A 57,671-nucleotide genomic window follows, 5' to 3' on the forward strand; every position below is an offset into this window, starting at 1 on the left:
GGACCCTGTGGGAGAGTAGGACGCCGCCGAACAATCATTGTGGGAAAGCCCCGCACCTTTATGGTGCGGGGCTTTTCTGCGTTCCGGGGCCGGCGTCCCTGCCGCGCATGGGCAGGGCCCGGCGACCGAGTGACCCGTCTGCCGCTAGAGGCGGCCTCCCGCTTTGAGCGCGAGGTATGCGTCGGCCAGAGCGGGGGCCAGACCGTCAGGTGTGGCGTCTACGACCGTGACGTTGTGGCGGGTGAGTTTCTCCGCCGTGCGGCGGCGCTGTTCCTTGGCCTGGTAGGCGGCGGCGGCTTCGTACACCGCGTCCACGGTGCTCCGACCGGCTGCCATGTGCTCGACGCGGGGGTCGGACACCGAGGCCACCACGACGGTGTGCCGCCGGGTGAGCTGGGGGAGCACCGGGAGGATGCCCTCTTCGACGGGGGCGGCGTCCAGGCCCGTGAGCAGCACGATCAAGGAGCCGCGGGGGGCGTTGGCCAGGGCGGTCGCGCTCAGACCTCGGGCGTCGGTTTCCACCAGCGCGGGTTCCAGCGGAGCCATGGCGTTGACCAGAGCCGGCAGGACGTCCCCTCCGGTGCGGCCCTGTACCTGGGTGCGGGTGCGACGGTCGTAGGCCAGCAGGTCCACGCGGTCGCCGGCCCGGGAGGCCAGAGCTGCCACGAGAAGGGCCGCGTCCATGGAGGCGTCCAGTCGGGGTACGTCGCCGACGCGCCCGGCGGATGTGCGGCCGGTGTCGAGGACGATCAGGATGTGGCGGTCACGTTCCGGGCGCCAAGTCCGTACGGCCACCGAGTTCTGTCGAGCTGTCGCGCGCCAGTCGATGGAACGGGTGTCGTCGCCGGGTACGTAATCGCGGAGGCTGTCGAACTCCGTGCCTTCGCCACGGGTCAGGACGCTGGTGCGGCCGTCGAGTTCGCGCAGGCGAGCCAGTTTCGAGGGGAGATGCTTCCTGCTGTGGAAAGGCGGGAGGACACGAACCGTCCAGGGGGCCTGGTGGCTGCCCTGGCGAGCCGCGAGACCGAGTGGGCCGTACGAGCGAACGGTGACGCGGTCGGGGTGGCGGTCGCCGCGACGCGTCGGGCGCAGGGCGGTTGTCAGGCGGCGGCGTTCTCCCGCCGGGACGCGCAGCTCGTGCCGGGACGCTGTCTGCTCGGTGCCGGGGGCCCAGCTGCTGGGCGGCCAGGCGTCGCGGAGCCGGCCACGCAGGGGCCGGCCAGAAGGGTTGGTGACGGTCAGCTCGATCTGGGCATCGTCACCCAGCCGAACTGAGGTGTCACCACTTCGGGTGAAACGGAGCTTTCGCACTGGTGCGGCCAGAGCGTAGTCGCACACAATTGCGAGTGCGAGGGGGGTGTTCACGGCGAGGACCCCGGACCAGTTCGGCGCGAGGACGCCGATGGGGATGGCGCCGAGGGCGGCGAGGAGTGCGGTTCGTCCGGTAAGAGCCACGGTCGGCGCCTCAGCGGGGCACGGGGACGTGGGCGAGGATCGCGGTGATGACGGAGTCCGCGGTGACTCCCTCCATCTCCGCCTCGGGCCGGAGCTGGATGCGGTGGCGCAGGGTGGGAAGGGCCAAGGCCTTCACGTCGTCGGGGATGACGTAGTCCCTGCCGGTGAGCCAGGCCCAGGCGCGGGCGGTGGAGAGCAGGGCGGTGGCGCCTCGCGGTGAGACGCCGAGAGTGAGCGAGGGGGATTCTCGAGTGGCACGGCAGATATCGACGACGTAACCGGTGATCTCGGCGGAGACGGCGGTCTTGGCCACGGCGGCGCGGGCTGCCTCCAGGTCGGCGGGGCCAGCGGCCGGGCGTAGTCCGGCCGCGTGCAGGTCGCGGGGGTTGAAGCCGTCCGCGTGGCGGGTCAGCACGCCGATCTCGTCCTCGCGGGACGGGAGCGGGACCGTGAGTTTCAGCAGGAAGCGGTCCAGCTGGGCTTCGGGGAGGGGGTAAGTGCCCTCGTACTCCACGGGGTTCTGGGTCGCCGCGACCAGGAAGGGGTCGGGCAGAGGGCGGGGCGTGCCGTCGACGGTGACCTGACGCTCCTCCATCGCTTCCAGGAGGGACGCCTGGGTCTTGGGGGGAGTGCGGTTGATTTCGTCCGCGAGCAGCAGGTTGGTGAAAACCGGTCCGGGCTGGAAGGAGAACTCCGCTGTGCGGGCGTCGTAGACCAGGGAGCCGGTGACGTCGCTGGGCATGAGGTCGGGGGTGAACTGAACGCGCTTGGTGTCCAGTTCGAGGGAGGCCGCCAGTGCGCGGACGAGGAGCGTCTTGGCCACTCCCGGAACTCCTTCGAGCAGGACATGGCCTCGGCAGAGCAGGGCAACGACGAGTCCGGTGACAGCGGGGTCCTGGCCGACCACTGCCTTAGCGATCTCGGTGCGCAGAGCTTCGAGGGCGGCTCGGGCGCTGTCAGGGGTCTCTGCGGGCTGGGCGCTCATGAAGCGCGTACCTCTCTTTCGAGGGCGTCGAGTTCGTCTGCCAGGCGGATGAGGCCGGCGTCGTTCGAGGGGGCGGGTCCGAAGAGGAGGGCCGGGAGGTCCCGGCCGGTCGTCGGCAAGTGCGATGAGACGGCCGGGACGAGCGCGTCGGGAGCGTGGGCCAGGGAGGCGGGCACGCCGAGAAGGGGGGCGAGACGGGTGCGGGTCGCCGAGCGCAGGACCTCCGCCGCGCGGTCGCGGGCGTCGGCTCTGCGGTACAGGCGGGCACGGCCCTCAGTGGTTTCGGAGGCGCGGACGGCTACGGGGAGGCGTTCGGTCACGAGGGGGCCGAGCCTGCGGGCACGCCAGACGGCGGCGAGTACGGCGGCGAGTGCGAGTTGGAGTGTGCCCCAGAGCCAGCCGGGAGGGATCAGGTCGTAGAAGGTGCTTGTGCCGCCGTCGGTGGCGGAGGCGTCGTCCAGCGAGGGGAGGTACCAGACGAGATGAGGCCGGGAGCCGAGGAGTTGCAGGGCGAGCGAGGCGTTGCCCCGCTGGTCGAGACGGTTGTTGTAGAGGATGTCCGGCGCCCCCAGGAGGACGGTGTCGCCGCCTGTGGGGTGCGGTACGCGGAGGACGGTGGCGAGGCCGTCGCTGAGGTAACAGGCGTCCGCGTCGCTCGCTTCGGCGGTGTAACGGGTTCCGCCGGTGTCGGCGTCGCCGGCGCGGACGGCGGCGGGCAGCGAGCACTGGGGGGAGCGGGGCGACACGGTGGTGCGCTTCTCGGTACGTACCCCGGGGACGAGGCGCGGGGCGGAAGGGGCGCCGGGAGCGACGAGCACCGTCCGGGATGCGGATTCCCGTACGGCGGTCCGGAGTTGGTTCTGCTGTCGGTCCGTCAGGAGGTCGGGGTTGGTCACCAGGAGGGTGCTGCCCTCGGTGGTCGCTTCGGTCGCCTCGGCGAGGGTGGTGACCACGCGCGTGGTGACGCCTCTGTCCTTGAGCAGTTCGGCTACGGCGCGGCTGCCCGAGGGGTCCGCGGAGCGGGGGTCGAGCCGGCCGTGCTGGTCGCCGGAGCGTACGGCCGCGATGGCGATGCCGGCGGCCAGGACGGCGACCAGGCCCAGCAGGAGACCGCGGGTGCGTGTCCAGACCTGACGGGCGGTGGGGGAGGCCGAGGTGGAGCCGGTGGGAGCTCCGGTCATTCGGCGGCTCCTCGGGGGGCGCCGCTGAGCAGCGGCTTCTCACGTTCGACGTCAGAGTCGAGGGCGCTCAGGCGCTGGTACGCCTGGTCGTCGGCTGTGCGTCCGCCGTACGTGACGTCGTCGAACTCGCGGGCGGCGGCGCGCAGTCGGCCGACATGGGCGGGCAGGGACTGTCCGGCTTCCGCGGCGGCCTCGTCCGCGGTGCGACCGGGGCGCGGGTCGAGGAGGGCGCGCTCCTCCAGGGAGCGGACGACGGCTCGCATCCGTTCTTGGACGGCCTGGTTCCAGCGGTGCGCGGCGGCGTGCGCCTCGGCGGCGGTGCGGTGGTCGGCCGCGCTGCGCGGGCCTTCGTCGAACAGTGTGCCCGCTGTCCCCGGGTCGCGCTGTGGGGTGCCGAGTCGCAGCCACAGGGCGACGGCGAGGAGCAGGACGAGCACGACGACGACCACCAGGCCCACCGCACCGCCGGGCGTGGCTCCCGAAGCCGCGCTGAAGAGGTCGTCGACCCATCCCCAGAAGCGGTCGATGACGCGTTCAAGAAAGCTCGGGTCGTTCTCGTGGTACATCGGCTTCGACAGCTCGCGCTCCGCGGCCTCGCGGGCCGGGACGCGTGGAGTGTCCACCGGTACGTCGTCGCTTGTGCGCGCCCACAGGCCCGCTGCTGTCCTGCCCCCCGCTGTGGACACCGCATCAGCTCCCGGAGGCGGCGTCGGTCGACTGCTCGGGGCCGTAGCCCGGGAGGCCTGCGGCGCGAGCGAGCTCGAGGTCGAGCGCCTCGCGGCGGATGCGCTGGTCGATGTAGAGGAGGACGCTCACGCCGGCGGAGATCGGGTAGGTGATCGAGGCGGCGATCACCGCGCCGATGCCCGTGATGATCAGGAAGGGCCAGCCGAACTCGGGGGTCTCGCCGGAGAGCAGGCTGCCCAGGCCGTCGTCCGCGGCGTACGCCATGAGCCCGAACGGCACAGCGATGATCATCGACACGATGAACGTCAGCACGATGGTGAGCAGCATGATGCCGAAGATCCGCCACCAGGCGCCGCTGACCAGCTTCGCCGAGCGGCTCAGGGACTTCATGACGCTCTGCCGCTCCAGCATCAGCGCAGGGGAGGCGAGGCTGAAGCGGATCATCAGCCACACGACGACGACGAAGGCCGGGAGACCGACGGCCAGCGAGAGAGCGACGCCCGCCGAGCCGCCCAGCAGAACGCCGGGCAGGATGCCGACCGTCATGATGGCGGCGGCCACGAGGGGCAGCAGCAGGGTCAGGCCGAGCAGGCGCGGCAGCTGCGGCTTCGCCTCGCGCCAGGCGTCGGCGAGTGTGACCGGGCGGCCGAGTACCGAGCGGCTGATCACCATGGTCAGGAGCGCCGTGGTGAAGAGCGTGCCGATGAGCGTGATCGCGAACGTGGGCGCCGAGGTGATCAGGCTGCTCTGCATCGCGTCGACGGACTGGCTGAGGGCCTCGGACGCCGTGGCGTTCGGGTCGAGCTCGGGCGGTGCGGGCATCAGGTAGCGCTGGACCAGGATGTCGCAGATCTGGGAGATCACCGCGACGGTGACCGTGATGCCGAGGACGGTGCGCCAGTGGGCGCGCAGGGTCGACACCGCTCCGTCCAGGATCTCGCCGACGCCGAGCGGGCGCAGGGGGATCACGCCGGGCTTGGCGGCCGGCGGAGGACCGCCCCAGCCGCCGCCCTGCGGCTTGCCGCCCCAGTTCGGGGCAGGCTGCTGCGGGGGGCCCGAGGGCGCGCCCTGGCCGCTGGGAGCGGACCACTGGGCGGCCGGCGGCTGCTCCTTGGACCACTTCGACGCGGCTTCGCCCTGGTCGGTGGGCTCGGCGGGCCGGGGCACGCCCGGCTTCTCGCCGTCGGAGGGTGCGGATCCGGGCGAGGCCCAGCCCGGAGACTCGTTCATTGTCGCTCCTTCACGGTGCCCGTCCGCGGGCGCGGCGGCAGGTTGGCAGCCATCGTGTCATGGGGTGCCCGCCGATGGACCGGGCCCCGTATCTCCTTGGCACCTTCAATTGTCGGTGCCTCAGCGGGCAGACTGGGCGGATGGCTGATCAGGACGCGCAATTCCCCGCGGGCGCCGAGCCGCCCGCGCTCCCTACGCTGTGCTGGGAGGAGCCGCCCGAGGGGCCCGTGCTGGTGCTGCTCGACCAGACGAGGCTCCCCGCCGAGGAGGTCGAGCTGGTCTGTACGGACGTGCCTGCCCTGGTGGGTGCCATCCAGACGCTGGCGGTCCGCGGTGCTCCCGTGCTCGGGCTGGCCGGTGCCTACGGCGTGGCCCTGGCGGCCGCGCGCGGGTACGACGTGGACGAGGCCGTGGGGCTGCTGGAGCGGGCGCGGCCCACCGCCGTGAACCTCGGGTACGGGGTGCGGCACGCCTCGGCGGCGTACCGGGCGGCGCTGCAGAAGGGCGCCGGGGCCGAGAGGGCGGCGGCTTCCGCGCTGGCCGCGGCTCGGGAGCTGCACCGGGCCGACGCCGAGGCGAGCGCGCGGATGGCGCAGCACGGGCTCGCTCTCTTGGAAGAGCTCGTGCCGGGCGGCGGGCACCGGATCCTCACCCACTGCAACACGGGCGCACTGGTGTCGGGCGGTGAGGGCACGGCGTTCGCCGTGGCGCTGGCCGCGCACCGGACGGGCAGGCTGCGGCGGCTGTGGGTCGACGAGACGCGTCCGCTGCTGCAGGGGGCCAGGCTCACGACGTACGAGGCCGCTCGGCACGGCATGGCGTACACCTTGCTCACGGACAACGCCGCTGGGTCGCTCTTCGCGGCGGGTGAGGTGGACGCCGTGCTCATCGGGGCGGACCGGATCGCGGCCGACGGTTCGGTGGCGAACAAGGTGGGGAGCTATCCGCTCGCGGTGCTGGCCAAGTATCACCATGTGCCGTTCATCGTGGTCGCGCCGGTGACCACGGTCGACCTCGGTACCCCGGACGGCGCCTCCATCGAGGTGGAGCAGCGGTCGGGCCAGGAGGTGACAGAGTTCACGGTGCCGTTGATCCCGGTGGCTGGAACTGATGCCGGGATGGGGGCCGGGATGCCTGTGGCACCGCTGGGGACACAGGCGTACAACCCGGCCTTCGACGTGACGCCGCCAGAACTGGTGACCGCGATCGTCACGGAGCAGGGTGCAATTTCCCCGGTCACGGGGGCCGCGCTGGCGGACCTGTGTGCCAGGTCACGCCAGGTAACGATTAGCTAATGGGATGATGTCGTTTATGAAAGGACGCGTCCTTGTCGTCGACGACGACACCGCACTGGCCGAGATGCTCGGCATTGTGCTGCGTGGTGAAGGTTTTGAGCCGTCTTTTGTAGCGGATGGCGACAAGGCACTGGCCGCATTCAGGGAGGCCAAGCCTGACCTGGTGCTGCTGGATCTCATGCTGCCCGGACGGGACGGCATCGAAGTCTGCCGGCTGATCCGGGCCGAGTCCGGAGTGCCGATCGTCATGCTCACCGCCAAGAGCGACACCGTAGATGTGGTGGTGGGGCTGGAGTCCGGCGCTGACGACTACATCGTCAAGCCGTTCAAGCCCAAGGAGCTCGTCGCCCGTATCAGGGCGCGACTGAGGAGGTCGGAGGAGCCGGCGCCGGAACAGCTGGCAATCGGGGACCTGGTCATCGACGTGGCCGGTCATTCGGTGAAGCGGGACGGGCAGTCGATCGCCCTGACCCCGCTCGAGTTCGACCTGCTGGTCGCGCTCGCCCGTAAGCCCTGGCAGGTGTTCACCCGCGAGGTGCTGCTGGAGCAGGTGTGGGGCTACCGCCACGCCGCGGACACGCGGCTGGTCAACGTCCATGTCCAGCGGCTGCGCTCGAAGGTCGAGAAGGACCCCGAGCGGCCGGAGATCGTCGTGACCGTACGCGGTGTCGGCTACAAGGCGGGACCGAGCTGACATGACCCGAAGCAGCACTGCTCCGATGCCCGGGGGCCCGGGAGTCCGTACGGGGCGGGCTGTCGGTACACGGCCAAAGATGTCCAGTGCCGGACGGTTCCTGCAGGGCGGCCCCGCCCTGCGGCTCTTCTCGCGCTGGGTGCGCCGGCCACTGCTGCCGTCGTTGCGGCTGTGGCGGCGGAACATCCAGCTGCGGGTCGTCGTCGGCTCGCTGCTGATGTCGCTCGGAGTGGTGCTGCTGCTCGGGTTCGTCGTGATGTGGCAGGTGCGCAACGGCCTGCTCGACGCGAAGCAGGAGGCCGCGCAGAGTCAGGCGGCCGGTGGGTTCGACGTGGCGGAGGAGAAGGCCCGTACCGTCGCGGGATCGGGCGCCGGCGACAGCGCGCAGGCGAGGGCCGCCACGCGGAACTCCACCAACTGGAGGACCGAGCTCGTGGAGCAGCTCGCCAGCGGTGGCCGGCAGGCGTTCCACGTGGTGGCGCTGAGCGCCGACTCGGACGACGAGAGTTCGAGCAACCGGGGCCCGCGCGCCTCGGGCGGCGTGAACCAGAGCGCGAGCGTCCCGCAGCAGCTGCGCGACGAGATCGACCGGGGGACAGGCAAGGCGTACAAGGCTTTCGTCCGGATCACGTACACGGACGATCAGGAGCCCGAGCCGGGCCTGGTGATCGGCAAGCAGCTGAATGACAACAGCGGCCAGCCCTACCAGCTGTACTACCTCTTCCCGCTGACGCAGGAGGAGGAGTCGCTCAGCCTGGTGAAGACCACGCTCGCCACGGCCGGGGTGTTCGTCGTCGTCCTGTTCGGCGGCATCGCGTGGCTCGTCGTGCGGCAGGTCGTCACGCCGGTGCGCATGGCCGCCGGGGTCGCCGAGCGGCTGTCCGCCGGCCGGCTCCAGGAGCGCATGAAGGTCACCGGCGAGGACGACATCGCCCGCCTGGGCGAGGCCTTCAACAAGATGGCGCAGAACCTGCAGGTCAAGATCCAGCAGCTGGAGGAGCTGTCCCGGCTCCAGCGCCGCTTCGTCTCCGACGTCTCGCACGAGCTGCGGACACCGCTGACGACCGTACGGATGGCCGCCGACGTCATTCATGAGGCGCGTGCCGACTTCGACCCGGTGACGGCGCGGTCCGCCGAGCTGCTCGCCGGGCAACTGGACCGCTTCGAGTCGCTGCTGGCCGACCTGCTGGAGATCAGCCGGTTCGACGCGGGGGCGGCGGCTCTGGAAGCGGAGCCGATAGATCTGCGCGAGGTCGTGCGCCGGGTCATCGAGGGCGCCGAGCCGCTGGCCGAGCGCAAGGGCACGCGGATACGGGTGACCGGCGACGAGCAGCCGGTGGTCGCCGAGGCGGACGCCCGGCGGGTGGAGCGCGTGCTGCGCAACCTCGTGGTCAACGCCGTGGAGCACGGTGAGGGCCGGGATGTCGTGGTCCGGCTGGGAGCCGCGGGTGGCGCGGTGGCCGTGGCGGTGCGGGACTACGGCGTGGGACTCAAGCCGGGCGAGGCGACCCGGGTGTTCAACCGCTTCTGGCGGGCCGACCCGGCGCGCGCCCGGACCACCGGCGGTACGGGCCTCGGCCTGTCCATCGCCGTGGAGGACGCCCGGCTGCACGGTGGCTGGCTGCAGGCGTGGGGGGAGCCGGGCGGCGGGTCGCAGTTCCGGCTGACCCTGCCGCGTACGGCGGACGAGTCGCTGCGCGGTTCGCCCATCCCGCTGGAGCCCGAGGACTCGCGGCGCTCGCGGGAGCGCGCGGAGGCCGACAGCCGGGTCATGGGGACCGGGCCGGGCGGCGGTGCGAACCGCCTCGCGACGGTGCCCGCCCAGCCGAGGGCCGACCGGTCGCCGCTGCCGGTGCCGCCCCGCGCGGCGCCGTCAGCGGACCCGACGGCTCTGCCGGGCAGCGGCGCCCGGGTGGTGGCGCGCCCGGCGGGCGACAGAGACGGTTCATCGCAGGCGGAGCGGAAGGACAGCACGCGTGGGCACTGAGCGAAGTCGCGGCGGCCGGTGGGGGGTGCCGCGGACGACGGTGCTGCTGGGATGCGCCGGTCTCCTGCTGGCGGGCTGCGCCTCCATGCCGGACAGCGGCGACGTGGAGGCCGTCGAGGCGTCCCCGCGGGGCGACTCGCAGGTGCGGGTGTACGGGATGGCGCCGAGGAAGGGGGCGCAGCCCAACGAGATCGTCGAGGGCTTCCTGGAGGCGATGACGGGCGACGACCCCCAGTTCGCCACGGCCCGCAAGTACCTGACGAAGAAGGCGTCCAAGAACTGGAACCCCACGCAGGTCACGGTGCTGGACGACGGCCCCGTGCCGCAGGACCAGCGGGCCAACGACCGCGAGGGCGGGGCCTACACGTTCGCGCTGACCGGCAAGAAGATCGCCGAGGTGAACGGGCAGCGCGCGTACCGGCCGGTCAAGGGCTCGTATCACGAGACGCTCTATCTCAGCAGGCAGAACGGCCCCGACGGCAAGGAATGGCGCATCGACGGGCTGCCGCAGGGCCTGGTGCTCGGCGAGTCGGACTTCGAGCGCATCTATCGCTCCGTCAACACGTACTACTTCGCATCCGGCACGTCCTCGGAGCGGACCGGCGCGGCCCATCCGTGGCTGGTGGCCGACCCGGTCTACGTGCGCAAGCGCATGGACCCGCAGACCCAGATGGACCAGGTGACGCAGACGGTCGAGGCGCTCCTGAACGGCCCCACCAACTGGTTGAAACCGGTGGTGGGTTCGAGCTTCCCCACGGGTACGGCGCTGGAGCTCGAGGACGGCGAGAAGTCCCTGGCGTTCGACGACCGCAACGCGCTCAAGGTGCCGCTCAACGACAAGGCGTCCAACGTCGGGCAGAAGCGGTGCAGGGAGATGGCCGCCCAACTGCTCTTCACGCTGCGCGACCTGACGTCGTACCGGATCGGGCAGGTGGAGCTCCAGAGGTCGGACGGTTCGACGCTGTGCGTGCTCGGCGGCGACCAAGCGGAGGACTTCGCTCCGGAACGCGCCTCCGGCAGCCCGGACTACCAGTACTTCCTCGACACGAAGCAGCGTCTCGTGCGGATGGTGGGAAGCACCGAGAACACCGGTGACGACGAGGAGGCCGAACCCGTGCCCGGGCCGCTCGGCAGCGGTGAGCGGCTCCTGGGCGCTGTGGCGGTGGCGCGCAAAGAACGGCAGGCGGCCGGGGTGTCGCAGGACGCGCGCTCGCTGTACGTGGCGTCCGTCGTCGCGGACAGCGAGCCGCAGGAGCCGGCCGTGACCAGCGGCGCCAAGCAGCAGAAGGACAGGCTCTCGGCGCCGAGCTGGGATGGCCGGGACGACCTGTGGGTGGCCGACCGGGACCCGCGCCGGCCGCGGCTGCTGCGACTGGCGGGCGGTGCGGGCGAGCCGAAGGAGGTCAAGGTCGTCGACGGCCTCGACGGGGCCCGCATCGAGGCGCTCAAGGTGTCGGCGGACGGTGTGCGGATCGCGCTGCTCGTGACCGAGGACGGCCGCACGACGCTGAAGCTCGGCCGGATCGAGCGGCACGGGCCGCAGGACGAGCCGGAGGTGTCCGTCGCCGACCTGCGGCCCATCGCGCCGCAGATGGAAGAAGTGACGGCCGTGTCCTGGGCCGGGCGCAGCCGCCTCGTGGTGGTCGGACGGGAGTCCGGCGGGGTGCAGCAGCTGCGGTATCTCCAGACGGACGGTTCGACGTCGGACGCCCAGTCGGTGCCGGGCGCGAACCGGGTGACGGCCGTCGCCTCGGCGGACGACGACCGGCTGCCGCTGCTGGCGCATTCGCTGGAGGACGGCATCGTGCGGCTGCCCCCCGGTGCGAACTGGAAGACCGTGGTCAGCAAGGGCTCGTCACCGGTCTACCCCGGGTAGCCGCCCGCCTTCCGCCCCCCGCCTTCCGCCGCCGGCCTGAGCGTCCGCAACCGGGTTGTCCACAGGGGTGGTTGCCACCGCCGTGGGCGGCCACAGTGGATCCCGTGCGCGGACGGTGGCGGGAGACGGGGCGGGAAGTGGCCGGTCTGGTGCTGCCCGTCGGCTGCGGCGGCTGCGGCAGGCCGCGCACGCTGCTGTGCGAGGTGTGCGGGCAGGCGTTGTACGGAGCCGGGGCGCGCCGGGTGCGTCCGTGGCCGGAGCCGCCCGGCCTGCCCGCGGTCCATGCCGCCGCTCCGTACGAGGACGCGGTGCGGGCGGTGCTGCTCGGCCACAAGGAGCGGGGCGCATTGGGGCTTGCGGGGGCGCTCGGGGGCGCACTGGCGGGCGCGGTGCAAGCCGCTGCGGCCGGGTGGGCCGGGGCGGCGGGGCCACTGCTGCTCGTGCCCGTGCCCTCGGCGCGCTCGGCGGTACGGGCGCGCGGGCACGATCCGACGCTCCGGATCGCCCGGGCCGCGGCGGGGGAGCTGCGGCGCGCGGGGGTGCCTGCCCGGGTGCTGGCGACGCTCCGGCAGCGGCGGCCGGTGAGCGACCAGGCGGGCCTGGGCGCCCGTGAGCGGGCGGCGAACCTGGCGGGGGCCCTGGAGGTGGTGCCCGGCGGGGCACGGCTCCTGGAGGGCCGCCGGGCCGTACTGGTGGACGACCTCATGACGACCGGGGCCTCGTTGGCGGAGTCCGCCCGTGCACTGAGTGCCGTCCGAGGATGGCCGAATCCGGTGTACGTGCAGCTGAGCGCCGCCGTCGTGGCCGCTCCCGCGCTGTCGTTCGTAATAAACCGGAACTGACGGGGAACTTGCATCGTTGCAGGTAGGGAGAAGGGAAATTCGCCGGATCGGAGGTACGCGCCGGTAGCGGGTGCCGACAGGCGTCCGAGCGAGCTATGTTCGGTTGTGAGGAAAGCAGACCCTGGTCCTCAAAGATTCGGACGGCTGCGCTCGGGTTTTCCCTTCAGCCCGAAGTCGATGGGGTGGGGATCTTGTCGACTGGGGAGGAGGAGGTGAAAGTCACCAAGTCCGAGGTTCCGGTGCTCATCGGAACCTGGTGCGAAAGGGAGACGCTCCGCCGCTGAGCGGGGCTATCCGGGAACGGAGTTCTGCGTGGACATCGTCGTCAAGGGCCGCAAGACCGAGGTGCCCGAGAGGTTCCGCAAGCACGTGGCCGAGAAGCTGAACCTGGAGAAGATCCAGAAGCTCGACGGCAAGGTGATCAGCCTGGACGTCGAGGTGTCCAAGGAGCCGAATCCGCGGCAGGCCGACCGTTCCGACCGTGTGGAGATCACCCTCCGCTCGCGGGGCCCGGTCATCCGGGCCGAAGCGTCGGCCGGAGACCCGTACGCGGCACTGGACCTCGCCACGGGCAAGCTCGAGGCGCGCATGCGCAAGCAGCACGACAAGCGCCACACGCGTCGGGGCAACGGCAGGATTTCGGCGGCCGAGGTCGGTGCGACCGTACCCGGCGCCGCGGCCATCAACGGCAATGGTGTGCTCGTTGCCGAGGAGGCACCGCCCACCATCCCCACCACCAGGATCGGATCGCTCGAGGTGCAGGGCGAAGGACCGTTGGTGGTCCGCGAGAAGACCCACGTCGCGGCCCCGATGTCGCTCGACCAGGCGCTGTACGAGATGGAACTGGTCGGGCACGACTTCTACCTCTACGTCGACTCCGAGACGAAGGAGCCGAGTGTCGTCTACCGGCGGCACGCCTACGACTACGGTGTCATCCGTCTGACGACCGACCCTCTCGCCGAGACCGAGGCGGGCGGCGCCGGTGGTGCACTCGGCGGGTGATCCGCCGGGCACGTTGAACCGACGAGGGCAGCGTGCCGTATCCCACTGTGGTGGTGCCCCTGGAGCGCCTGTGCGCCCCCCAGGGGCACCATCGTGCGACCGCAGGATCACCGCCTTGTCGTCCGGGCATGAAATCATGGCGTCGCAAGCCAATCGGTGCTCTGCACACTGTGGTTGGGGCAGCTCATGATTTTCGGGCCACGGCCTTCAGGGGGAGGAACGATGGCGGACAGCTTCGGTCCGGTGCACGACGAGTCCGACATGGCGGACGCCGGGGGAACGCGCAGGGAGCCCATCAGGGTGCTGGTCGTCGACGACCACGCCCTGTTCCGCCGGGGGCTGGAGATCGTCCTCGCCCAGGAGGAGGACATCCAGGTCGTCGGTGAGGCCGGGGACGGCGCGGAGGCCGTGGACAAGGCCGCCGATCTGCTGCCCGACATCGTGCTGATGGATGTACGGATGCCCAAGCGCGGTGGGATCGAGGCCTGCACCTCCATCAAGGAGGTGGCCCCCAGCGCGAAGATCATCATGCTGACGATCAGTGACGAGGAGGCGGACCTCTACGACGCGATCAAGGCGGGTGCGACCGGCTATCTCCTGAAGGAGATCTCCACGGACGAGGTGGCCACCGCGATCCGCGCGGTGGCCGACGGGCAGTCCCAGATCAGCCCGTCGATGGCGTCGAAGCTCCTCACCGAGTTCAAGTCGATGATCCAGCGCACCGACGAGCGCCGGCTCGTGCCCGCGCCGCGGCTGACCGAGCGGGAGCTCGAGGTCCTCAAGCTCGTCGCGACCGGCATGAACAACCGTGACATCGCCAAGGAGTTGTTCATCTCCGAGAACACCGTGAAGAACCACGTCCGCAACATCCTGGAGAAGCTGCAGCTGCACTCCAGGATGGAGGCCGTGGTCTACGCGATGCGGGAGAAGATCCTCGAGATCAGGTGAGCCGGGCCAGTTCGGCGGTCAGCGCCTCGCGCAGGTCCGGTGTGTCCACGCGCTCCAGTCGTACGTCCGCGCAGCCGACCCACTGAGCCGCCTCGACCAGCGCCTCCGCCATCGGCCGCACCGCCTTGCGGCCCTCAAGCGAGACCTGCCGGGCCACCAGCGTCTTCCCCTCACGCGCCGGGTCCACGCGACCGAGCAGCCGGCCGCCCGCGAGCAGCGGCATCGCGAAGTACCCGTGTATCCGCTTGGGCTTGGGGACGTACGCCTCGAGCCGGTGCGTGAACCCGAAGATCCGCTCAGTGCGCGGGCGGTCCCAGATGAGGGAGTCGAAGGGCGACAGCAGGGTCGTGCGGTGGCGGCCGCGCGGCGTGCTCGCCAGGGCCTCGGGATCCGCCCAGGCGGCCTTGGCCCAGCCCTCGACCTCGACCGGGACGAGCCCCGAATCGGCGATCACGGAGTCGACCTGCTCGCCCTTGAGGCGGTGGTAGTCCGCGATGTCGGCGCGGGTGCCGACGCCGAGCGACCGGCCGGCCAGCCGCACGAGCCGGCGCAGGCACTCGGTGTCGTCCAGGTCGTCGTGGTAGACGGCGTCCGGAACGGCGCGCTCGGCCAGGTCGTACACCCGCTTCCAGCCGCGCCGCTCGATGCACACCACCTCGCCGTACATCAGCGCGCGCTCGACGGCGACCTTCGACGCCGACCAGTCCCACCACTCGCCCTTGTTCTTCGCGCCGCCCAAATCGGTGGCGGTCAGCGGACCTTCTGCGCGCAGCTGCTTGATCACGGCGCCGTACGCGCCGTCCGGAAGGTCGTGGTGCCAGTGCGGACGGTCGCGGTACGCACGGCGGCGGAAGGCGAAGTGCGGCCACTCCTCCATGGGCAGGATGCAGGCTGCGTGCGACCAGTACTCGAAGGCGTGGGCGCCGGTCCAGTAGGCGCTGTCGACGGTCGCGCGGCCCACCGCGCCGAGGCGGGCGTACGGAATCAGCTCGTGCGAGCGGGCCAGTACGGAGATCGTGTCGAGCTGCACCGCGCCCAGGTGGCGCAGGACTCCGCGCACCCCGCCCCGACGGTCGGGCGCGCCCAGGAAGCCCTGGGCGCGCAGGGCGATCCTTCGGGCTTCGTCGGCGGAGAGCGAGGCGATGGGCGTCGGCAGCAGACTGGTCATGGCCGCAGCCTAGGGGCCGCCACTGACAACGGGCCCTGGCCTGCGGGGATCGCGACGGGCGACCGGGCGAATGCGTCCGGGCCGGGGCGAGGACGTCCGAACCGGGGCGGTGCCGCCCCCGCGCGGCCCGCGTCCGGCGGTGGCGGTTCGCCGGACCCGCCGCGATCGGACGTGCCGGAACCCGGCGCGGGCCTCAGGCGTGCGGGGCCCCGGGCCTCGCGGGCAGGTACGGGCAGGCCGCCGGGAGACCGAGGTCCGACGGGAGCAGCGCGCCGGACCAGCCGTCGCGCCGGACGCCCTTGTTGGCGATGCCGGAGCGCTGGACGCCCTCGACGACGAAGCCGGCCTTCTCGGCCACCGCGCGCGACGAGTCGTTGCCGATCTCGGCGCGCCACTCCAGACGTTCGACGCCCGCCCTGGTGAAGGCCCAGTGGGCGACGGCCCGCACCGCCTCCGTGATGTAGCCCCGGCCGCGGTGCTCCTTGGCCGTCCAGTAACCGATCTCCGCCGCCCCCTCGCCGCGCGTGATCGATGACACGGCGGCCACCAGTTCGCCGCCGTCCCGGGTGAGGACCGCGAAGGCGTACACCGTGCCGTAGCGCCAGCCGTCCGGCACGATCCGGCCGACGAAGCCCTCCGCGTGCTCGCGTTCGTACGGCGCGGGGACCGACGTCCAGCGCTGGATGTCGGGGTCCTGACACGCCTGGAAGACGGCCTCGGCGTCGACGGGCTCGAAGGGGCGCAGCAGCAGCCGCTCGGTGGTGAGGATCGTGGGCTCCATCGGCTGATTCTCGGCTCGGCGGGCGGGGCGCGCCAGACCTTTTCGGGATGGCCCGGCACCTTCCGGGCTCCCTGTCCGTTCTCTTTGCGGGTAACAGTGGGCCTTCCTGCGGGCGGACCTCCCGGCGTGGCGGGGTCCTCGCTTACGATGGCCGATGCGGTGGGGACCACCTGCCGTGCCCGCGCCAGCGTCCCTACATGACTCAGTGCACAGGCCCGACCGGCAAGGAGACCAGCCTCAGTGTCCGTCTTCAACAAGCTCATGCGTGCAGGCGAAGGCAAGATCCTGCGCAAACTGCACCGCATCGCGGACCAGGTCAACTCCATCGAAGAGGACTTCGTCAACCTCTCCGACGCCGAGTTGCGGGCGCTCACCGATGAGTACAAGCAGCGGTACACCGACGGCGAGAGCCTGGACGACCTGCTTCCCGAGGCCTTCGCGACCGTTCGCGAGGCCGCCAAGCGTGTTCTCGGTCAGCGCCATTACGACGTCCAGATGATGGGTGGCGCCGCCCTCCATCTCGGTTATGTCGCCGAAATGAAGACCGGTGAGGGAAAGACGCTGGTCGGCACGCTGCCCGCGTACCTGAACGCGCTGTCCGGCAAGGGCGTCCACCTGATCACGGTGAACGACTACCTGGCCGAGCGCGACTCCGAGATGATGGGCCGGGTGCACAAGTTCCTCGGCCTCGAGGTCGGCTGCATCCTCGCCAACATGACGCCCGCGCAGCGCCGTGAGATGTACGCCTGCGACATCACGTACGGCACGAACAACGAGTTCGGCTTCGACTACCTGCGCGACAACATGGCGTGGTCGCAGGACGAGCTCGTCCAGCGCGGCCACAACTTCGCGATCGTCGACGAGGTCGACTCGATCCTGGTCGACGAGGCCCGTACGCCGCTGATCATCTCGGGCCCGGCCGACCAGGCCACCAAGTGGTACGGCGACTTCGCCAAGCTCGTCGTCCGCCTGAAGAAGGGCGAGCCGGGCAACCCGCTCAAGGGCATCGAGGAGACCGGCGACTACGAGGTCGACGAGAAGAAGCGCACCGTCGCCATCCACGAGGCGGGCGTCGCCAAGGTCGAGGACTGGCTGGGCATCGACAACCTCTACGAGTCGGTGAACACGCCGCTCGTCGGGTACCTGAACAACGCCATCAAGGCGAAGGAACTGTTCAAGAAGGACAAGGACTACGTCGTCATCGACGGCGAGGTCATGATCGTCGACGAGCACACCGGCCGTATCCTCGCCGGCCGCCGCTACAACGAGGGCATGCACCAGGCGATCGAGGCGAAGGAAGGGGTGGACATCAAGGACGAGAACCAGACGCTCGCCACGATCACCCTGCAGAACTTCTTCCGCCTGTACGACAAGCTCTCCGGCATGACCGGTACGGCCATGACCGAGGCCGCGGAGTTCCACCAGATCTACAAGCTGGGCGTCGTGCCGATCCCGACGAACCGGCCGATGGTCCGCGCCGACCAGTCCGACCTGATCTACCGCACCGAGGTCGCGAAGTTCGCCGCCGTGGTCGACGACATCGTGGAGAAGCACGAGAAGGGCCAGCCGATCCTGGTTGGCACGACCTCCGTGGAGAAGTCGGAGTACCTCTCGCAGCAGCTCTCCAAGCGAGGTGTGCAGCACGAGGTCCTCAACGCCAAGCAGCACGACCGGGAGGCGTCGATCGTCGCCCAGGCCGGCCGCAAGGGCGCCGTCACCGTCGCCACGAACATGGCGGGACGCGGTACGGACATCAAGCTCGGCGGCAACCCGGACGACCTCGCCGAGGCGGAGCTGCGCCAGCGCGGCCTCGACCCGGAGGAGCACATCGAGGAGTGGGCCGCCGCGCTGCCCGCCGCCCTCGAGCGGGCCGAGCAGGCCGTCAAGGCCGAGTTCGAAGAGGTCAAGGCGCTCGGCGGGCTGTACGTGCTGGGTACGGAGCGGCACGAGTCGCGGCGTATCGACAACCAGCTGCGCGGTCGTTCCGGCCGTCAGGGCGACCCGGGCGAGTCCCGCTTCTACCTGTCGCTGGGCGACGACCTGATGCGCCTGTTCAAGGCCGCGATGGTCGAGCGCGTGATGTCGATGGCGAACGTCCCCGACGACGTGCCGATCGAGAACAAGATGGTGACACGGGCGATCGCGTCCGCTCAGTCGCAGGTCGAGCAGCAGAACTTCGAGTCGCGTAAGAACGTCCTGAAGTACGACGAAGTGCTCAACCGGCAGCGCCAGGTGATCTACGGCGAGCGCCGCCGCGTCCTGGAGGGCGAGGACCTCCAGGAGCAGATCCGCCACTTCATGGACGACACCATCGACGCGTACATCCAGGCGGAGACCGTCGAGGGCTTCGCCGAGGAGTGGGACCTCGACCGGCTGTGGAGCGCGTTCAAGCAGCTCTACCCGGTGAAGGTCACGGTGGAGGAGCTGGAGGAGGCGGCGGGCGACCGCGCGGGCATCACCGCCGAGTTCATCGCCGAGTCCATCAAGGACGACATCTACGAGCAGTACGCGCAGCGCGAGGCGCAGCTCGGCTCCGACATCATGCGTGAGCTGGAGCGGCGCGTGGTGCTGTCCGTCCTGGACCGCAAGTGGCGTGAGCACCTCTACGAGATGGACTACCTCCAGGAGGGCATCGGCCTGCGCGCGATGGCCCAGAAGGACCCGCTGGTCGAGTACCAGCGCGAGGGCTTCGACATGTTCAACGCCATGATGGACGGCATCAAGGAGGAGTCCGTCGGCTACCTGTTCAACCTGGAGGTCCAGGTCGAGCAGCAGGTTGAGGAGGTTCCGGTGCAGGCCGTTCCGGACCAGGCGGCCGGCGAGAGGCCGTCGCTCCGCAAGGAGGACGCGGTGCCCGCGGGTGCGGGAGCCGGCCGGCCGGAGATCCGGGCGAAGGGGCTCGACGCCCCGCAGCGGCCCGACCGGCTGCACTTCTCCGCGCCCACGGTCGACGGTGAGGGCGGCGTCGTCGAAGGCGACTTCGACAACGGCGACGGGCCGGCGCGGTCGGAGTCGGACGGCATGACGCGTGCCGAGCGCCGCAAGGCGCAGAAGGGCGGCAGCCGCCGCCGCAAGAAGTAGGGCTGGCGGGTACGCGCCGCTTTCCCGGCCGGGGCCGGACACCGACGTGGTGTCCGGCCCCGGCTGTGTTCCGGCGTGCCCGGCCGTGTCCGGCCCGCCGCTGCCGCTTCCGGTCCAGGGTGTGCGTGACGCGGCACTAGGCCGGGGTGCCGGCGGTGGCCGCCGGGGTCTCGCCCAGTTCGACGGCGGCGCAGCGCCACCGCAGGTCGCGGCCCTGCTCCAGGCGGAACGCAATAGCCCGTACCTGCTCACCGGCCGCGATGCTCGCGAACGCCTCCACGACGCCGGGACGCGGGTGGAAGCCGCCACAGGTACGCACGACGGGCAGGACGCCGCGCGTGCGCAGCGGGGTGCGGGGAGCGAGCTGGACGAGTTGCTCGTACGCCTCGCCGATGGTGTGGCCCAGCATCCAGTGCACGGGGCGACGGCCGCTGAGCACTGCCAGCAGGCGCTCGGCGAACTGTGCGTGCGGGGTCGGGCGGTGCCGGTGCGGAGGGCGGCGCTGGGCCGGGACGGTGGCGGCGGGCGCGGGTGCCGGGGTGCGGACGGGGCTGGGCGTGCGGTTGGTGGCTGTGGGACTGGTGGCGGTCCTGGGCGCGGGTGCGCCGGGCCTGCGCTGGTCGCGTCGTCCCTGCGGCCGGGTCTTGTCCTGGTGCATCGGTGTGCCCCGCTCTGCCGGCCCGGTGCTTTACCGGGCAGTAACTTCTGCTGGTGATCTTCTACGGGCGGCGGGCCGGTGACGGCAAGGAGCGGCCGGGGCCCGAGGCGCCGGCGGCGGGAATCACCTATCAGAGTGACGCGGGGCAGTGCTGGAGCGGCCGCGGGCCGACCGGCGGCGTACGGAGTGGACGGCGCGGAGGCCGGGGACCACCACCCCGAAGGGGGACTCCGTACGTATCCTTGAGGCCGTCTCCCGACTACGAAAGCGGCCTGCCGATGCGCGTCTACGTCCCCCTGACCCTTCCCGGTCTCGCTGAGGCGCACAAGGCGGGACAACTGGGCCCCGGCCCGCTGACGGCCTACGCCGTGACGCCCGGCCTGCGCGAGTGGTACGTGTCGGACGACATCGAGGAGCTCGAGTACGCCGCGCTCAACCGCGCCGCCGCCGCCTCGCTGCGGCTGCTCGCCGGTGACCCGGGCGCAGCCCGGCGCCGGGTCGTCGTGGCCGTCGACGTACCGGACGGGGAGGCGGTGGCCGACCCGGACCGCGGGCTGGACGCCGCCGGGATCGGCGAGGTGCGGATCGCCGCCGCGGTGCCGCTGAAGAAGGCGGCGGCGGTGCACGCCGACGCCGACGACGCCGAGGCGGACGTCACCGCGGCGGCCGAGGCGCTGGGCGCGGCCGACCACGGGGACGACGACGCGCAGTTCACGGTGGACGGGGCGGAGGACCACGAGCTGCTCTGGTTCGGGGTGCAGGAGATCCCGAATCTGATCGGCTGACGGCCCGAATGCGCTGTCGTACTCCACGGGTACCTTCTTGGAATGGGGAAGCACACGACGACGCATCTGGTCTGGGACTGGAACGGCACGCTGCTCGACGACATCAGTGCGGTCATCGGCGCGACGAACGCCGCGTTCGCGGAGATCGGCATCGAGCCGATCACGCTGGCGCGCTACCGGGAGCTGTACTGCGTGCCCATCCCCCGCTTCTACGAGCGGCTGATGGGGCGGCTGCCGACGGAGGCGGAGTGGCTGGTCATGGACGAGGCCTTCCACCGGCACTACACCGAGCTGCGCGTGGTGTGCGCGCTGGCCCAGGGGGTGGAGGAGCTGCTCGTCGAGTGGGGGGCCGCGGGGCGGAGCCAGTCGCTGCTGAGCATGTACGGGCACGAGCAGCTGGTGCCGGTGGTGCGGCAGTACGGGATCGAGCGCCACTTCGTACGCGTCGACGGCCGGACCGGGCCGTCGGGCGGCAGCAAGGCCGCGCACATGGCCCGGCACGTCGCGGCGCTCGGCGGTGTCCCGCCGCAGCGGGTGGTCGTGATCGGTGACGCGGTCGACGACGCGGTGGCGGCGGCGCACGTGGGTGCGCGGGCCGTGCTCTACACGGGCGGCTCGCACAGCCGGGCCAGCCTGGAGCCAGCCGGGGTGCCCGTGGTGGACACGCTCGCGGAGGCGGTGGAGCTGGCGGAGCGGTGGACGGCGTGACCCGCCGTCCACCGGAGCCCTGACCACCGCGCCACCCGGTCAGGCCGACCGCGCCCCCGGCCCGCCGTAGCCCGGCGCACCGAGTGTCCGCCGGCCTACGACGCAGGGCTCTTCGCGCGCAGGACCTTCAGGAACTCGCGCATCCACGTCGGGTGGTCCGGCCAGGCGCGGGCCGAGACCAGAGTGCCGTCGACCACCGTCTCCGCGTCCTGGAAGGTCGCCCCGGCGGCCTGCATGTCCAGCTCCAGGGCCGGGTAGGCGGTGACCCGGCGCCCGGCCAGGCCGTCCACGGCGGCCGTCAGGAGGGGCCCGTGGCAGATCTGGGCGACCGGCTTGTCCGCGTCGAAGAACGCCTTGAGGATCTTGCGCAGTTCCAGGTCGTTGCGCAGGTACTCCGGAGCCCGTCCGCCCGGAATCACCAAAGCGGCGTACTGGCTGGGTTCGACCTCCGAGAAGGCCAGGTCGGCGGGCCAGGTGTAGCCGGGCTTCTCGGTGTACGTGTCGAAGCCGGGCTCGAAGTCGTGGACCACGAACCGGAGCTGCTTGCGGGCCGGGGCGGCGATGTGGACCTCGTACCCCTCCTCCCGCAGGCGCTGGTACGGGTAGAGGACTTCCAGCGATTCCGCGGCGTCGCCGGTGACGACGAGGATCTTGGGTGCCATGGCTGAGTGCTCCCCTCGGGCGGCCGGTGCCGTACCGTCCGCTTCAACGTGCACCCGTCGGCGGCGTTTGCCAAGGCGCCCCGCCGGACCCGGTAAGGGGCATCGCCGCGGCCGTCGCTGTCCAGAGTGTCAAACTTCCAGGCTGGTTTTGTACACCGATCGGACATGACGGGGCCCCCGTGCGGGGGGATAGCCTGGTGCCGTGATCAGCGCGATAGCCCTCGGGGGCAGTGAAGCCCCCGGCATGCGCCCGGAGCACCCACGTGCCCGGGTGATCGCTGGTCCCCGAAACCCCGGCCGGCCGTCAAAATTGGCCAATAACGTCACGGGTATCTCTCATCGCGGCATAACGTCGACCCGACCGGATACCCCGCGTCGTGGCGTTGTGCCACCTTTCTTCACCTACGTCACGCAACGGCGCGCGACAGGAGCCAGAGGACATGCAGACCAAGCTGGACGAAGCCAAGGCCGAGCTGCTCGTACGGGCGGCCCGGGTAGCTGAGAACAGCCCGGCCGGGGGGCAACCTTCGACTGGGTCCACGAGTGAAGGCACTCCCGACAGGGAGACGCTCCTCGGGTACCTCCAGCGCTACTACCTGCACACGGCCCCCGAGGACCTCGCCGACCGCGACCCGGTCGACGTGTTCGGCGCGGCGCTGTCGCACTACCGGCTGGCGGAGAAGCGTCCGCAGGGCACGGCCAACGTCCGGGTGCACACCCCGACCGTCGAGGAGAACGGCTGGACCTGCAGCCACTCCGTCGTCGAGGTGGTCACCGACGACATGCCCTTCCTGGTCGACTCGGTCACCAACGAGCTGTCCCGCCAGGGCCGCGGCATCCACGTCGTGATCCACCCGCAGGTCACCGTGCGCCGTGACGTCACCGGCAAGCTGATCGAGGTCCTCCCCGCCGACGGCGCGCGCCGCGACGAGCAGCTCCCGCACGACGCGTGCGTGGAGAGCTGGATCCACGTCGAGATCGACCGCGAGACCGACCGCTCCGACCTCAAGCAGATCACCGCCGACCTGCTGCGTGTCCTGAACGACGTCCGCGAGGCCGTCGAGGACTGGGAGAAGATGCGCGACTCGGCGCTGCGCATCGCGGACGAGCTGCCGAGCGAGCCCACCGCCGACGACCTGCGCGACCTGGAGGTCGACGAGGCCCGCGAGCTGCTGCGCTGGCTGGCCGCCGACCACTTCACCTTCCTCGGCTACCGCGAGTACGAGCTGACGGCGGACGACGCGCTGTCCGCCGTCCCCGGCACCGGCCTCGGCATCCTGCGTTCCGACCCGCACCACAGCGGCGCCGAGGACCACCCGGTGAGCCCGTCGTTCAGCCGGCTGCCCGCCGACGTCCGGGCGAAGGCCCGTGAGCACAAGCTGCTCGTACTGACGAAGGCCAACAGCCGCTCGACCGTGCACCGGCCCAGCTACCTCGACTACGTCGGCGTGAAGAAGTTCGACGCCGACGGCAACGTCGTCGGCGAGCGCCGCTTCCTCGGCCTGTTCTCCTCGGCCGCGTACACCGAGTCCGTGCGCCGCGTCCCCGTCGTCCGCCGCAAGGTCGCGGAGGTCCTGGAGACGGCGGGCTTCTCGCCCAACAGCCACGACGGCCGCGACCTGCTCCAGATCCTGGAGACGTATCCGCGCGACGAGCTCTTCCAGACGCCAGTCGACCAGCTGACGTCGATCGTCACCAGCGTGCTCTACCTGCAGGAGCGGCGCCGGCTGCGGCTCTACCTGCGTCAGGACGAGTACGGGCGCTACTACTCCGCCCTGATCTACCTGCCCCGCGACCGCTACACGACCAGCGTGCGCCTGCGGCTCATCGACATCCTCAAGGAGGAGCTCGGCGGCACCAGCGTCGACTTCACCGCGTGGAACACCGAGTCGATCCTCTCCCGCCTGCACTTCGTCGTGCGCGTCCCGGCCGGCACCGAGCTGCCGACCCTGACCGACGCCGACACCGAGCGCATCGAGGGCCGGCTCGTCGAGGCCGCGCGCTCCTGGGCCGACGGCTTCGCCGAGGCCATGAACGCCGAGCTGGGCGAGGAGCGCGCCGCCGAGCTGCTGCGCCGGTACGGTCACGCCTTCCCCGAGGGCTACAAGGCCGACCACTCGCCGCGCGCCGCCGTCGCCGACCTCGTCCACCTCGAAGAGCTGACGCACGGGCGCAACAGCTTCTCGCTGTCCCTGTACGAGCCGGTGGGCGCCGGCCCGAACGAGCGGCGCTTCAAGATTTACCGGATCGGCGAGCAGGTCTCCCTGTCCGCCGTGCTGCCCGTGCTCCAGCGCCTCGGCGTCGAGGTCGTCGACGAGCGTCCGTACGAGCTGCGCTGCACCGACCGCACGCACGCCTGGATCTACGACTTCGGCCTGCGCATGCCCAAGTCGAACGGGAACGACGGCTACCTCGCCGACGACGCGCGCCACCGCTTCCAGGAAGCGTTCTCCGCCGTGTGGACCGGGCAGGCCGAGAACGACGGCTTCAACGCCCTCGTCCTGAGCGCCGGCCTGGACTGGCGGCAGGCGATGGTGCTGCGCGCCTACGCGAAGTACCTGCGCCAGGCCGGTTCCACCTTCAGCCAGGACTACATGGAGGACACCCTCCGCAACAACGTCCACACCACCCGGCTGCTGGTCTCGCTCTTCGAGGCGCGGATGTCGCCGGAGCGCCAGATCGCGGGCACCGAGCTGACCGACGGGCTGCTCGAGGAGCTCGACGGCGCGCTGGACCAGGTCGCGTCCCTCGACGAGGACCGGATCCTGCGGTCGTTCCTGACCGTCATCAAGGCGACGCTGCGCACCAGCTTCTTCCAGAAGACCGCGACCGGTGAGCCGCACGGCTACGTGTCGATGAAGTTCGACCCGCAGGCGATCCCGGACCTCCCCGCGCCCCGACCGGCGTACGAGATCTGGGTGTACTCGCCGCGCGTCGAGGGCGTGCACCTGCGCTTCGGCAAGGTCGCCCGCGGCGGTCTGCGCTGGTCCGACCGCCGTGAGGACTTCCGTACCGAGGTGCTCGGCCTGGTCAAGGCACAGATGGTGAAGAACACCGTCATCGTGCCGGTCGGCGCCAAGGGCGGCTTCGTCGCGAAGAACCTGCCGGACCCGTCCGTCGACCGTGACGCGTGGATGGCCGAGGGCATCGCCTCGTACAAGACGTTCATCTCGGCGCTGCTCGACATCACCGACAACATGGTGGCCGGCGAGGTCGTGCCGCCGAAGGACGTCGTGCGCCACGACGAGGACGACACGTACCTCGTCGTCGCCGCCGACAAGGGCACCGCGACCTTCTCCGACATCGCCAACGAGATCGCGGTCGCCTACGACTTCTGGCTCGGCGACGCCTTCGCGTCCGGCGGCTCGGTCGGCTACGACCACAAGGGCATGGGCATCACCGCCCGCGGCGCCTGGGAGTCCGTGAAGCGGCACTTCCGCGAGCTCGGCCACGACACGCAGAGCGAGGACTTCACGGTCGTCGGCGTCGGTGACATGTCCGGCGACGTGTTCGGCAACGGCATGCTGCTCTCCGAGCACATCCGTCTCGTCGCGGCCTTCGACCACCGGCACATCTTCATCGACCCGACGCCGGACGCGGCCACGTCGTACGCCGAGCGCCGCCGTCTCTTCGAGCTGCCGCGCTCCTCGTGGGCCGACTACAACACGGACCTGCTGTCGGCCGGCGGCGGCGTCCACCCGCGCAGCGCCAAGGCGATCCCGATCAACTCGCACATCCGCGAGGCGCTCGGCATCGAGCGGGGCATCACCAAGATGACCCCGGCCGACCTGATGAAGGCGATCCTCCAGGCGCCGGTCGATCTGCTGTGGAACGGCGGCATCGGTACGTACGTCAAGTCCTCGGCGGAGGCGAACGCCGACGTCGGCGACAAGGCGAACGACGCGATCCGCGTCAACGGCGAGGACCTGCGGGTCAAGGTCGTCGGCGAGGGTGGCAACCTGGGCGCGACCCAGCTCGGCCGCATCGAGTTCGCCCGGCGCGGCGCCGGCGGCGAGGGCGGGCGGATCAACACCGACGCCATCGACAACAGCGCGGGCGTGGACACCTCCGACCACGAGGTGAACATCAAGATCCTGCTCAACGGGCTCGTCGCGGACGGCGACATGACCGTCAAGCAGCGCAACCAGCTGCTCGCCACGATGACCGACGAGGTCGGTTCGCTCGTCCTGCGCAACAACTACGCGCAGAACGTCGCCCTGGCGAACGCCGTCGCCCAGGCGCCGTCCCTGCTCCACGCCCACCAGCGCTTCATGCGCCGGCTGGAGCGCGACGGGCACCTGAACCGCCCGCTGGAGTTCCTGCCCACCGACCGGCAGATCCGCGAGCTGCTGAGCGCCGGCCGCGGCCTGAGCCAGCCGGAGCTCGCCGTCCTCATGGCGTACACCAAGATCACGGTGGCGGAGGAGCTGATCCACACCGGTCTGCCGGACGACCCGCACCTGCGGGGCCTGCTGCACGCGTACTTCCCGCAGGCGCTGCGCGAGCAGTTCGGCGAGCAGATCGACGCGCACGCGCTGCGCCGCGAGATCATCACGACGGTGCTGGTCAACGACACCGTGAACACCGGTGGCTCGACCTTCCTGCACCGTCTGCGGGAGGAGACCGGGGCGTCGATCGAGGAGGTCGTACGGGCGCAGTTCGCGGCCCGCGCGATCTTCGGGCTCAGCGAGGTCTGGGACGCCGTGGAGGCGCTCGACAACCAGGTCGCGGCCGACGTCCAGACCCGGATCCGGCTCCATTCGCGCCGCCTCGTGGAGCGCGGCACGCGCTGGCTGCTGGGCAACCGGCCGCAGCCGTTGCAGCTCGCCGAGACCATCGAGTTCTTCAGCGCCGGTGTCGCGCGGGTCTGGGACGAGCTGCCGAAGCTGCTGCGCGGCGCGGACCTGGAGTGGTACCAGAGCATCCTGGACGAGCTGACGGACGCGGGCGTGCCGCAGGAGCTGGCGCTGCGGGTGGCCGGGTTCTCGTCGGCCTTCCCGACGCTCGACATCGTCGCGATCGCGGAGCGCACCGGCAAGGCGCCGATGCAGGTCGCCGAGGTGTACTACGACCTGGCCGACCGGCTGTCCATCACCCAGCTGATGGACCGGATCATCGAGCTGCCGCGGGCCGACCGCTGGCAGTCCATGGCCCGTGCCTCCATCCGTGAGGACCTGTACGCGGCGCACGCCGGCCTGACGCAGGACGTGCTCTCCGTGGGCGACGGCGCCTCGACGCCGGAGGAGCGCTTCAAGGCCTGGGAGGAGAAGAACGCCGCGATCCTGGGCCGCGCGCGCACGACGCTGGAGGAGATCCACGGCTCGGACGCGTTCGACCTGGCGAACCTGTCGGTGGCCATGCGGACCATGCGGACCATGCTGCGTACGCGCGTCTGACCGGTATGTGCAGGAGGGCGCCCCCGCACCGGGATCTCCGGTGCGGGGGCGCCCTCTTTCGCGTCTCCTCGCTCCTGCGTCCTTCTCGTTCACACCCCGCGCGACGACGTCCACAGCCTGCGGCAGGACAGCGCGGCGGCGGCGAGGAGCAGGAGATTGCGTACGACCATGAGCGCGCAGCCCAGTGGGGTGCCCGAGACGACGTCGTCGTACAGCACGGGGTACGCGAGCGCGCTCAGCGCGGCCGCGGGCAGCAGCAGGGCGACGACCGGGCGCTGGGTGGTGGCGTGCGAGGTGAGGCAGACGGCGGCCAGGCCGAGCAGCCAGACCAGGTACTGCGGGCTGATGACCCGGCTGGTGACCGTGAACAGGAGCACGGCGGCGAGCGCGGCGTCGAAGGGCGTCGCCGGCGTCCAGCGGCGGGCTCGCAGCCGCCACAGCAGCAGCCAGCCGAGGGCGGCGGCGGTGAGGAGGAGGGAGGCGTGGGCGAGGGCGGAGACGTACGGCCCGGTCAGCTCCATCGCGCCGTAACGGTATTCCACCGTGCCCGGCCAGCCGGCCAGCCGCCCCAGGGACAGAACAGTTCCGGCCATCGACTCGATCTGCACGCCTCTGCCGCCCTGCTGACGCAGGAACCCGAGAGTGTGCGAGAAGCCGAACGCGAGGACCGCGAGCAGCACCGCCGCACCGGCGGCCGCGGACAGCCACGCGTTCCGGGTGGTACGCCCGCGCGGGGCGCCCAGCAGGACGAGGACCGGCCAGACCTTCACGGTCGCACCGAGCCCGGCGAGCACACCGCCGACGCGCGGGTGGCGCCCCAGCGCGAGCAGGGCCAGGACGGCGAGCGCGGTGGCCTGGACGTCGTACCGCACGAGGGGCAGGTGCAGGAGCAGCGGCAGCGCGCCCACCCACAGCCACGCACCGTCCCTGCCGTGCCCGGGTCGCAGTCCGGCGCGGGCGAGCGCGCCGGCCACGAGCGCGTCGGCGGCGAGGGTGAGGACGAGAAACCCCTGGAAGTAGGTGAGCCAGGGCAGCGCCCCCGGTCCGAGGATCACCAGCGCGGCGCCGGGCGGGTACTGCCACATGGCGTCGTCGAGGGGGAAGCCGCCCCGGGTGAGCTGCCTGAACCAGCCGTAGTAGATCTGGTGCACCTCGCCGCTGATGGTCCCCACGTCGAAGGCGGCGAGCGGCTGCGCGAGCAGGGCGAGCATGCCCAGCCGGGTACCGACCCAGACGCCGCCGAGCCGCCACACGAACCGCCGCACGCCTGCCGCGGACGCGTCGGTGCCGGGGCCGGTGTCCGCGTCGGAGGCCGGAATCCGATCGATCGTCATCACGGCGCACTTTAGCCAGCTTTGCGCTGTTTTTTCGCTTTCCCGTCCGCCTCGTAGGCGGCGACGACGTCTGCCGCGGGCCCGTCCATCCGCAGCACGCCCGCCTCCAGCCACAGGGCGCGGTCGCAGGTCTCGGTGACGGTCCTGTGGTGGTGGCTGACCAGGAAGACGGTGCCCGCCGACGCGCGGAGCTCGGCGATGCGGGCCCTGCTGCGGCGCTGGAAGGCGGCGTCACCGGTGGCCAGCGCCTCGTCGATCATGAGGACGTCGTGGCTCTTGGCAGCGGCGATCGAGAAGCGGAGGCGGGCGGCCATGCCGGAGGAGTACGTACGCATCGGCAGCGTGGTGAAGTCGCCCTCGTCGTCGACGCCGGAGAAGTCGACGATCCGCTGGTAACGCTCACGGACCTGGCGGCGCGTCATGCCCATCGCCAGACAGCCGAGTACGACGTTGCGCTCGCCGGTCAGGTCGTTCATCAGCGCGGCGTTGACGCCGAGGAGCGAGGGCTGCCCCCGGGTGTAGACGCGTCCGCGCGCCGGTGGGATCAACCCGGCGACCGCCTTGAGCAGGGTGGACTTGCCGGATCCGTTCGAACCGACGATGCCGACGGCCTCGCCCCTGTGCGCCGACGGTTACCTCGACGACCTCGCCGCGTCCGCGGTCGCCGCGCTCAGGGCCTGACGGGCCCGTGGAGGGCGCGCGAAGGCGGCCGGTCGCCGCGGAGACCGGGCCGCCTTCGTGGGCGGTCGAGCCGGGCTACTTCACCGCGCCTGCCATGACGCCGGAGACGAACTGGCGCTGGAAGGCGAAGAAGACGATCAGGGGGATGATCATCGAGATGAAGGCGCCGGGCGCCAGGATGTCGATGTTGTTGCCGAACTGGCGGACCTGACGCTGGAGCGCCACCGTGATCGGCGGGTTGGCCGAGTCGGCGAAGATCAGCGCGACCAGCATGTCGTTCCAGACCCACAGGAACTGGAAGATGCCGAGCGAGGCGATGGCGGGACCGCCCAGCGGCATCACGACGCGGGTGAACAGCCGGATCTCGCCCGCGCCGTCGAGTCGCGCCGCCTCCAGGAGCTCTCTGGGGATCTCCGCGAAGAAGTTGCGCAGCAGGAAGATGGCGAACGGCAGGCCGAAGGCCACGTGGAAGAGGACCACGCCGGCCGTCGTCTCGAAGATGCCGATCTTGCCGAAGAGTTCCGACACCGGGACGAGGGCCACCTGCACCGGGACCACCAGCAGGCCGACGACCACCAGGAACCACCAGTCGCGGCCCGGGAAGTCCATCCACGCGAAGGCGTACCCGGCCAGCGAGCCGATCACCACGACCAGGACGGTCGACGGGACAGTGATCATGATCGTGCTGAGCAGGGAGTCGACGATGGTGCTGTTGTCGAGGAGATTGGCGTAGTTGTCGAGGGTGAGCTGGGAGGGGGCGGTGAAGACCTTCCACCAGCCCGTCTCCGCGATGTCCGTGGGGCTGCGCAGCGACGAGAACAGCAGGCCGATCGTCGGCATCAGCCAGAACAGCGCCACCAGGACGAGGAAGAAACTCACCGCGCCGCCGCTCGCGCGGGCCGCGATCCGCGCCGGCAGGGACCGCTTGGGCCGGTCGGGGCCCTGGCCGGTCGCAGGGGTGGCCGACGTGGGGGCCGTGGTGGTCATCGGCGGCTCTCCTTTCGCATCCTGCGGATGTTGAAGAGCATCACCGGAACGACCAGCAGCAGGAGCAGGACGGCGATTGCGCTGCCGATGCCCGGGTCCGCGTCGGTGCCGAACGACGAACGGTAGAGCTGGAGCGCCAGCACGTTCGCGTCGTCCTGGGACGATCCCGGCGCGATGATGAACACCAGGTCGAAGATCTTCAGTACGTTGATCATCAGCGTGACCAGGACGACGGCGAGGACGGGCGCAAGCAGCGGGACCGTCACCCGGCGGAACACCTGCCACTCGTTGGCGCCGTCGACGCGGGCCGCCTCCAGGAGCTCGCGCGGCAGGCCCGCGAGTCCGGCCGCGATCAGGACCATCGCGAAGCCCGCCCACATCCAGACGTAGCTGCCGATGATGGCGGGGGTCACCAGGCTCGGGCCGAGCCAGTCGACGCCGTTGTACGGCTCGCGGAAGTTCGACGCCGGGAAGCGCAGTACGGCGCCGTCCGCCTCGGCGGAGAGGGTGAACGTGCCGTTCGCGGCGGCCGTGGCCGAGTCGACGACCCTGCCGTCCTTGACGGCCTCGACCTTGATCCCCTCGAGGCCCAGCTCCTCGGGGTCGAGGGTGTTCGGTTTGCCGCTGCCGCCCTTGGTGAAGTCCAGCCAGGCGGTGCCGGTGACCTTGTCCGGCGCGGTCTCGGCCGGCGCCGCGATCTCGGCGCCCCCCGGCATCTTGGCGGGCGGTACGCCGACCAGCGGCAGCAGAACCTGCTCACCCGCTCTGACCGGCTGCTTGGTGACGAAGGAGCCCCCGCCGCCCGCTTCCAGCGGATGGACCGGCAAGGGGCGGGCCTTCGGGAAGCCGGCCGACTCGGAGAACATGTCGTGGACGCTCACCGCGACGGCGTTCGCGACCCCGCGCTCCGGATTCTGCTCGTACACCAGGCGGAAGATGATGCCCGCGGCGAGCATCGAGATCGCCATCGGCATGAAGACCAGCAGTTTGAACGCCGTACCCCAGCGGATGCGTTCGGTGAGCACCGCGAATATGAGGCCCAGCGCGGTCGAGACGGCGGGGGCCACCACCACCCAGACCGCGTTGTTCTTGACGGCGGTCAGGATGGTGTCGTCGGTGAAGATCTCGACGAAGTTGTCGAGCCCGGCGAAGCTGTCGCCCGACTTGTCGAAGAAGCTCCGGTAGACCGAGTACCCGATCGGGTAGACCACGAGCGCGCCGAGCAGCACCAGGGCGGGCAGCAGGAAGCCGGCCGCCATCAACCTGCGGGTGCCCGTCACGCTCTTGCGTGTGCCGTTGCCGGCGGGGGGCGGCGTGACCTTCGCGGCGCCCCCCGCGGTCGCTGACGTCATGACGTCAACCCGTCAGCTCTTGTACGCCTTGGCCGCGTCGGACTCCAGCCGCTGCTGGGTCCCCGCGATGTCCTTAGGGTTCTTCAGGAAGTCCTGGAGCGCCTTCCACTCACCCTTGCCCGGCGTGCCGCCGAACGACTGCGGAGCCTGGTCCGACATGTCGAAGCGGAAGTCGTCCCCCGCCGCGATCAGCGCCTTCGCGATGTCCCGCTGCACGTCGTTGGGGTACGCCGCCACGTCGAGGGACTTGTTCGGCGACACGAAACCGCCCGCCCCGGCCCAGATCCCCGCCGCGTCCGTCGACGCCAGGAACGTCAGCAGCGCCTTCGCGCCCTTCGAGTCCTTGAGCGCCACGGCCGCGTCGCCGCCGGTCACGACGGGCGACTCGCTGCCCACCGCCGGGAACGGGAACACCTTGGCGTCCGTGCCGATCTTCGCCTTCGTCTGCGCGATGTTGACCGCGACGAAGTCGCCCTCGAAGACCATCGCGGCCTTCGGGTCCGCGGCGAACGTCTGGGTGACGGACGCCGGGAACTCCGTCTGCAGGGCCCCGTCCTGGCCGCCCGCGATGAGCTCCTTCTTGCCGAACAGCTCGGCGAGCGTCGTCAGCGCGTTCTTGACGGACGGGTCCGTCCACTTGATCTCGTGCTTGGCGAGCTGGTCGTACTTCTCGGGACCCGCCTGGGAGAGGTAGACGTTCTCGAACCAGTCGGTGAGGGTCCAGCCGTCCGCGCCGCCCACCGAGACCGGCGTGACGCCGGAGGCGGAGATCGTCTCGGCCGTCGTCAGGAAGTCCTTCCAGGTCTTGGGCTCCTCGGCGCCGGCGTCCTCGAAGACCTGGGCGTTGTACCAGACCAGCGACTTGTTGGCGGCCTTGAAGTACACGCCGTACTGCTTGCCGCCGACGGCGCCGATGTCCTTCCAGCCCTGCGAGTAGTTCTTGTCGAGCTGCGCCTGCGTCGCCGCGTCGACGGGCTTCGCCCACTTGCGCTCGACGGCCTGCTGGAGCGCGCCGACCTGCGGCAGCATCGCCACGTCCGGCGGCGCGCCGCCGGCGATCTTCGTGCCGAGGAAGTTCACGATCGGGTCCTGGGCCGGTACGAAGGTGACCTTCGCGCCCGTGCGCTTCTCGAACTCGTCGAGGACCTTGGTGAAGTTCTCCTGCTCGGGGCCCGTCCAGACGGCGGCGACCTGTACCTCCTCGCCGTCCAGCTTCGGCAGTTCCACGGAGGAGGGCTGGGTGGTGGCCCCGCTTCCCTCGTTCCCCTTGTCCTTCTCCTTGTCGCCGCCGCAGGCGGTGAGGGCGAGCGTGCTCGCGGCGATCATCGCCAGCGCAGCCCTTCGAGCCCTGCGACCCCGGTGTGTACGAAGAGTTGTGCGCATCACTGCCCCGTCTCTCCTGTGCGCGTACGGACCGGCGCAGCCCCTGGAGAACCGCTGGCGCCGATGCCGGTCTAGCTGTCCCGTGCTCAGTCCTACGCCCGGCGGTCGGCCCCGGCAATAGTGCCTTCCGTGTCAACCGGGTGATCGTGATGGGCTCGTGACGTTGAGTCAGCCCTCCCGAGGAGCGCCGAGGGGGGGCAGCGGGGTCGCGTTGACCGTACGGGCGGCGCGGTCCAGGGCGCTGGCCAGCAGGGCGAGGTCGGTCGGCCCGTTGCCGAGTTCGCGCACCGGGCGGCGGGTCGGCGGGTCGCCCATCCGCTCCCACTCCAGGGGGACGACCGTGGGGCGCAGGGTCGCCGTGCGCGGAATCCGGCCGGTCACCCGGCCGGCCTGGAACGGGGTCGCCGGGGCGTCCGCGTCCGGCTCCGCTCCGCCGGACCCGTCCGTCGCGGCACGGTGGAGCAGCCTGCCGCGGCCGGGCGCGGGCCCGTCAGGGGCGGGTGCCGACGGCGGGGCGTCCAGCACCACGCGCAGCCGCGCGCCGCGCGCCAGCTCCGTGCCGGCCGTACGGTCCGGCCTGGCGGACGTCGCCACCAGGTGTACGCCGAGCCGCTCGCCCTCTCGGGCCACGGCTTCCAGCGCCCGTACGACGGAACCGGCCGCCGGCCTGCCCGTACTGCCGAGGGCGGGTGCGACCAGCGCGTCGAGGTCGTCGACCAGGACGACGAGGCGGGGCAGGGGCGACGGCGCGGTGTCGGCGCGGGCCTGGCGCTCCCGGGACGTCGTGGTCCGCAGGCGCAGGGTGCCGCTGGGGGGCGAGTCCAGGTCGCCGTTCTGTTCGGCGGCGCTGGGGCGGCGCTGGCCGATCATCCGGCCGGACACCTCCTGGCGCGCGTGCCACTCGGCGAAGCCCAGGCCGCCGAGCAACTCGTGGCGGCGCTTCAGCTCGGCGCCCAGGGCCTGGGCGAACTCCCTCATGCGGACGGGGTCGGACGCCACCAGGTGGGTGGAGACGTGGGGGAGTTCCGTGCAGGCGCGCAGGCCGTCGCCGCGTTCGCCGCCCGCGCCGTCGACCAGGACGAGGCCCAGGCGGTCGGGGCGCGCCGCCGCCGAGAGCGACGCCGCCACGGAACGCAGCAGCTCGGTGCGGCCGCTGCCCGCCGGGCCCTCGATCAGGAGGTGCGGCCCCTCGGCGGTCAGGTCCACGCACAGCGGGCCGCGCGGGCCGGCGCCGAGCACCGCCCAGGCACGGGTGGCGCCGGGGGCCTGGCCGTCGTCGGCCGCCGCCGCCCAGCGGGCCATCAGGGAGGCGGGGGTGGCCCTGGCCAGGCCCAGCTCGTCCAGGAGGCGGGAGGTGGCGGGGAGGGGAGTGGCTCGCGCGGGCTGGGTGGCGCGGGAGCTGTGGGGCGCGGAGGCGGGGTGGACGGCCGGGGCGGGGCCGTCCGTGCGGAGGGGGGCCAGCGCCCGGGCGAAGCGGTCGGCCCAGGCTTCGGAGACCGCGTCCACCGTGGCCAGCGTGCCGTGGCCCGCCGGTTCGCCGCCGGCCGTGCGCAGCAGACGCAGGGCGGTGGCCACGTCGCCGCTGAGCAGCCCTGCGGCTCCGCACGCGCGGAACGCGGGCGACGCGGCGCAGGCGGCCTCGTACGTCGCGGCGACGGGGGAGAGCGGCGAGGCGGCGGGCGTCTCGGCCAGGCAGATGAGGTGGATGCCGGACGCCGCTCCGGTCGCGGCCAGGCGGGCGGCCGCCTCGCGGAGCGCGGCGGGGCCGGGGTCGCCGTCGAGGACGACGACGGTGTACGGCCCGCTGTGCGGGCTCTGCGGCTCCTCGTCCTCCGTACGGCGGATCAGCTCAGCGATGCGGGCCGTCGCCTGGTCGCGGTCGTACGCGAGGAGCAGGCGGCAGTCCTGGCCGTGGGCGGGCCGCAGGTGCGGCAGCCAGCCGAGCCAGGCCCACTCGGCGGTGCGCTCCCGCAGCGGCCTTGCCCTGTCCGTACTGATCAGGACGATTTCCAGGTCGGCCGGGGCGTGCAGTGCGGCCAGCTGGGCCACGGTGGACCTGGCGAGCCCGGCCAGGCGGTCACGGGGGCCGGCCAGGCCCAGCGAGCCGACCTCGCGCAGGCCCACGGTCACGGGCACGGCGGGGAGCGGGCGGCCGCCGTCGGGGGCGGGGCGGTCGGCGGTGCCCAGACGCAGGGCCAGTGCTTCCGGGTGGGCGGGGATGCGCTCCCACAGGCGCGGGCCGGGGCCCAGTGCCGTGAGCAGGAGGGTCGCGGGGTCGGGCCAGGCGTCGGCGCGGGCCTGGGGGCGCGCGTCGGACCGGGCGTGGGGGCCGTGCGCCGCGGGGCTCTGGGCGGTCGGGGGCATGCCGAGGGGAGTGGCCTCGGCGGGGGCGTACTCGTCCAGGGCGCTGGAGCGGGCGCCGGTGAGGCGGCGGGCCCAGGCCCCTATGCCGCCCCGGCGGGGGGCGGGGGGTGTCGCTGCCGGGTCCGGGGCCGGTGCGGCTTCGGGATGCGAGGGGTCGCGATGCGAGGAGTAGGGGCGCTCGGGGCCGGGGCGCGAGGGGTCCGCGTGCGGCGGCCCCGGGTGCGGGGGCTCCGTGGTCGGTGCCGCGTCGGGGCGTCTCCTCGGGTGCCGAACGTCCGGGTGATCGGACTGTTCGGGCGTGCTGCGTTCGGCGCCCTGCGGGGAGCGCTCCGGCACGTCACCTCCCGCCGCCACCGCGGACGACGACCCGGGAGTGGTGGAGTGGGTATGGCTGCCGGCCGGCCCCGTTGGCGCGGGCGGGGTTTGGCCCGAGACTCTGCGGCCGGCGAGTCCGGGGGGCGCGGGGGGCTCGCTCATGGCGGGCAGGCGCAGGTGGCCCTCGCCGTCGGGGGTGGTGCGCAGCGGCGGAGCGGGGGCGTCCTGGGCGAGGCGGAGGGCTGATTCGCCCACGCGCAGGAGTGCGCCGTGAGGAAACGGGACGGGGTCGGCCGTGAGGTCCTCGCCGTCCAGCGAGGTGCCGTTCGTGGAGTTCAGGTCCGCCACGGAGACCCGGCCGTCCTGGGCCAGCGTCACCGCGCAGTGCAGTCGTGACACGTCCGGGTCGTTCAGCGGGACGTCCGCCTCCGCCGAGCGGCCGACGCGGACCTGGCCGCCGTGGAGCAGGTGGACGCCGCCCGCGTCCGGGCCCGCCACCACGTGGAGCCGGGCCGGGGCGTCGGGCGCCGCGTCGGGCTCGGGTGCGGGTGCGTGGAGGGACAGCACGGCCCCGTCGACCAGGGGCGGTTCGCCCAGCGCCGTGCGCTGGGCGTCGAGCCGTTCCCGGCCGGCGTAGACCACGACGGCGCCCGTGGTCTCCGGCGCCGAGCCGGGACCGGCCACCGCGGCGGCCAGGCCGGAGGCGACCGCGGCCAGCGCGGTCCCCGCGGGCGCGGTGACGAGCACGTCGCACACGCGCCCGGCGGCCTGGGGGCCCCCGGTGGCACGCGTGCTCTGCGCGCTCGGCGCGAGGACGGTCAGCCGGATCTGCATCGCGTCAGCGGTCCCTTCTGCGCGAAGTGCCCGGCAGGGGTGCCGCCCTGTGATTCCCCCCACCCGGCACGGACGCGTCGTCCGGTACAGGTCGGCACGCAGCGCGGGGCTCCCGACCCCGCAGTCCGTGCTCCGGGCATCCTCGCACCTGCCACTGACAACACGCCCGGCGGCCACCTCCAAGTGATCTTGAATGGTCGGCTGTGGGCGCAAAAGTGCAGGGTTGGACATATGCGGTACGCACGTTCGGCAACCATCGGTGCCAGGGGCGCGTCTACCCTCGGTACGCGGCCCCGGTGGGAGGCGGGCGGGCGGCACTACAGTGGACCGGAACCACGGGCCGCGCGCCCGGGAGCACGCAGGACCACGAGGACACGAGCAGCAGGGAGCGCATGACGTGCGGCCGGTCGGCAGTAAATACCTGCTCGAGGAGCCGCTCGGGCGCGGCGCCACGGGCACCGTCTGGCGAGCCCGCCAGCGTGAGACCGCGGGCGCCGAGGCGGCCGTGGCGGGCCAGCCCGGCGAGACCGTGGCGATCAAGGTCCTCAAGGAGGAGCTCGCCAACGACGCCGATGTGGTGATGCGCTTCCTGCGCGAGCGGTCCGTGCTGCTGCGCCTGACGCATCCCAACATCGTGCGGACCCGCGATCTGGTGGTCGAGGGCGATCTGCTCGCTCTGGTGATGGACCTCGTCGACGGCCCCGACCTGCACCGCTACCTCCGGGAGAACGGTCCGTTCTCGCCGGTCGCCGCGTCCCTGCTCACCGCTCAGATCGCGGACGCTCTCGCCGCAAGTCACGCCGACGGCGTCGTCCACCGGGACCTCAAGCCCGCGAACGTCCTGCTCGACGAGCGCGACGGCCAGATGCACCCGATGCTCACCGACTTCGGCATCGCGCGCCTCGCCGACTCCCCGGGCCTCACGCGTACGCACGAGTTCGTCGGCACGCCCGCCTACGTCGCCCCGGAGTCGGCCGAGGGCCGCCCGCAGACGTCGGCCGTCGACATCTACGGCGCCGGCATCCTGCTGTACGAGCTGGTCACCGGGCGCCCACCGTTCGCCGGGGCCACGGCGCTCGAGGTGCTGCACCGGCACCTGAGCGAGGAGCCCCGCCGCCCCACCACCGTTCCCGAGCCGCTGTGGACGGTCATAGAGCGCTGCCTGCGCAAGGAACCGGACGAGCGGCCCAGCGCCGAGAACCTCGCCCGCGCCCTGCGCACCGTCGCGGCCGGCGTGGGCGTGCACTCGTCGTCCGCTCAGGTCGAGGCGGCCATGGGCGTCGGCGCCCTGCTCGCCCCCGACCCGTCCCCGGCGCCGGTCCCCGGCGTGCCCGGCGCCGCCGATCCCACCCAGGTGCTGCCGAGCAACGCCGGTTCGTACGACCCGGCCGCCGCGACCAGCGTCCTGCCGTCCACCGGGGCGCCGCAGTACGGCGGCCCCGGAGCGGCGGACCCGACCGCCGTCATGCCGCCCGTGCCGCCGCGCCCCGACGGCGCACCCGGCGGCCCCGGCCCCGAGGACCCCCACCCCTGGCAGAACCAGCTGCGGGCCGCTCGCGACCGCAACGAGCAGACACAGGTCCAGTACCTCGACCCGAGCCAGGACCCGCTGCGCCGCCGCCCCCAGCGCCAGCCGCAGCAGCAGCCCCCGCAGCCCCCTCAGCGTCGGCAGCAGCCGCAGCAGCAGCCTCAGCGGTACGCCCCGCCGCAGTACCAGCAGCCCCAGGCGCCGCCCCCGCAGCAGCGGTACGCACCGCCGCCGCAGCAGCCGGCCCCGCCGGCCCCGAGGCCGCCGCGCGAGCCCCGTGAGCCGCGCCGCCGCAGCGCCAACCCGATGCGGATCCCGGGCCTCGGCTGCCTCAAGGGCTGCCTCTTCACGCTCGTCCTGCTGTTCGTGGCCTCCTGGCTGATCTGGGAGTTCTCCGGTCTCCAGGAGTGGATCGGCACGACGAAGAGCTTCTTCGCGCAGATCGGCGACTGGATCGACAGCGTCACGAAGTTCGTCGAGGACCTGACCAGTTCCACGGGCTCCACCGGCGCGTAGCAGGCCGAGTTCGTTGATTTATCGACTTCTGGGGGTGGATTTCGCCCCCAGAAGTCGAGGTTGACGCCATACGCGGCACCGGACGGGCCTCCACCCGCGTAGCCTCAGGGCCGACCGTCAGAGGGCGTCTCGCTTCTCCGGCGGGGCCTGCGGCTGATACCCCCGGAGAAGCGAGACGCCCTCTCACCGCTGAGGGAGCAGTCTTGGCACGGAAAATCGGCAGCCGGTACACGGCCCACCAGATCCTTGGGCGGGGCAGCGCCGGCACGGTGTGGCTCGGTGACGGACCCGAGGGGCCCGTCGCCGTCAAGCTCCTGCGTGAGGACCTCGCGTCCGACCAGGAACTCGTCGGACGCTTCGTCCAGGAGCGCACCGCGCTGCTCGGACTCGACCACCCCCGCGTCGTCGGCGTGCGCGACCTCGTGGTCGACGGGACCGATCTCGCGCTGGTGATGGATCTCGTGCGCGGCACGGATCTGCGGACCCGGCTCGACCGCGAGCGCCGCCTGGCGCCCGAGGCGGCCGTCGCCATCGCCGCGGACGTCGCCGACGGACTCGCCGCCGCCCACGCGGCCGGCGTCGTGCACCGCGACGTGAAGCCCGAGAACATTCTCCTGGACATGGAGGGCCCGCTCGGTCCCGGCGGCGCGCACCCCGCGCTGCTGACCGACTTCGGGGTCGCCAAACTCATCGACACTCCCCGCCGCACCCGCGCCACGAAGATCATCGGTACGCCCGACTACCTCGCCCCCGAGATCGTCGAGGGCCTGCCGCCCCGCGCCGCCGTCGACATCTACGCCCTCGCGACGGTCCTGTACGAGCTGCTCGCCGGCTTCACGCCCTTCGGCGGCGGCCACCCCGGCGCCGTACTGCGCCGCCACGTCACCGAGACCGTCGTCCCCCTCCCCGGCATCCCCGAAGAGCTGTGGCAGCTCCTCGTCCAGTGCCTGGCGAAGGCCCCGGCCTCCCGGCTGCGCGCCTCCGAGCTCTCCGCCCGTCTGCGCGACCAGCTGCCGCTCCTCGCCGGCATGCCGCCGCTCGACGTGGACGAGCCGGGCTCGGAGGACGAGGAGGCGGACCACCCCGCGTATCCGGCGTACGACGAACCGCAGTCCCTCGCGGCCGAGCCGCGCCGCCGCGGCGCCGTCCCGCTGGTGCCCGGCTCCGCCCCCGACTCCAACCGCGACACGCACACGAGCATGCGCGTCCCCGCCCCCGACGAGCTGGCCGGCGGTGCGCGTGGCACGGCGCGCGCTCCTCGGGCGGCGGGCCAGCGCCGCCCCGGCTCGGCCCGCAACAGGCCCGACGCCGTACGCAGGCGGCGCCTGGTCCTCGGCGGGACCGCGGTGCTGGTGGCGGCCGCGATAGGGGTGGGCGGCTGGCTGGCGGTGACCGGGGACGGCGCGGACGGGGCCCCGCGGGACACCGAGCAGTCGTCCCCCGCGCAGCCGTAGCCCACGGGGGTGACGAGGCGCTCCCGCGGGCGAGGGGAACGTACGGCCGCCCAGCCGTTACGCTGGACCCGTGGCAGTCGTCGATGTATCCGAAGAGCTCAAGTCCCTCTCCTCGACCATGGGGTCGATCGAGGCCGTCCTGGACCTCGACAGGATGAGGGCCGATATCGCCGTGCTCGAGGAGCAGGCCGCGGCCCCGTCCCTGTGGGACGACCCCGAGGCCGCGCAGAAGATCACGAGCAAGCTCTCCCACCTCCAGGCGGAGCTGCGCAAGACCGAGGCGCTCCGCAGCCGCATCGACGATCTCTCCGTGCTCTTCGAGCTCGCCGAGATGGAGGACGACGCCGACACCCTCGTGGAGGCGGAGGCCGAGCTGATCTCCGTCCGCAAGGCGCTGGACGAGATGGAAGTGCGGACGCTCCTGTCCGGCAAGTACGACGAGCGCGAGGCCCTCGTCAACATCCGCGCCGAGGCCGGCGGCGTCGACGCGTCCGACTTCGCCGAGCGGCTGATGCGCATGTACCTGCGCTGGGCCGAGCGGCACGGGTACGCGACCGAGGTCTACGAGACGTCGTACGCGGAGGAGGCCGGAATCAAGTCCGCGACCTTCGTCGTCAAGGCGCCGTACGCCTACGGAACGCTCTCCGTCGAGCAGGGCACGCACCGCCTGGTCCGCATCTCCCCCTTCGACAACCAGGGCCGCCGCCAGACGTCCTTCGCGGGCGTCGAGGTGCTGCCGGTGGTCGAGAAGACCGACCACATCGAGATCGACGAGTCGGAGCTGCGGGTCGACGTCTACCGCGCGTCCGGTCCCGGTGGTCAGGGCGTCAACACGACGGACTCCGCTGTCCGTCTGACGCACGTTCCGACCGGCATCGTCGTCTCCTGTCAGAACGAGCGCTCCCAGATCCAGAACAAGGCGAGCGCCATGAACGTCCTCCAGGCGAAGCTCCTCGAGCGCCGCCGTCAGGAGGAGCAGGCGCTGATGGACTCGCTCAAGGGCGACGGCGGCAACTCCTGGGGCAACCAGATGCGTTCGTACGTCCTGCATCCGTACCAGATGGTCAAGGACCTCCGTACGGAGTTCGAGGTCGGCAACCCGCAGGCGGTTCTCGACGGGGAGATCGACGGCTTCCTGGAAGCGGGAATTCGCTGGCGCAAGCAGCAGGAGAAGTAAACTCGCTTTGTCGACACAGTAACTGCCGCCCGCGAGGCGGCAGTTGCGTTTTCTGTCACAGTCGTATGCTCGTACGACGGGCAAGTGCCTGCAATCCGGACATCGCGCCCGCAATGACCTTGACGCTCCCTTTAAAAGTGGCAAAGCTGACGCGCGGCATGCGTATCTCTGGGGCGTGTGCGACGGGGGAGGAATTTCAAACCCCCATGGTCCGATGCCCCTTGCGCTGCTCCACTGACGAATTCAGCTACTGGGGGTAGCAGCCATATGACCAAGAAGACGCGGATCCGCGTTGCGCGTATAGCAGCCGGTGCGGTGATCGCCGCCGGTGCTTCGCTGACCGCCGCGGGCGCCGCTTCGGCCGTCGGCATCGGCGTCGACGTGGCCGGCCTCAGCGCCGACGCCAGCGTCGACAAGGAGGGCGTCGACGTCTCCATCGCCGCCGACCCGGCCGACCCGGCCGACCCGGCGGACCCGGCCGACCCGGCGGACCCGGCCGACCCGGCGGACCCGGCCGACCCGGCGGACCCGGCCGACCCGGCGGACCCGGCGGACCCGGCGGACCCGCTGGACCCGGCGGACCCGCTGGACCCCACGGACCCGACCGACCCGCTGGACCCCACGGACCCGACGGACCCGCTGGACCCGACGGACCCCACGGACCCGACGGACCCGACCGATCCCACGGACCCGACCGACCCGACCGACCCCTCTGACCCGACCGACCCCGGCGGGAACGGCGGCAACGGGAACGGCGGCAACGGCAACGGCGGCAACGGCGGCAACGGCGGCAACGGCGGGAACGGCGGCAACGGCGGCAACGGCAACGGTGGCGGCGGCAACGGTGGCGGCGGCAACGGCGGCAACGACGCCGGTGGCACCGTGACCGGCGGCAACGACGCCGGTGGCACCGTGACCGGCGGCGACGACAACGGCGGCTCCGACGGCGACGCCGGCACCTGCACCCTCGACCTCGACGGTGCCGAGTGCGAGGACAACACCGACACCGACAGCGCCGGCTCCAAGCCGGTCGAGCAGGGCAAGGCCAAGGAGGAGCTCGCAGAGACGGGCGCCGCCGAGACCTCGTTCCTGCTGATCGGCGCCGCGACGATGATCGCCGGCGGCATCGGCTTCCGCATGCTGCCGCGCCTGGTCAGCGGCCGTACGGTCGCCTGAACCGCTTAGACGTACAAGAGGGGCCCGGAGCGCACTGAGCGCTCCGGGCCCCTCTCATGTCTCCCGGGGGCCCGAGGAGGGCCGTGGAGGCGGTACGGCGCGGTCCTAGGCGGTCTGGTGCGCCAGCAGGGCCACCACCGCCACCAGCAGGGCCACGAGCACCACCAGCGCCGCGGGGGTCAGCCCGGCCAGCGGGCCGCCCTCCTGCTGCATCCTCGCCCTGTTCGCCCGGCAGACCGGGCAGCGGCCCTGGTTCACGGGCGCCGCGCAGTTCGCGCACACCAGTCGGTCATAGGTCATGCGCTTTCCTCCTCCCGCGCGGCGGAGCCGCCTGCGGCCGTTCTCCCGCCAACGCTCAGGGGAACGTGACTGTTCCCCGTCCCACTGTGCCAGCTTCCGCGGGTTCCGGCGCGCCCCGCCGGGTTACGGCCGTTCTGTTCCGGTCGGAAGGCGTCGCCGTTCCGTGATAAATCGCCCATCCCAGGACGCCGACTGCGCGTCCCTGCCCACGTCGCGTATGGTCACGCTCACCTACTCCCGGCGACCGTGGTGCACCCGTGATCCGATTCGACAACGTCTCCAAGACCTACCCGAAGCAGAGCCGCCCCGCCCTCAGGGATGTATCCCTGGAGGTCGAGAAGGGCGAATTTGTCTTCCTCGTGGGTTCTTCGGGCTCCGGCAAGTCAACCTTCCTGCGGCTCCTGCTGCGTGAGGAGCGCGCCAGCCACGGCATGGTGCACGTCCTGGGCAAGGACCTCGCGCGCCTGTCCAACTGGAAGGTGCCGCAGATGCGGCGCCAGCTCGGCACCGTCTTCCAGGACTTCCGCCTTCTCCCCAACAAGACCGTTGGTGAGAACGTCGCGTTCGCGCAGGAGGTCATCGGCAAGTCGCGCGGAGAGATCCGCAAGTCCGTGCCCCAGGTCCTCGATCTCGTCGGCCTCGGCGGCAAGGAGGACCGGATGCCCGGTGAGCTCTCCGGTGGTGAGCAGCAGCGCGTGGCGATCGCGAGGGCGTTCGTCAACCGCCCGATGCTGCTGATCGCGGACGAGCCGACCGGCAACCTCGACCCGCAGACCTCCGTCGGCATCATGAAGCTGCTGGACCGCATCAACCGCACCGGCACCACTGTGGTGATGGCGACCCACGACCAGCAGATCGTCGACCAGATGCGCAAGCGCGTCATCGAACTCGAGGGTGGCCGCCTCGTGCGCGACCAGTCTCGCGGCGTCTACGGCTACCAGCACTGAAAGGACGCCATGCGCGCCCAGTTCGTCCTGTCGGAGATCGGCGTCGGTCTCCGCCGGAACCTCACCATGACCTTCGCGGTGGTCATCTCGGTCGCCCTCTCCCTCGCCCTCTTCGGCGGGGCGCTGCTCATGCGCGAGCAGGTGAGCACGATGAAGGGCTACTGGTACGACAAGGTCAACGTCTCCATCTTCTTCTGCAACAAGAACGACGCCGAGACCATCCCCAGGTGTTCCAAGGGGGCGGTCACCGCGGAGCAGAAGAAGGAGATCGAAACCGATCTCGAGAAGATGGACATCGTCGACACGGTCACGTACGAGTCCGCCGACCAGGCGTTCAAGCACTACAAGGAGCAGTTCGGGGACACGTCGATGGCCGACACCATCACCCCGGACCAGATGCAGGAGTCGTACCGGGTCAAGCTCAAGGACCCGGAGAAGTACAAGGTGGTCGCCACCGCCTTCGAGGGCCGCGACGGCGTCCAGTCGGTCGAGGACCAACGCGGCATCCTGGACAACCTCTTCGAGCTGATGAACGGCATGAACGTGGCCGCGCTCTGCGTGATGGCCCTCATGCTCGTCATCGCGCTGATGCTGATCGTCAACACCGTGCGCGTCTCCGCGTTCAGCCGGCGGCGTGAGACGGGCATCATGCGGCTCGTCGGCGCGTCGAGCTTCTACATCCAGATGCCGTTCATCATGGAGGCCGCTTTCGCCGGCCTGATCGGCGGAGTGTTCGCCTGCGCCATGCTGCTCGTCGGGCGGTATTTCCTGATCGACCACGGCCTGGCGCTCGCCGACAAGCTGACGCTCGTCAACTTCATCGGGTGGGACGCGGTGCTGGCCAAGCTGCCGCTGGTGCTCGCGATCGCCCTGCTGATGCCCGCGCTGGCGGGCTTCGTGGCCCTGCGCAAGTACCTCAAGGTGTGACATGAGCCCCTGGCGCCGTACGGTCAACCGACCGTACGGCGCCCTTCGTTTGTCCTAGACTCGGCGCCATGTTGGGCCCTGAAGTCACCTTTCGTCCCCGCGGTGTCCGCCGCGGGGCGGCCCTGACACTGGTTTTCGCGACCGTGATCGTCACCGCCGCCGTCACCGACGCCTGGCCGGGGGACGACGAGAAGTCGCCGCCGCTGGCCGCCCGTTCCGTCGCGTCCGCGGCCGACCGGGCAGCGGTCGCGGACGCGGCGGCCGAGGCGATGGCCGACGGCAAATCCGGCAAGGAGGCGGCCGAAGAGGTCGTCAGTCGCAGCGGCGACCGGTGGGGCGCGGTCTACGACCCGGCGGAGTACGAGGAGTTCGAGCAGGCGCTCGGCGGCGAGTACACGGGCGTCGGCCTCTGGGCCGAGCGGGCCGGCGACGGCCGCGTCGAGGTGTCCCGGGTGCAACGCGGCGGGCCCGCCGAACGGGCCGGCGTCCGGGCGGGCGACCGGCTGCGTACGGTCGACGGGCAGCCGGTGGAGAACCGCCCGGTCACCGAGGTCGTCCAGCTGCTGCGCGGCGACGGCGGCGACACGGCCCGGGCCGGCAGCTCGGTGGTGCTCGGCCTGGAGCGCGGTGAGCGCCGGTGGAGCGAGCGGCTGCGGCGGGCGCGGCTGAGCACCGAGGCCGTCACCGTCGAGCGGCTCGCGGACGGCGCCACGCTGATCAAGGTGGCGTCCTTCACCAGGGGCTCGGGCGAGCGGGTGCGGGAAGCCGTCCGCGCCGTCCCCAAGGACCACGGCGTACTGCTGGACCTGCGGGGCAACGGCGGCGGGCTCGTCACCGAGGCCGTCACCGCCGCCTCCGCCTTCCTCGACGGCGGCCTGGTGGCGACGTACGACATGGACGGCGAGCAGCGCGCGCTGTACGCGAAGCCGGGCGGGGACACCGACCGGCCGGTCGTGGCGCTCGTCGACGGCGGCACCATGAGCGCGGCGGAGCTCGTCACGGGGGCGCTCCAGGACCGCGGCCGGGCGGTGACCGTCGGTTCGCGGACGTTCGGGAAGGGCTCGGTGCAGATGCCGAGCCGCCTGCCGGACGGTTCCGTGGCCGAGCTGACCGTCGGCCACTACCGGACTCCGGCGGGCCACAGCGTCGACGGGCGGGGCATCAGCCCGGACCTCGCGGTGAGCGAGCGGGCACAGGAGCGGGCCCGGACAGTATTGAGTGGCCTCGGGGGAGGGTCGTAGTGCGAAAATGGCCGCACTATGGCTAAGGAAAAAGGGCGCAAGCTGATCGCGCAGAACAAGAAGGCGCGACACGACTACCTCATCATCGACACGTACGAGGCCGGCATGGTCCTGACCGGCACCGAGGTGAAGTCCCTGCGCCAGGGACGCGCCTCGCTGGTGGACGGCTTCGTCCAGCTCGACGGCGGCGAGGCGTGGCTGCACAACGTGCACGTACCGGAGTACTCGCAGGGGACCTGGACCAACCACTCCGCGCGGCGCAAGCGCAAGCTGCTGCTGAACCGGGCGGAGATCGACAAGCTGCTGAGCAAGTCGTCCGAGTCGGGCCACACGATCGTGCCGCTCGCGATGTACTTCAAGGACGGTCGGGCCAAGATCGAGATCGCGCTGGCCAAGGGCAAGAAGGAGTACGACAAGCGGCAGACGCTGCGGGAGAAGCAGGACCTGCGGGAGACGAACCGGGCGATCTCGGCGGTCAAGCGCAAGGAGCGCGGGCAGCTCTGAGGGCGCGCCGCCGCCCGGGGGGAATAGGCTGGCACGGTCGTGCGTTGTTCACGTACGATGGCACCTGTGCCCCTCGGGGCACGTGTACCACCTTGATAAAACAACATGGGGATGATCGGTTTCGACAGCGGATGTCGAGGCAGGGGAAGCGAGTCGAGGAAGCGGCAATGATCTCGTTAACCATATGTCGCAACCAATAATCGCCGATTCCAAGCGCGATTCCTTCGCCCTCGCTGCCTAAGTAGCGACCTAGCGAAGTGTCAGCCCGGGGGTGTTCCCGACCCGGATCCTGGCATCATCAAGGGAACTAAACCACTCGGTCCGGTCACGGGATCGGGTGGGAAATCAAACAGTGACTGAGCCCGTCGGAGACTTGTCCGTGTGATCTCCGGGGCCGAGAAAATCGCAGCGGACTGCACTCGGAGAAGCCCTGGTTCTGCACCGTTGGACGCGGGTTCGATTCCCGCCATCTCCACAATTCCCATGTGAGGCCGAGGCCCCGCCGTCCTAGGACGGCGGGGCCTTCGTCGTGCCCTTGAGCGCCGCGCACAGCAGCAGTGCCACGGCCGCCGAGGCCACGGGCGCCAGGTAGCCCTCGGCCGGGGTCGCGTGTTCCGCCAGCCACCCGCCGGCCGCCGAACCCGCGGCTATGCCGCCCAGGAGCGCGGTGACGGCCAGCGTCATGCCCTCGTTCAACCGGGCCCCGGGGACCGCTCCCTGGAGCAGGGTCATGCCCGTGACCATCGTCGGGGCCGTGGCCGCGCCCGCCAGCAGCAGTGCTCCGGCGACCGCCGCCAGCGATCCGGTGGAGGCGGCGAACAGGGGCAGGGACATCAGCACGGTCATCGCGGCGACGCACGCGAGCAGGCGGCGGCGCGGGTCGGCCGCCGGGCGCACGGAGCCGTACAGCAGCCCGGCCACGCACGATCCGCCCGCCTGGAGGGCGAGGACCGGGCCGGCCGCCGCGCCGTGTCCCAGACCGTCGGCGAAGGCCAGGGTGACGACCTCCATGGAGCCGAAGACCGCGCCGGTGGCGAGGAAGACCGCGAGCAGCGCGGGGATGCCGGGCAGGCGGAGCGGGGAGCGCGTGTTCGCCGTACGGGGCGCCGCGGGCGGCTCGGTGGCGCGCTGGGCGGCGAAGATCAGGACGCCGGTCATCATGAGCACCGCGCCGGTCAGCGTGCCGGCCTCGGGGAAGAGCGCCGTGCACAGGAAGGCGGCGGCGACCGGGCCGAGCATGAAGCACAGCTCGTCGGCGGCCTGCTCGAAGGAGTTGGCCGTGTGCCGCGCCGCCGGATCGTCGCGGAACAGGTGGGCCCAGCGGGCGCGGGACATGCCGCCCGTGTTGGGAGTGGTGGCGGTGGCGGCGTACGCGGCGAAGAGCGTCCAGTCGGGCGCGTCGTAACGGACGCACAGCACCAGGGCGAGCGAGCCCAGTACGGCCACGGCGGTGGCGGGCACCGCGACGCGGGCCTGGCCGTGCCGGTCGACGAGCCGGGCCGTCCAGGGCGCCACGAGGGCGGTGACGAGGAGACCGGCCGCGGTGACGGCGCCCGCCAGGGCGTACGAGCCGCGCGAACCGGCGATCATCATGACCGCGCTCACGCTGAACATGCCCATCGGGAGGCGGGCCAGGAGATTGCCCGCGGTGAACGCGCGGGCGCCGGGGACGGTGAAGAGGCGTCGGTAGGGGGAGAAGCGGCCGGGCGCGCGGCGCGGCGCACGGGGGTGACCGGGGCGGTCGGCGGCGATCAGGACGTCGCCGGACACGGTCAGGAGCGGGGGAAAGGTTTCTTGGACGGGCATGGATCAAGCTTCCGGGCGGGAGGCGCGGGAGGTCCAACACCTTCCGGGCGGCGATTGACGCACCCGCGTTGTAAATTCACGCCGTGCCCCACGACATCGAACCCCGGCTCCTGCGCGCCTTCGAGGCTGTCGCCGAGGACCTCCACTTCACCCGCGCCGCGGCCAGGCTCTACACGGCCCAGCAGGCGCTGAGCCGCGACGTCCGGCGTCTGGAGCGGGAGCTGGGCTCCGAGTTGTTCGTACGGTCCACCCGGAGCGTGTCGCTCACGGCGGACGGCGAGCGGCTCCTGCCGTACGCGCGGCGGGTCCTGGCGGCGTACGACGCACTGGGCGCGGCCTGGGCGCCCGACGAGCGCCCGCTGGTCGTCGACGTCGGGGCTCATGTCGGCACCGCGTACCAGGTGCTGGAGGCGGCGCGGTCGGCCGCGCCCGACGTGGAGTTCGTGGCCCGCTTCCACAGCGGCCTCACGGGAGCGGCGGCCGCGATCGTCGCCGGCCGGCTCGACGTGTCCTCGGGGCGCGTCGCCGGGCTCGATCCCGCGCTGCTCGACCAGTTGGAGCACCGGCCGGTGCGCTTCGAGCGGATGGCCGTGCTCCTGGCCGAGGACCATCCGCTGGCCGCGCTGGACGAGGTGCCGCTCGACGCCCTCGCGGGCGAGACCCTCTACGCGGCGGCGGGCAACGCGGCCACCGCCGAATGGACCGACCTGGCGGAGCGGCTCTTCGCCGGGCGGGGCGTCGAGGTGGCCGCGCCGTTCCCGGAGATCGAGGGGGCCGAGGAGTTCGTGCGGTTCATCGGCAAGCGGCGTTGGTCCGTACTTGCGAGTACCGAATTCATCGCGGTACCCGGCATGGAGCTGCGGCCGATCGTGGATCCCGTACCACTGTCGCCCATCTCACTTGTGTGGCGAAAAGGTCTCCGTCATAAGGGGCTTGACGTACTAAATCGGTCGATTTCAGAGCTCGGTGAGCGAAGGGGGTGGCTGGAAATGCCCCCCGGTGGCTGGCTTCCCGAAACGGATATGTCACTGATGCTCAACAACACCTGACTCAGGAGCCCTCCCGCTGTCGGCGTGCGCTACATTCATCGCCTGGGTGCGGTGTGATAGGGGGCGCTCGGAGTGGGTGGGGGCCCGTTCCGCGCAACAGACGAATCAGGCGGTCGTGCGCACCCCAGTCACTTCAGTGGGGGATGTGCGTACAACTGTGGAAAATTGGCGAGACGATGCCCGATCCGGGTATCCCCAAGACCCGATCCCGAGTGAGATCACGGTCCAGCTCGGCACCGTGCGGCTCGACCCCTCGGACCACCGGCCGCCGCAGGCCGTGGAGCTCCAGGAGGGCTCCGACGGCCCCGTCTTCGTCGACGAGAGCGGCCGCAGGAGCAAGAAGCTGCGCCGCATCGGCTGGGTTCTCGCCTTCGCCTGCGCCTGCTACGCCGTCACGCTGGTCGTCGCCCTCGCCGGTGGCAACTCCGCGGCGCCGTTCCTCCAGATACCCGGGCTCGCCGACGACAAGAAGAAGACGGACACCGTCCAGATATCCCCGGCCCCCGAGGAGTCGCTGCCCGGCGCGACACCGCCGGTGACGCCGGGCGCGACGCCCTCCGCCTCGGTGTCCGGCCCCGAGGCGCCGTCCGCCGACGGACCGGCGGGCACCGGCGTCCTGGCCCCGGAGCCCGGTGCGAGCTCCTCCAAGAGCGCCCGCGTCCCCAAGGAGAACCGCCCGACCCAGGCCACCGGCGGCGCCGGCTCCGGAACGAACCCGGCCCCGGGCACCGACCCCGGCGCGGACCCGGCTCCCGGCACCGACCCCGACGACGACGTGGGCACGGACCCCGGCGACACCGACCCGGGCGCGGAGCCCGACCCCGGCACCGATCCCGGCACGGACCCCGCCCCCGGCACCGACCCGGGCGACACCGATCCCGGCACGGAGCCGGCAGACCCGCAGACGGACCCCGCCGCAGGCGGCACCACCAGTCAATTTGCCGCGAAAGGCACGTAGCACACATGGCATCCCACGGCAGGCGCGCGCACCGCGCCCACCGCGCACCGCGCCCCACCGGGGTGCCGCGCGCGGCCCGCGGCCGGCGCACCGTCCGGCGACGCATACCCATGCGCTATCTGCTGCCCTCGCTCCTCCTGGTCGCGCTGCTCGCGATGCTGATGCTGCGCGGTTACGTGCACAGCGAGATCCTCGCCGACCACCGCGTACGTCCGCCCGCCCCGATCGACAAGGTCCCCGAGGACATCCTCAAGGGCGGCCCCGTCATCGACGCCCGGGACGCGAAGTCGCCCAAGGCGCTCAGCGTCCCCGACCGCAAACTCGTGCTGACCTTCGACGACGGCCCCGATCCCGAGTGGACGCCGAAGGTCCTCGACAAGCTCAAGCAGTACGACGCGCACGGCGTCTTCTTCGTCACCGGCACGATGGCCTCCCGCCACCCCGGCCTCGTCGAGCGCATGGTGGAGGAGGGGCACGAGATCGGGCTGCACACGTTCAACCACCCCGACCTCTCCTACCAGTCCACGGACCGCATCGACTGGGAGCTGTCCCAGAACCAGCTCGCCATCGCGGGCGCGGCCGGCATCCGGACCTCGCTGTTCCGTCCGCCGTACTCCTCGTTCTCCGACGCCCTCGACAACAAGTCGTGGCCGGTCACGCAGTACATCGGCAGCCGCGGCTACATCACGGCGTTCAACAACACCGACTCCGAGGACTGGAAGCGCCCCGGCGTCGAGGCGATCATCAAGCGAGCCACGCCCAAAGGCACCGCCGGTTCGATCGTGCTGATGCACGACTCCGGCGGCGACCGCTCGCAGACTGTGGCGGCCCTCGACCGCTTCCTGCCGACGATGCAGGACCGCGGTTACGACTTCACCAACCTCACCGAGGCCCTGGGCGCGCCCACCGCGCACACCCAGGTCACCGGCCCCGAGCTGTGGAAGGGCAAGGCCTGGGTCTACGCCGTGGCCGTCTCGGAGAAGACCACCAGCGTCCTCGTCGCGGGCCTCGCCGCGATCGGCGTCCTGGTCATGCTGCGCTTCGGGATGATGCTGCTGCTGTCCTTCCTGCACGCGCGCAAGGTCCGCCGGCGGGACTTCAGCTGGGGGCCGGAGTTCACCGAGCCCGTCTCGGTGCTGGTCCCCGCGTACAACGAGCGCGAGTGCATCGCCAACACGGTCCGCTCGCTGATGACCAGCGAGCACCCCATCGAGATCATCGTCATCGACGACGGTTCGACGGACGGCACCGCGGACATCGTCGAGGCGATGCGCCTGCCGAACGTACGCGTCGTACGCCAGCAGAACTCGGGCAAGCCCGCCGCGCTCAACAACGGTCTCGCGCACGCCCGCTACAACATCGTCGTGATGATGGACGGCGACACGGTCTTCGAGCCCGCCACCGTCCGCGAGCTGGTCCAGCCCTTCGGCGACCCGCGCGTCGGCGCCGTCGCGGGCAACGCCAAGGTCGGCAACCGCGATTCGCTGATCGGCGCCTGGCAGCACATCGAGTACGTGATGGGCTTCAACCTCGACCGGCGCATGTACGACCTGCTGGGCTGCATGCCGACGATCCCCGGAGCGGTCGGCGCCTTCCGCGCCGACGCCCTCCAGCGGTTCGGCGGCATGAGCGAGGACACCCTCGCCGAGGACACCGACGTCACCATGGCCCTGCACCGCGACGGCTGGCGGGTCGTGTACGCCGAGAAGGCGCGCGCCTGGACCGAGGCGCCGGAGAGCGTCCAGCAGCTGTGGTCGCAGCGCTACCGCTGGAGCTACGGCACGATGCAGGCGATCTGGAAGCACCGCCGCGCGGTCATCGAGAGCGGCCCCTCGGGGCGCTTCGGCCGTGTGGGCCTTCCGCTCGTCTCGCTGTTCATGGTGCTGTTCCCGCTGCTCGCGCCGCTCATCGACGTGTTCCTGCTGTACGGCCTGGTCTTCGGCCCCACCCAGAAGACCGTCGTCGCCTGGCTCGGCGTGCTCGCCATCCAGGCGGTCTGCGCGGCGTACGCCTTCCGGCTCGACCGGGAGAAGATGACCCACCTGATCTCGCTGCCCCTCCAGCAGATCCTCTACCGGCAGCTGATGTACGTCGTGCTGCTCCAGTCCTGGATCACCGCGCTGACCGGCGGCCGGCTGCGCTGGCAGAAGCTGCGCCGCACCGGCGCGGTCGAGGCTCCGGGCTCCATCCCCGGCCAGCGCCAGCGGAGCAACGAGAAGAGGCCCGTCGCATGACTCCCGGCACCACCCCAGGTCCCGCGTACGGCACGGAGCCGGCGTACGGCTCCGTCCCCGCGTACGGCACCCAGCCGGCGTACGGCGCCGGGGCGGCCCACCACGCCGCGCCTCCCGTGGCCGCCCCCGGCGACACCGACGCGACCGCGCAGATGCCCCGCGCCAGGCGCGGGGCCGACGCCGGGGCCGCGGAGGGACCCGCGACCGCGGCGGCCCGCCCGGGCCGCGACCGGTACCTCGACGTACTGCGGACCATCGCGCTCGTGCGCGTCGTCGTCTACCACATCTTCGGCTGGGCCTGGCTGACGATCCTCTTCCCGTCCATGGGCGTGATGTTCGCGCTGGCCGGGTCGCTCATGGCGCGTTCGCTGAAGCGGCCGGCCGCCGGCGTGATCCGGGGCCGCATCCGACGGCTGCTGCCGCCGATGTGGGCGTTCTCGCTCACCGTCGTACCGATCATGTTCTATTTCGGCTGGGAGCCGCTGAAGGAGGAGGGCATCTGGTGGTTCCTGAAACTCGCCAACTACGTCTTCCCCGTCGGCGCACCGCCGTTCCCCTGGCACAGCGGTGACAAGGCGGGCCTGCTGGAGGACACCTGGGCGGTCCAGGCCGCCGGCCCCCTCTGGTACATCCGCGCGTACCTCTGGTTCGTCATCGCGTCCCCCGTCCTCCTGTGGGCGTTCCGCAAGCTGCCGTGGGTGACGCTGCTGGCCCCGCTCGCCATCACCGCCGTCATCGGTTCGGGCCTGTTCACGATCCCGGGCGAGTTCGGCAACGCCCTCACCGACTTCGCGGTCTACGGCTCCTGCTGGGTGCTCGGGTTCGCGCACAACGACGGCCTGTTCCAGAAGGTCCCGCGGTACATCTCGGTGTCCGTGTCGACGCTGATCATGGCGTTCGGCCTGTGGTGGGCCTCCTGGCACCTGACGGCGGACGGCTGGGACCTCAACGACATCCCGCTCGCCCAGGCGGCCTGGTCGTTCGGCTTCTGCGTGATCCTCCTCCAGTACTCCCCGGCCTGGAAGGAACTGCCGGCCCGGCTCAAGGGCTTCGACACGGTCATCACCCTCGCCAACAACCGGGCGGTGACGATCTATCTCTGGCACAACCTGCTGATCATGGCGACCATCCCGGTCATCGACCTGCTCTTCCAGATCCCGGGCGTCTGGCCGACGTACTCCGGTTACATCGAGAGCGCGTACACGACCCTGATGCTGATCGTCGTCTGGCCGCTGATCGGCCTGATGATCATGGCGGTCGGCTGGCTGGAGGACGTAGCCGCCCAGCGCAAGCCGCGGCTGTGGCCGAACGGCGCGCCCAGGAAGCGCTCACACCCGCGCTGACCGCCGGGTGAGAGCAAGGTTTCGCGCCGGTCACCTCACGGCACGGGCCTGAAATCCACTGTCCATAGCGTCGCCTCCACGACCCGAGAACTCGTGGAGGCGCGTCATGGCAGGCCGGTGGATCGAACAGTGGGACCCCGAGGACGACACCTTCTGGAAGGAGTCAGGGGAGCGGATCGCCCGCCGCAACCTGATCTTCTCCGTGCTGTCCGAGCACATCGGGTTCTCGATCTGGACCCTGTGGTCCGTCATGGTGCTGTTCATGGGCCCGGAGTACGGCATCGACCCGGCGGGCAAGTTCTTCCTGATCGGAACCGCCACCCTCGTCGGGGCGGTCGTCCGGGTGCCGTACACCTTCGCCGTGGCCCGGTTCGGCGGCCGCAACTGGACCGTCTTCAGCGCGCTGATGCTGCTCCTGCCCACGGGCGCGGCGTTCGCGGTCATGGAGCCCGGCACCTCCTACACGACCTTCATGGTGGTCGCGGCGCTCACCGGCGTCGGCGGCGGCAACTTCGCCTCCTCCATGACGAACATCAACTCCTTCTTCCCGCTCCGCAAGAAGGGCTGGGCGCTGGGCCTGAACGCGGGCGGCGGCAACATCGGCGTCCCCGTGGTCCAGCTCATGGGCCTGCTGGTCATCGCCGTCGCCGGCGCCAACCAGCCGCGCCTCCTGCTGGGCCTCTACATCCCGCTGATCGTCCTGGCGGCGGTGTGCGCGGCCCGTTACATGGACAACCTGGCGCCCGTACGCAACGACACCGGGGCGGCGAAGGCGGCCGTGCGCGACCGGCACACCTGGATCATGGCCTTCCTGTACATCGGGACGTTCGGCTCCTTCATCGGCTACAGCTTCGCCTTCGGACTGGTCCTGCAGACCCAGTTCGGCCGTACGCCGCTCCAGGCGGCCTCGCTCACCTTCATCGGCCCGCTCCTGGGCTCGCTCATCCGCCCCCTCGGCGGCTCCCTCGCCGACCGCTTCGGCGGCGCGCGCATCACCCTGTGGAACTTCGCGGCGATGGCCGCCGCCACCTCGGTGGTCGTCTACGCCTCCACCACCAAGTCGCTGCCGATCTTCCTGACCGGCTTCACCGCGCTCTTCGTCCTGTCCGGTCTCGGCAACGGGTCGACGTACAAGATGATCCCCGCGATCTTCCAGGCGAAGGCGCTGGCGAAGGGCATGGAGGGCGAGGCGGCGGCGGCGTACGGTCGGCGGCTGTCCGGGGCCTCCATGGGACTGATCGGCGCGGTCGGCGCGCTGGGCGGGCTCGCGATCAACCTGGCCTTCCGCCAGTCCTTCCAGACGGCCGGCACGGGCACGGCGGCCTTCGCGGCCTTCCTGGCCTTCTACGCCGCGTGCTTCACGGTCACCTGGGCGGTATACCTTCGGCGTCCGGTGGCCGTACCGGCGAAGCCGCAGCTCACGTATGCCGAGGTGTGAGGCGCGCAGGTCCGTAACGGCCGGGAAATACGGTGGAACCGAGCCCGTCATGTGAGGTTGACAGGCTCGGCCCTCCGCACCACCAGCACAGCGGTATGAGAGCCGGGTACGCCATGTCCGTGAACACCACCACCCCCGAACCGCAGCACGGTCCCCTCGCGGGCTTCACCGTGGGCGTCACCGCCGCCCGGCGCGCCGACGAACTGGGCACCCTGCTGACACGGCGCGGAGCCGCCGTCCTGCACGCGCCCGCCCTGCGGATCGTCCCGCTGGCCGACGACAGCGAGCTGCTGGCCACCACGAAGCAGCTGATCGACGACGCACCCGACGTGGTCATCGCGACGACGGCGATCGGCTTCCGGGGCTGGGTGGAGGCGGCGGACGGCTGGGGCCTCGGCGAGGCGCTTCTCGCACGCCTGCAGGACGTCGAGCTCCTCGCCCGTGGCCCCAAGGTGAAGGGCGCGATCCGGGCGGCCGGCCTCACCGAGGAGTGGTCGCCGTCCTCCGAGTCCATGGCCGAGGTCCTCGACCGCCTGCTCGCCGAGGGAGTGGCGGAGCGCCGTATCGCGATCCAGCTGCACGGCGAACCGCTGCCCGGCTTCGTGGAGGCGCTGGAGGCCGGCGGCGCTGAAGTGGTGGGCGTGCCCGTCTACCGCTGGATGCCGCCGGAGGACATCACACCGCTGGACCGCCTCATCGACGCGACGGTCTCCCGGGGCGTGGACGCCCTGGCCTTCACCAGCGCGCCCGCGGCGGCGTCGCTCATGTCCCGGGCGGAGGAACGCGGTCTGCTGCCGGACCTCCTCGCGGCCCTCGGCCACGACGTGCTGGCGGCCTGCGTCGGCCCGGTCACCGCCCTCCCGCTCCAGGCGCAGGGCATCGACACGGTCCAGCCCGAGCGCTTCCGCCTCGGGCCCCTGGTCCAGCTGATCTGCCGCGAACTCCCGGGTCGCGGCCGCACCCTGCCGGTCGCGGGCCGCAGCATCGAGATCCGCGGCCACGCGGTCGTGGTCGACGGCGAACTGCGCCCCGTGCCGCCCGCCGGCATGTCCCTGCTGCGGGCCCTGGTCCGACGCCCCGGCTGGGTGGTCTCCCGCGCCGACCTCCTGCGCGCGCTCCCTGGCTCCGGCCGCGACGAGCACGCGGTGGAAACGGCGATGGCCCGCCTGCGCACGGCCCTGGGCGCGCCCAATGTGATCCAGACGGTGGTCAAGCGCGGCTACCGCCTGGCCCTGGACCCGACAGCCGACACCAAGTACGCGGACACGTAACCCGCCCCGAACCGACCGCGGCGGTGCCCGAAGGTTCGACGCCCGAGCGCGGCACCGACCCCGAAGCCCCCGCCCCCGGGCCGACCGCACCACCCCGACGCCCCCCGACGCCGCACCGCCCCCAAGGCCCCGCTCCGGCAGCACGGCCCACCGCCGCCGCATCCCGTGCCGGTAGGAGGGGTTCCGGCGGCCCCCGCCGACGGGCACTCTGGGGGGCGACACACCCACCGGTGACCCCGAGGCGGTGACAGGCGCATGACAGCCCGCACTGGCGCGTGCGACATGCGGTTCGATTCCGGCCGGGTCTGTCTGGACCTGGTGGCGACGGGCGCGCACAGCACCGACCAGCTGAGCCACCCCGACCATCTCCGCGCATGGCTCGTCGGTACCGGACTCGTGCCCCGCGGGGCGGCACTGGACGCGGTGGACGACGCATGGCTCCGCCGCTTCACCGAAGTCCGGGCGTACGTCACAGAACTGGCCCACGCCGCACTGACGGGCCGCCCCGCCCCCCATGCCCTGCACCGCATCAACGCGCTCGCCGCCACCCCGCCCCCCGGTGTCAGGGCCGAACGCACCCGAGAGGGCACGTGGTTGAGGAGCCTCAGCGACGCCCCCGCGTGCGCACCGCTGCTCGCCGCCGTCGCCCGCGACACGGTGGATCTGCTGACCGACCCCGCCGCCCGCGCACTGCTGCGCCAGTGCGAAGCCGGCAACTGCCGCCGCCTGTACCTCGACACGTCCCGGGGCCGCCGCAGGCGCTGGTGCTCCAGCGAGGTGTGCGGAAACCGCGAGCGAGTGGCCCGCCACCGCCGCCGGACGACGACCGCACCGGGCGCACCGCCCCCACCCCCCGCAACCGAACCCGCCCCCACCACCGCCTGAAAAGTTTTTCGGATCGCGTTGAGTCGATCGCCGAACCCGCTCGTAGTGATGGGGGAGGGAGCCACACAGGGTCTCGACCGGGAGGTTCGGGTGCGCGAGGATGCGGCCGTGGCAGATAGCCGTCAGCACAGAGCTCGACATCGCAGCGAGCGGCCGCGCGCCGAAAAAGCGACCCCCGACGAGGAGTTGATGCGTGCGCTCTACCGAGAACACGCGGGACCGCTGCTCGCCTATGTACTCCGTCTC

At 71.6% G+C, this 57,671-nt stretch carries 43 protein-coding genes, 1 other RNA gene and 1 pseudogene (1 of these 45 running past the window's edge); 28 read left to right on the forward strand and 17 right to left on the reverse strand.

Annotated features, from left to right (window positions below; translation table 11 throughout):
* Window positions 1-144: 144 nt before the first annotated feature.
* From AC07FK_RS31520 to AC07FK_RS31540, 5 genes are read right to left on the reverse strand one after another with little or no spacing between them, the layout of a single operon-like run.
* Window positions 145-1,455 (reverse strand): DUF58 domain-containing protein, encoded by a 1,311-nt coding sequence (locus AC07FK_RS31520; protein ID WP_479108349.1) that lies wholly within the window; start codon window positions 1,453-1,455, stop codon window positions 145-147.
* A 10-nt stretch (window positions 1,456-1,465) separates the two neighbouring features.
* Window positions 1,466-2,440, reverse strand: a complete 975-nt coding sequence (locus AC07FK_RS31525; protein WP_479108350.1) for an AAA family ATPase — start codon at window positions 2,438-2,440, stop codon at window positions 1,466-1,468.
* The gene (locus AC07FK_RS31530) at window positions 2,437-3,621 is read right to left on the reverse strand and encodes a DUF4350 domain-containing protein (RefSeq protein ID WP_479108351.1); all 1,185 of its coding nucleotides are present in this window, start codon (window positions 3,619-3,621) and stop codon (window positions 2,437-2,439) included. The genes AC07FK_RS31525 and AC07FK_RS31530 overlap by 4 nt, the downstream gene beginning before the upstream one ends.
* Window positions 3,618-4,307, reverse strand: a complete 690-nt coding sequence (locus tag AC07FK_RS31535) for a DUF4129 domain-containing protein (protein WP_479108352.1) — start codon at window positions 4,305-4,307, stop codon at window positions 3,618-3,620. Before AC07FK_RS31535 ends, AC07FK_RS31530 begins: the two co-directional genes overlap by 4 nt.
* A gap of 4 nt (window positions 4,308-4,311) precedes the next feature.
* Entirely contained in the window at window positions 4,312-5,538 is a 1,227-nt protein-coding gene (locus AC07FK_RS31540) for a DUF7847 domain-containing protein (protein WP_479108353.1), read from the reverse strand.
* Between the two features lie 140 nt (window positions 5,539-5,678).
* On the opposite strand from AC07FK_RS31540, the gene mtnA reads away from it, so the two are divergent.
* From mtnA to AC07FK_RS31575, 7 genes are all read left to right on the forward strand, one after another.
* Window positions 5,679-6,833, forward strand: a complete 1,155-nt coding sequence (gene mtnA / locus AC07FK_RS31545) for an S-methyl-5-thioribose-1-phosphate isomerase (protein WP_479108354.1) — start codon at window positions 5,679-5,681, stop codon at window positions 6,831-6,833.
* A 4-nt stretch (window positions 6,834-6,837) separates the two neighbouring features.
* Window positions 6,838-7,527 carry a two-component system response regulator MtrA gene (gene mtrA / locus AC07FK_RS31550; RefSeq protein WP_187283109.1) on the forward strand — a complete coding sequence of 230 codons (690 nt, stop codon included), beginning with the start codon at window positions 6,838-6,840 and terminating at the stop codon, window positions 7,525-7,527.
* 1 nt (window position 7,528) lies between these two features.
* Window positions 7,529-9,514, forward strand: a complete 1,986-nt coding sequence (mtrB, locus tag AC07FK_RS31555; protein WP_479108355.1) for an MtrAB system histidine kinase MtrB — start codon at window positions 7,529-7,531, stop codon at window positions 9,512-9,514.
* Window positions 9,504-11,390 (forward strand): LpqB family beta-propeller domain-containing protein, encoded by a 1,887-nt coding sequence (locus AC07FK_RS31560; RefSeq protein ID WP_479108356.1) that lies wholly within the window; start codon window positions 9,504-9,506, stop codon window positions 11,388-11,390. Before mtrB ends, AC07FK_RS31560 begins: the two co-directional genes overlap by 11 nt.
* Window positions 11,391-11,494: 104 nt before the next feature.
* Entirely contained in the window at window positions 11,495-12,232 is a 738-nt protein-coding gene (locus AC07FK_RS31565) for a ComF family protein (RefSeq protein WP_479108357.1), read from the forward strand.
* A 312-nt stretch (window positions 12,233-12,544) separates the two neighbouring features.
* On the forward strand, window positions 12,545-13,234 hold the full coding sequence (gene hpf, locus AC07FK_RS31570; RefSeq protein ID WP_479108359.1) for a ribosome hibernation-promoting factor, HPF/YfiA family: 690 nt from the start codon (window positions 12,545-12,547) through the stop codon (window positions 13,232-13,234).
* Window positions 13,235-13,456: 222 nt separating this feature from the next.
* Entirely contained in the window at window positions 13,457-14,182 is a 726-nt protein-coding gene (locus tag AC07FK_RS31575) for a response regulator (RefSeq protein ID WP_479108360.1), read from the forward strand.
* On the opposite strand, the gene AC07FK_RS31580 is transcribed toward AC07FK_RS31575, so the two are convergent.
* Window positions 14,175-15,350, reverse strand: coding sequence for a winged helix-turn-helix domain-containing protein (locus AC07FK_RS31580; protein ID WP_479108361.1), 1,176 nt, complete (start codon window positions 15,348-15,350; stop codon window positions 14,175-14,177). The genes AC07FK_RS31575 and AC07FK_RS31580 overlap by 8 nt on opposite strands.
* 193 nt (window positions 15,351-15,543) lie before the next feature.
* Entirely contained in the window at window positions 15,544-16,131 is a 588-nt protein-coding gene (locus AC07FK_RS31585) for a GNAT family N-acetyltransferase (RefSeq protein ID WP_479108362.1), read from the reverse strand.
* A gap of 240 nt (window positions 16,132-16,371) precedes the next feature.
* On the opposite strand from AC07FK_RS31585, the gene secA reads away from it, so the two are divergent.
* Window positions 16,372-19,212 (forward strand): preprotein translocase subunit SecA, encoded by a 2,841-nt coding sequence (gene secA, locus AC07FK_RS31590; protein WP_479108363.1) that lies wholly within the window; start codon window positions 16,372-16,374, stop codon window positions 19,210-19,212.
* A 136-nt stretch (window positions 19,213-19,348) separates the two neighbouring features.
* On the opposite strand, the gene AC07FK_RS31595 is transcribed toward secA, so the two are convergent.
* Window positions 19,349-19,870, reverse strand: a complete 522-nt coding sequence (locus AC07FK_RS31595) for an Rv3235 family protein (protein WP_479108364.1) — start codon at window positions 19,868-19,870, stop codon at window positions 19,349-19,351.
* Between the two features lie 278 nt (window positions 19,871-20,148).
* On the opposite strand from AC07FK_RS31595, the gene AC07FK_RS31600 reads away from it, so the two are divergent.
* Both AC07FK_RS31600 and AC07FK_RS31605 read left to right on the forward strand, forming a co-directional pair.
* Entirely contained in the window at window positions 20,149-20,655 is a 507-nt protein-coding gene (locus tag AC07FK_RS31600) for a DUF6912 family protein (protein ID WP_479108400.1), read from the forward strand.
* Window positions 20,656-20,697: 42 nt separating this feature from the next.
* A complete protein-coding gene (locus tag AC07FK_RS31605) occupies window positions 20,698-21,363 on the forward strand; it encodes an HAD family hydrolase (protein WP_479108365.1) in 666 nt (221 codons plus the stop codon).
* Window positions 21,364-21,458: 95 nt separating this feature from the next.
* Here the strand turns inward: AC07FK_RS31605 and AC07FK_RS31610 are convergent, their stop codons facing one another.
* Entirely contained in the window at window positions 21,459-22,025 is a 567-nt protein-coding gene (locus AC07FK_RS31610) for a DJ-1/PfpI family protein (RefSeq protein WP_479108366.1), read from the reverse strand.
* A gap of 440 nt (window positions 22,026-22,465) precedes the next feature.
* Here AC07FK_RS31610 and AC07FK_RS31615 point away from each other — a divergent pair, with 440 nt between their 5' ends.
* Entirely contained in the window at window positions 22,466-27,421 is a 4,956-nt protein-coding gene (locus AC07FK_RS31615) for an NAD-glutamate dehydrogenase (RefSeq protein ID WP_479108367.1), read from the forward strand.
* Window positions 27,422-27,510: 89 nt separating this feature from the next.
* Here AC07FK_RS31615 and AC07FK_RS31620 read toward each other — a convergent pair whose 3' ends face one another.
* From AC07FK_RS31620 to AC07FK_RS31645, 6 genes and pseudogenes are all read right to left on the reverse strand, one after another.
* Entirely contained in the window at window positions 27,511-28,755 is a 1,245-nt protein-coding gene (locus AC07FK_RS31620; RefSeq protein WP_479108368.1) for a glycosyltransferase family 87 protein, read from the reverse strand.
* An 11-nt stretch (window positions 28,756-28,766) separates the two neighbouring features.
* Window positions 28,767-29,384, reverse strand: a pseudogene (locus tag AC07FK_RS31625) (ABC transporter ATP-binding protein); the annotation flags it as partial.
* A gap of 127 nt (window positions 29,385-29,511) precedes the next feature.
* On the reverse strand, window positions 29,512-30,423 hold the full coding sequence (locus AC07FK_RS31630; RefSeq protein ID WP_479108369.1) for a carbohydrate ABC transporter permease: 912 nt from the start codon (window positions 30,421-30,423) through the stop codon (window positions 29,512-29,514).
* Window positions 30,420-31,775, reverse strand: a complete 1,356-nt coding sequence (locus AC07FK_RS31635; protein WP_479108370.1) for a carbohydrate ABC transporter permease — start codon at window positions 31,773-31,775, stop codon at window positions 30,420-30,422. The genes AC07FK_RS31630 and AC07FK_RS31635 overlap by 4 nt, the downstream gene beginning before the upstream one ends.
* A gap of 12 nt (window positions 31,776-31,787) precedes the next feature.
* A complete protein-coding gene (locus AC07FK_RS31640) occupies window positions 31,788-33,158 on the reverse strand; it encodes an ABC transporter substrate-binding protein (protein WP_479108371.1) in 1,371 nt (456 codons plus the stop codon).
* 168 nt (window positions 33,159-33,326) lie between these two features.
* The gene (locus AC07FK_RS31645) at window positions 33,327-36,671 is read right to left on the reverse strand and encodes an FtsK/SpoIIIE domain-containing protein (RefSeq protein WP_479108372.1); all 3,345 of its coding nucleotides are present in this window, start codon (window positions 36,669-36,671) and stop codon (window positions 33,327-33,329) included.
* A 397-nt stretch (window positions 36,672-37,068) separates the two neighbouring features.
* On the opposite strand from AC07FK_RS31645, the gene AC07FK_RS31650 reads away from it, so the two are divergent.
* The 4 genes from AC07FK_RS31650 (at window position 37,069) to AC07FK_RS31665 (ending at window position 42,522) form a co-directional block, all read left to right on the forward strand.
* Window positions 37,069-38,715, forward strand: coding sequence for a protein kinase domain-containing protein (locus AC07FK_RS31650; protein WP_479108373.1), 1,647 nt, complete (start codon window positions 37,069-37,071; stop codon window positions 38,713-38,715).
* Between the two features lie 203 nt (window positions 38,716-38,918).
* Window positions 38,919-40,169: a serine/threonine-protein kinase gene (locus tag AC07FK_RS31655; protein ID WP_479108374.1), complete on the forward strand. Its 1,251-nt coding sequence runs from the start codon at window positions 38,919-38,921 to the stop codon at window positions 40,167-40,169.
* 70 nt (window positions 40,170-40,239) lie between these two features.
* Entirely contained in the window at window positions 40,240-41,346 is a 1,107-nt protein-coding gene (gene prfB / locus AC07FK_RS31660; RefSeq protein ID WP_479108375.1) for a peptide chain release factor 2, read from the forward strand.
* A 267-nt stretch (window positions 41,347-41,613) separates the two neighbouring features.
* Window positions 41,614-42,522 carry a hypothetical protein gene (locus AC07FK_RS31665; RefSeq protein ID WP_479108376.1) on the forward strand — a complete coding sequence of 303 codons (909 nt, stop codon included), beginning with the start codon at window positions 41,614-41,616 and terminating at the stop codon, window positions 42,520-42,522.
* A gap of 105 nt (window positions 42,523-42,627) precedes the next feature.
* Here AC07FK_RS31665 and AC07FK_RS31670 read toward each other — a convergent pair whose 3' ends face one another.
* The gene (locus AC07FK_RS31670) at window positions 42,628-42,822 is read right to left on the reverse strand and encodes a hypothetical protein (protein WP_479108377.1); all 195 of its coding nucleotides are present in this window, start codon (window positions 42,820-42,822) and stop codon (window positions 42,628-42,630) included.
* 257 nt (window positions 42,823-43,079) lie between these two features.
* On the opposite strand from AC07FK_RS31670, the gene ftsE reads away from it, so the two are divergent.
* The 5 genes from ftsE to ssrA all read left to right on the forward strand — a co-directional run bounded on the left by ftsE (window position 43,080) and on the right by ssrA (window position 46,919).
* Window positions 43,080-43,769, forward strand: a complete 690-nt coding sequence (gene ftsE / locus AC07FK_RS31675; RefSeq protein ID WP_028815006.1) for a cell division ATP-binding protein FtsE — start codon at window positions 43,080-43,082, stop codon at window positions 43,767-43,769.
* Between the two features lie 9 nt (window positions 43,770-43,778).
* Complete coding sequence (ftsX, locus tag AC07FK_RS31680) at window positions 43,779-44,696, forward strand: permease-like cell division protein FtsX (protein WP_479108378.1); 918 nt, start codon at window positions 43,779-43,781, stop codon at window positions 44,694-44,696.
* A gap of 68 nt (window positions 44,697-44,764) precedes the next feature.
* Window positions 44,765-45,937 (forward strand): S41 family peptidase, encoded by a 1,173-nt coding sequence (locus AC07FK_RS31685; protein WP_479108379.1) that lies wholly within the window; start codon window positions 44,765-44,767, stop codon window positions 45,935-45,937.
* Window positions 45,938-45,955: 18 nt separating this feature from the next.
* Entirely contained in the window at window positions 45,956-46,441 is a 486-nt protein-coding gene (gene smpB, locus AC07FK_RS31690) for an SsrA-binding protein SmpB (RefSeq protein ID WP_479108380.1), read from the forward strand.
* Window positions 46,442-46,548: 107 nt separating this feature from the next.
* Window positions 46,549-46,919: a transfer-messenger RNA gene (gene ssrA, locus AC07FK_RS31695) on the forward strand.
* Window positions 46,920-46,948: 29 nt separating this feature from the next.
* On the opposite strand, the gene AC07FK_RS31700 is transcribed toward ssrA, so the two are convergent.
* On the reverse strand, window positions 46,949-48,247 hold the full coding sequence (locus AC07FK_RS31700) for an MFS transporter (protein ID WP_479108381.1): 1,299 nt from the start codon (window positions 48,245-48,247) through the stop codon (window positions 46,949-46,951).
* Between the two features lie 83 nt (window positions 48,248-48,330).
* Here AC07FK_RS31700 and AC07FK_RS31705 point away from each other — a divergent pair, with 83 nt between their 5' ends.
* The 8 genes from AC07FK_RS31705 to AC07FK_RS31740 form a co-directional block, all read left to right on the forward strand.
* A complete protein-coding gene (locus AC07FK_RS31705; protein WP_479108382.1) occupies window positions 48,331-49,296 on the forward strand; it encodes a LysR family transcriptional regulator in 966 nt (321 codons plus the stop codon).
* 157 nt (window positions 49,297-49,453) lie between these two features.
* Entirely contained in the window at window positions 49,454-50,254 is an 801-nt protein-coding gene (locus AC07FK_RS31710) for a hypothetical protein (protein ID WP_479108383.1), read from the forward strand.
* A gap of 110 nt (window positions 50,255-50,364) precedes the next feature.
* A complete protein-coding gene (locus tag AC07FK_RS31715) occupies window positions 50,365-52,488 on the forward strand; it encodes a bifunctional polysaccharide deacetylase/glycosyltransferase family 2 protein (protein WP_479108401.1) in 2,124 nt (707 codons plus the stop codon).
* A complete protein-coding gene (locus AC07FK_RS31720; protein WP_479108384.1) occupies window positions 52,485-53,831 on the forward strand; it encodes an acyltransferase family protein in 1,347 nt (448 codons plus the stop codon). Before AC07FK_RS31715 ends, AC07FK_RS31720 begins: the two co-directional genes overlap by 4 nt.
* A 106-nt stretch (window positions 53,832-53,937) precedes the next feature.
* Window positions 53,938-55,269, forward strand: coding sequence for an MFS transporter (locus tag AC07FK_RS31725; protein ID WP_479108385.1), 1,332 nt, complete (start codon window positions 53,938-53,940; stop codon window positions 55,267-55,269).
* Between the two features lie 119 nt (window positions 55,270-55,388).
* The gene (locus tag AC07FK_RS31730) at window positions 55,389-56,540 is read left to right on the forward strand and encodes a uroporphyrinogen-III synthase (protein WP_479108386.1); all 1,152 of its coding nucleotides are present in this window, start codon (window positions 55,389-55,391) and stop codon (window positions 56,538-56,540) included.
* A gap of 255 nt (window positions 56,541-56,795) precedes the next feature.
* Window positions 56,796-57,425, forward strand: coding sequence for a CGNR zinc finger domain-containing protein (locus AC07FK_RS31735; RefSeq protein WP_479108387.1), 630 nt, complete (start codon window positions 56,796-56,798; stop codon window positions 57,423-57,425).
* A gap of 48 nt (window positions 57,426-57,473) precedes the next feature.
* Window positions 57,474-57,671, forward strand: partial view of a sigma-70 family RNA polymerase sigma factor gene (locus tag AC07FK_RS31740; protein ID WP_453407697.1) — the 5' portion only. It continues 432 nt past the right edge of the window; only the first 198 of its 630 coding nucleotides appear in the window; the start codon lies at window positions 57,474-57,476; its stop codon lies beyond the right edge, outside the window.

The sequence above is a fragment of the Streptomyces sp. NPDC046122 genome, from assembly GCF_056429965.1.

Coding starts and splice junctions, on each gene's coding strand:
- AC07FK_RS31620 (WP_479108368.1), bottom strand. CDS start 28,755: ATGACGATCGATCGGATTCCGGCCTCCGACGCGGACACCGGCCCCGGC.
- AC07FK_RS31630 (WP_479108369.1), bottom strand. CDS start 30,423: ATGACCACCACGGCCCCCACGTCGGCCACCCCTGCGACCGGCCAGGGC.
- AC07FK_RS31525 (WP_479108350.1), bottom strand. CDS start 2,440: ATGAGCGCCCAGCCCGCAGAGACCCCTGACAGCGCCCGAGCCGCCCTC.
- AC07FK_RS31645 (WP_479108372.1), bottom strand. CDS start 36,671: ATGCAGATCCGGCTGACCGTCCTCGCGCCGAGCGCGCAGAGCACGCGT.
- AC07FK_RS31600 (WP_479108400.1), top strand. CDS start 20,149: ATGCGCGTCTACGTCCCCCTGACCCTTCCCGGTCTCGCTGAGGCGCAC.
- mtnA (WP_479108354.1), top strand. CDS start 5,679: ATGGCTGATCAGGACGCGCAATTCCCCGCGGGCGCCGAGCCGCCCGCG.
- AC07FK_RS31715 (WP_479108401.1), top strand. CDS start 50,365: ATGCGCTATCTGCTGCCCTCGCTCCTCCTGGTCGCGCTGCTCGCGATG.
- mtrB (WP_479108355.1), top strand. CDS start 7,529: ATGACCCGAAGCAGCACTGCTCCGATGCCCGGGGGCCCGGGAGTCCGT.
- AC07FK_RS31640 (WP_479108371.1), bottom strand. CDS start 33,158: ATGCGCACAACTCTTCGTACACACCGGGGTCGCAGGGCTCGAAGGGCT.
- AC07FK_RS31720 (WP_479108384.1), top strand. CDS start 52,485: ATGACTCCCGGCACCACCCCAGGTCCCGCGTACGGCACGGAGCCGGCG.
- mtrA (WP_187283109.1), top strand. CDS start 6,838: ATGATGTCGTTTATGAAAGGACGCGTCCTTGTCGTCGACGACGACACC.
- AC07FK_RS31635 (WP_479108370.1), bottom strand. CDS start 31,775: ATGACGTCAGCGACCGCGGGGGGCGCCGCGAAGGTCACGCCGCCCCCC.
- AC07FK_RS31595 (WP_479108364.1), bottom strand. CDS start 19,870: ATGCACCAGGACAAGACCCGGCCGCAGGGACGACGCGACCAGCGCAGG.
- AC07FK_RS31605 (WP_479108365.1), top strand. CDS start 20,698: ATGGGGAAGCACACGACGACGCATCTGGTCTGGGACTGGAACGGCACG.
- AC07FK_RS31540 (WP_479108353.1), bottom strand. CDS start 5,538: ATGAACGAGTCTCCGGGCTGGGCCTCGCCCGGATCCGCACCCTCCGAC.
- AC07FK_RS31580 (WP_479108361.1), bottom strand. CDS start 15,350: ATGACCAGTCTGCTGCCGACGCCCATCGCCTCGCTCTCCGCCGACGAA.
- ftsX (WP_479108378.1), top strand. CDS start 43,779: ATGCGCGCCCAGTTCGTCCTGTCGGAGATCGGCGTCGGTCTCCGCCGG.
- smpB (WP_479108380.1), top strand. CDS start 45,956: ATGGCTAAGGAAAAAGGGCGCAAGCTGATCGCGCAGAACAAGAAGGCG.
- AC07FK_RS31725 (WP_479108385.1), top strand. CDS start 53,938: ATGGCAGGCCGGTGGATCGAACAGTGGGACCCCGAGGACGACACCTTC.
- AC07FK_RS31610 (WP_479108366.1), bottom strand. CDS start 22,025: ATGGCACCCAAGATCCTCGTCGTCACCGGCGACGCCGCGGAATCGCTG.
- AC07FK_RS31685 (WP_479108379.1), top strand. CDS start 44,765: ATGTTGGGCCCTGAAGTCACCTTTCGTCCCCGCGGTGTCCGCCGCGGG.
- AC07FK_RS31615 (WP_479108367.1), top strand. CDS start 22,466: ATGCAGACCAAGCTGGACGAAGCCAAGGCCGAGCTGCTCGTACGGGCG.
- AC07FK_RS31575 (WP_479108360.1), top strand. CDS start 13,457: ATGGCGGACAGCTTCGGTCCGGTGCACGACGAGTCCGACATGGCGGAC.
- AC07FK_RS31665 (WP_479108376.1), top strand. CDS start 41,614: ATGACCAAGAAGACGCGGATCCGCGTTGCGCGTATAGCAGCCGGTGCG.
- AC07FK_RS31530 (WP_479108351.1), bottom strand. CDS start 3,621: ATGACCGGAGCTCCCACCGGCTCCACCTCGGCCTCCCCCACCGCCCGT.
- AC07FK_RS31670 (WP_479108377.1), bottom strand. CDS start 42,822: ATGACCTATGACCGACTGGTGTGCGCGAACTGCGCGGCGCCCGTGAAC.
- AC07FK_RS31735 (WP_479108387.1), top strand. CDS start 56,796: ATGACAGCCCGCACTGGCGCGTGCGACATGCGGTTCGATTCCGGCCGG.
- AC07FK_RS31585 (WP_479108362.1), bottom strand. CDS start 16,131: ATGGAGCCCACGATCCTCACCACCGAGCGGCTGCTGCTGCGCCCCTTC.
- AC07FK_RS31700 (WP_479108381.1), bottom strand. CDS start 48,247: ATGCCCGTCCAAGAAACCTTTCCCCCGCTCCTGACCGTGTCCGGCGAC.